The organism is Saccharothrix longispora (assembly GCF_030852425.1).
In the GTDB taxonomy this organism is placed as follows: Bacteria; Actinomycetota; Actinomycetes; order Mycobacteriales; family Pseudonocardiaceae; genus Actinosynnema; species Actinosynnema longispora.
Map to the genome: position 1 here is coordinate 288357 of NZ_NSDM01000002.1, position 57671 is coordinate 346027.

General features: G+C 75.2%; 33 protein-coding genes (2 of these 33 cut by a window edge). 9 read left to right on the forward strand and 24 right to left on the reverse strand.

Annotated elements, in window-relative coordinates; translation table 11 throughout:
• The 10 genes from CKY47_RS06455 to CKY47_RS06500 form a co-directional block, all read right to left on the reverse strand.
• A protein-coding gene (locus CKY47_RS06455; RefSeq protein ID WP_306744727.1) for a non-ribosomal peptide synthetase crosses the window boundary here: on the reverse strand, nt 1-7172 show its 5' portion. Its footprint begins 5218 nt before the window's first position; 7172 of the gene's 12390 nt are visible here — the first part of the coding sequence; its start codon is at nt 7170-7172; its stop codon lies off the left edge, out of view.
• A gap of 49 nt (nt 7173-7221) precedes the next feature.
• The gene (locus CKY47_RS06460; protein WP_306744728.1) at nt 7222-7908 is read right to left on the reverse strand and encodes a Crp/Fnr family transcriptional regulator; all 687 of its coding nucleotides are present in this window, start codon (nt 7906-7908) and stop codon (nt 7222-7224) included.
• Between the two features lie 112 nt (nt 7909-8020).
• A complete protein-coding gene (locus CKY47_RS06465; RefSeq protein WP_306744729.1) occupies nt 8021-9208 on the reverse strand; it encodes an alpha/beta fold hydrolase in 1188 nt (395 codons plus the stop codon).
• Entirely contained in the window at nt 9208-10191 is a 984-nt protein-coding gene (locus CKY47_RS06470) for a chlorinating enzyme (RefSeq protein ID WP_306744730.1), read from the reverse strand. The genes CKY47_RS06465 and CKY47_RS06470 overlap by 1 nt, the downstream gene beginning before the upstream one ends.
• 19 nt (nt 10192-10210) lie before the next feature.
• Nucleotides 10211-12040 (reverse strand): amino acid adenylation domain-containing protein, encoded by a 1830-nt coding sequence (locus CKY47_RS06475; RefSeq protein WP_306744731.1) that lies wholly within the window; start codon nt 12038-12040, stop codon nt 10211-10213.
• 28 nt (nt 12041-12068) lie between these two features.
• On the reverse strand, nt 12069-13043 hold the full coding sequence (locus tag CKY47_RS06480) for a DUF6039 family protein (protein WP_306744732.1): 975 nt from the start codon (nt 13041-13043) through the stop codon (nt 12069-12071).
• Nucleotides 13044-13174: 131 nt separating this feature from the next.
• Entirely contained in the window at nt 13175-15511 is a 2337-nt protein-coding gene (gene fabD, locus CKY47_RS06485; protein WP_306744733.1) for an ACP S-malonyltransferase, read from the reverse strand.
• 31 nt (nt 15512-15542) lie between these two features.
• On the reverse strand, nt 15543-16325 hold the full coding sequence (locus CKY47_RS06490; protein WP_306744734.1) for an enoyl-CoA hydratase-related protein: 783 nt from the start codon (nt 16323-16325) through the stop codon (nt 15543-15545).
• Nucleotides 16316-17566 carry a hydroxymethylglutaryl-CoA synthase family protein gene (locus tag CKY47_RS06495; RefSeq protein WP_306744735.1) on the reverse strand — a complete coding sequence of 417 codons (1251 nt, stop codon included), beginning with the start codon at nt 17564-17566 and terminating at the stop codon, nt 16316-16318. The genes CKY47_RS06490 and CKY47_RS06495 overlap by 10 nt, the downstream gene beginning before the upstream one ends.
• A gap of 33 nt (nt 17567-17599) precedes the next feature.
• Entirely contained in the window at nt 17600-18481 is an 882-nt protein-coding gene (locus tag CKY47_RS06500; protein ID WP_306744736.1) for a DUF6039 family protein, read from the reverse strand.
• A gap of 273 nt (nt 18482-18754) precedes the next feature.
• On the opposite strand from CKY47_RS06500, the gene CKY47_RS06505 reads away from it, so the two are divergent.
• The 4 genes from CKY47_RS06505 to CKY47_RS06520 all read left to right on the forward strand — a co-directional run bounded on the left by CKY47_RS06505 (nt 18755) and on the right by CKY47_RS06520 (nt 23739).
• A complete protein-coding gene (locus CKY47_RS06505) occupies nt 18755-19501 on the forward strand; it encodes a class I SAM-dependent methyltransferase (RefSeq protein ID WP_306744737.1) in 747 nt (248 codons plus the stop codon).
• A gap of 80 nt (nt 19502-19581) precedes the next feature.
• A complete protein-coding gene (locus CKY47_RS06510; RefSeq protein ID WP_306744738.1) occupies nt 19582-21273 on the forward strand; it encodes an AMP-binding protein in 1692 nt (563 codons plus the stop codon).
• Nucleotides 21204-22007: a TetR/AcrR family transcriptional regulator gene (locus CKY47_RS06515; RefSeq protein ID WP_306744739.1), complete on the forward strand. Its 804-nt coding sequence runs from the start codon at nt 21204-21206 to the stop codon at nt 22005-22007. The genes CKY47_RS06510 and CKY47_RS06515 overlap by 70 nt, the downstream gene beginning before the upstream one ends.
• A 157-nt stretch (nt 22008-22164) precedes the next feature.
• On the forward strand, nt 22165-23739 hold the full coding sequence (locus tag CKY47_RS06520; RefSeq protein ID WP_306744740.1) for an MFS transporter: 1575 nt from the start codon (nt 22165-22167) through the stop codon (nt 23737-23739).
• 46 nt (nt 23740-23785) lie between these two features.
• On the opposite strand, the gene CKY47_RS06525 is transcribed toward CKY47_RS06520, so the two are convergent.
• Nucleotides 23786-25000: a glycosyltransferase gene (locus tag CKY47_RS06525; RefSeq protein WP_306744741.1), complete on the reverse strand. Its 1215-nt coding sequence runs from the start codon at nt 24998-25000 to the stop codon at nt 23786-23788.
• A 248-nt stretch (nt 25001-25248) separates the two neighbouring features.
• Between CKY47_RS06525 and CKY47_RS06530 the strand changes: the two genes are divergently transcribed.
• Nucleotides 25249-26073 carry an SGNH/GDSL hydrolase family protein gene (locus tag CKY47_RS06530; protein WP_306744742.1) on the forward strand — a complete coding sequence of 275 codons (825 nt, stop codon included), beginning with the start codon at nt 25249-25251 and terminating at the stop codon, nt 26071-26073.
• A 46-nt stretch (nt 26074-26119) separates the two neighbouring features.
• Here the strand turns inward: CKY47_RS06530 and CKY47_RS06535 are convergent, their stop codons facing one another.
• The 10 genes from CKY47_RS06535 to CKY47_RS06580 form a co-directional block, all read right to left on the reverse strand.
• Nucleotides 26120-27868, reverse strand: coding sequence for an ABC transporter ATP-binding protein (locus CKY47_RS06535; RefSeq protein WP_306744743.1), 1749 nt, complete (start codon nt 27866-27868; stop codon nt 26120-26122).
• A gap of 58 nt (nt 27869-27926) precedes the next feature.
• Entirely contained in the window at nt 27927-29093 is a 1167-nt protein-coding gene (locus tag CKY47_RS06540; protein WP_306744744.1) for a glycosyltransferase, read from the reverse strand.
• Nucleotides 29090-29893, reverse strand: a complete 804-nt coding sequence (locus CKY47_RS06545; protein ID WP_306744745.1) for an alpha/beta fold hydrolase — start codon at nt 29891-29893, stop codon at nt 29090-29092. The genes CKY47_RS06540 and CKY47_RS06545 overlap by 4 nt, the downstream gene beginning before the upstream one ends.
• Complete coding sequence (locus CKY47_RS06550) at nt 29893-30192, reverse strand: acyl carrier protein (protein WP_306744746.1); 300 nt, start codon at nt 30190-30192, stop codon at nt 29893-29895. The genes CKY47_RS06545 and CKY47_RS06550 overlap by 1 nt, the downstream gene beginning before the upstream one ends.
• Nucleotides 30189-34391 carry a beta-ketoacyl synthase N-terminal-like domain-containing protein gene (locus tag CKY47_RS06555; protein WP_306744747.1) on the reverse strand — a complete coding sequence of 1401 codons (4203 nt, stop codon included), beginning with the start codon at nt 34389-34391 and terminating at the stop codon, nt 30189-30191. Before CKY47_RS06555 ends, CKY47_RS06550 begins: the two co-directional genes overlap by 4 nt.
• Nucleotides 34388-41050, reverse strand: a complete 6663-nt coding sequence (locus CKY47_RS06560; RefSeq protein ID WP_306744748.1) for an SDR family NAD(P)-dependent oxidoreductase — start codon at nt 41048-41050, stop codon at nt 34388-34390. Before CKY47_RS06560 ends, CKY47_RS06555 begins: the two co-directional genes overlap by 4 nt.
• A gap of 408 nt (nt 41051-41458) precedes the next feature.
• The gene (locus CKY47_RS06565) at nt 41459-42094 is read right to left on the reverse strand and encodes a DUF4082 domain-containing protein (RefSeq protein WP_306744749.1); all 636 of its coding nucleotides are present in this window, start codon (nt 42092-42094) and stop codon (nt 41459-41461) included.
• 93 nt (nt 42095-42187) lie between these two features.
• On the reverse strand, nt 42188-43957 hold the full coding sequence (locus CKY47_RS06570) for a DUF4082 domain-containing protein (protein WP_306744750.1): 1770 nt from the start codon (nt 43955-43957) through the stop codon (nt 42188-42190).
• Nucleotides 43958-44406: 449 nt separating this feature from the next.
• Entirely contained in the window at nt 44407-44964 is a 558-nt protein-coding gene (locus tag CKY47_RS06575; protein ID WP_306744751.1) for a dihydrofolate reductase family protein, read from the reverse strand.
• Between the two features lie 121 nt (nt 44965-45085).
• Nucleotides 45086-46081, reverse strand: coding sequence for a glycoside hydrolase family 10 protein (locus CKY47_RS06580; RefSeq protein WP_306744752.1), 996 nt, complete (start codon nt 46079-46081; stop codon nt 45086-45088).
• Nucleotides 46082-46485: 404 nt separating this feature from the next.
• Here CKY47_RS06580 and CKY47_RS06585 point away from each other — a divergent pair, with 404 nt between their 5' ends.
• The 3 genes from CKY47_RS06585 (at nt 46486) to CKY47_RS06595 (ending at nt 53724) form a co-directional block, all read left to right on the forward strand.
• On the forward strand, nt 46486-48903 hold the full coding sequence (locus tag CKY47_RS06585; protein WP_306744753.1) for a hypothetical protein: 2418 nt from the start codon (nt 46486-46488) through the stop codon (nt 48901-48903).
• Nucleotides 48900-50420 (forward strand): type 1 periplasmic-binding domain-containing protein, encoded by a 1521-nt coding sequence (locus CKY47_RS06590; RefSeq protein WP_306744754.1) that lies wholly within the window; start codon nt 48900-48902, stop codon nt 50418-50420. Before CKY47_RS06585 ends, CKY47_RS06590 begins: the two co-directional genes overlap by 4 nt.
• A gap of 286 nt (nt 50421-50706) precedes the next feature.
• Nucleotides 50707-53724 (forward strand): glycine--tRNA ligase, encoded by a 3018-nt coding sequence (locus CKY47_RS06595; RefSeq protein WP_371320621.1) that lies wholly within the window; start codon nt 50707-50709, stop codon nt 53722-53724.
• Between the two features lie 36 nt (nt 53725-53760).
• Here the strand turns inward: CKY47_RS06595 and CKY47_RS06600 are convergent, their stop codons facing one another.
• Entirely contained in the window at nt 53761-54021 is a 261-nt protein-coding gene (locus CKY47_RS06600) for a hypothetical protein (RefSeq protein WP_306744755.1), read from the reverse strand.
• A 215-nt stretch (nt 54022-54236) separates the two neighbouring features.
• On the opposite strand from CKY47_RS06600, the gene CKY47_RS06605 reads away from it, so the two are divergent.
• Nucleotides 54237-55061 (forward strand): poly(ethylene terephthalate) hydrolase family protein, encoded by an 825-nt coding sequence (locus CKY47_RS06605; protein ID WP_306744756.1) that lies wholly within the window; start codon nt 54237-54239, stop codon nt 55059-55061.
• An 89-nt stretch (nt 55062-55150) separates the two neighbouring features.
• Here the strand turns inward: CKY47_RS06605 and CKY47_RS06610 are convergent, their stop codons facing one another.
• Nucleotides 55151-56506, reverse strand: a complete 1356-nt coding sequence (locus CKY47_RS06610; protein WP_306744757.1) for an MFS transporter — start codon at nt 56504-56506, stop codon at nt 55151-55153.
• On the reverse strand, nt 56503-57671 hold the 3' portion of the coding sequence (locus tag CKY47_RS06615; RefSeq protein WP_306744758.1) for an ATP-grasp domain-containing protein. It continues 109 nt past the right edge of the window; the window shows 1169 of its 1278 coding nt (coding positions 110-1278); the start codon falls outside the window, past its right edge — the gene reads right to left on this strand; it ends in the stop codon at nt 56503-56505. Before CKY47_RS06615 ends, CKY47_RS06610 begins: the two co-directional genes overlap by 4 nt.

Here is a 57671-nt window from a genome sequence, read left to right on the forward strand (position 1 = left end):
CACAGCGCGCGCTCGACCTCGACGAGGTCGGCCCCGGTCCCGGTGGCGGCGTCCGGGTCGGTGGGGCGCGTGCCGGCCGCTCCCGGGCCGAACCGCCTGCCGGGGAGGGCGATGCGCCGGCCCGGGACGGTCCACAGAGGACGCCAGTCGACCTCCTCGCCCGCGGCCCAGCGGCGGGCCCGCTCGTCGCGCACCGCGACCGCGCCGCCCGAGGCGAACGCGTCGAGGTCGGCGATCAGCGCGTCGAGGTCGGCGGCGTCGAACGCGGCGCGCACCGGGCGGGCGGCCCGACCGCACTGCGTGGTGTAGGCGACGTCGACCGGTCGCGGTCGCGCGTCGACGAGGTGGTCGCGCAGGGCGGCGGCCGAGGTCCGCAGCGAGGCGGCGTCGTCCGCCGACAGCAGCACGGCGGCGGGACCCGCGGGCTCCGGGCGCGGCGGGACCGCGTCCGGGGCGCGCAGCACGACGTGGGCGTGCGAGCCGGTCGCGGCGACCGCCGTGACCAGCGCGCGGCGGGGACCGTCGGGCCAGGGGCGCACCGCGGTGCACGGGCGGACCGGCGAACCGGTCCAGTCGACCAGCGGGCTGGGCTCGTCCGCGAGGAGGGTCGGCGCGAGTTCGCCGTGCCGCAGTTGCAGCAGCACCTTGGTGAGCTGCACCAGGCCGGAGGCGGCCTCCAGGTGGCCGACGTTGGGCTTGACGGTGCCGACGGGCACGGGTTCGCCGCGGTCGGCCAGCAGCGCGGTCAGCGCCTCGACCTCCGCCGCGTCGGCGATGGTCGCGCCGGCCGCCGCGCACTCGACGTAGCCGACGTCCTCCGGGCCGACGCCCGCCGCCTCCAGCGCCGCCGCCGCGGAGGCGCGCAACGCGTCCGCCGCGGGCGCGCCGAACCGGCCGCCGCCCCCCGCGTGGCCGAGGGCGCTGCCCTCGACGAGGGCGTGCACGGTGTCGTCGGCGGCGTCGGCGGCGCGGCGCAGCAGCAGCACCCCGACGCCCTCGCCGGGGGACCAGCCGGGACCGGCCGCGTCGAACGCGCCCGTGGACCCCGCTTCGGCGACCAGGCCGAGGTCCGACAGCAGGGCGGCGTGGTAGCGGTGGCCGATCAGGTTCACGCCGGCCACGAGGGCCGCGTCGCACTCCCCCGCCCGCAGCGAGGTCGCGGCGAGGTGGACCGCGGTGAGCCCGGAGGAGCAGGCGGTGTCGACGGCCACGCTCGGGCCGGTGAACCCGAACGCGTGGGAGACGCGGTTCGGCAGGTCCGCGGCCAGCGAGGACAGCACCGCCCGGTCACCCGCGCGCCACCGGTCCGCGCCCACCTGCTGGTGGTCGTGCCACATGGCGGCGACGAACACGCCCACGCGCGGGGGCAGCGACGCGGGGGTGTGCCCGGCGTTCTCCAGGCACTGCCAGGCGGTGTGCAGCAGGAGGCGCGTCTGCGGGTCGAGCGCGGTCGCGTCACCGCCGGCGGACGGGAACAGCGCGGTGTCGACGGGTTCGACGTCGGCGAGGTAGCCGCCGGGCACCGCGCCGAGCACGTCGCGCCGCGCGGCGGGCGGCACGGCCACGGCCGTCGCGCCGGAACGCAGCAGCCGCCAGAGGCCGTCCACGTCGTCGGCTCCCGGGTAGCGGCCGGCGACGCCGACCACGGCGACCTCCGTCGGGACGGCGCGCGGCGCGGGGAGCCTGCCGGCGACGCCGGTGGCGCGCCCGGCCGGTCCGCCGAGGAAGGCGTGCAGCAGCTCGTCGCCCTCGGCGAGGGCGAACTCGTCGCGCACCCGGTCGAACGCGAGGTCGCCGATCGGGCACAGGCCGAGGCCGGCGTCCGCCTGGCCCAGCATGAGCAGCTGGCCGAGGTAGCCCGCTTCCAGCAGCAGGTAGCGCCGCGCGTCCTCGCCGTACAGCGGGGCCACCGCCCGCGTGCTGCCGACCAGGTAGACCTCGAAGGCCGCCCGGTCGTGCACCGGTCGGTTGTAGACGAAGTGCACCGACCGGTCGATGGCCGGTTCGGCGGTGACGAGCACGAGGGCGTGCTCGTGCGGGTGGTGGTAGTACAGGCCGGGTTCCGCGCCCGTCACGGCGCCGGGCCGCAGCCGCACGTAGACCTGCACGCCGTAGGTGTCGCCGGCGGAGGGGTAGAGCCTGCGGGCGCGACCGTCGACGTCGGTGTCGCGCAGCAGGGCCAGCAGCGCGCCGAGGTCGGCGACGTCGACCGGCCGGTCGGCGAACTCGCGGGTGCTGGCCCGGCGGCGCACCTCCTCGGCGCTCGGCACGGGGCCCGGCAGCGCGACGCGGCGCGCGTCCTCGCCGAACCGCCGGGTGCCCCACCCGGCGGCCTTGAACGCGGCCCGCTCCTCGGCCGAGAAGAAGTCGACCGAGGCGGGCGGCCCGGCCGGCGGGGGTGGGTCGGCGAGGCGGTCCGCCACCGCCCCGCCGGGTTCGGGGAGACCGCCGGTCAGCTCCGCCACGTGGGCGGCGATGGCGGTCACGGTCGGGTCGTCGAGCAGCACGGCGACCGGGACGCGGCAGCCGTGCGAGCGCTGGAGCGCGCCCGAGACCTGCATCATGGTGAACGAGGTCGCGCCCTGGTCCCACAGGTCGGTGTCCGGGTCGATCTCGGCCACGCCCAGCAGCGTCGACAGGATGCCGCGCAGCTCGTCGGCGACGGCGGAGGCGGACACGGCGGGCACCGAGGCGACGGGCTCGGCGGACACGGCCGGCTCGGCGGACGCGATCGGCTCGGCGGGCGCGGGCCAGGGCAGCGCGTCGCGGTCCAGCTTGCCGTTGGCGGTGGCCGGGAACACGGCCAGCGGCACCACCGCGTTGGGCAGCATGTAGTCGGGCAGGGTGCGGGCGGCGTGCGCGCGCAGCTCGGCGGTGGTCACCGGGCCGCCGGTGGGCACGACGTAGGCGACCAGCCTGCGGTCGCCGCCGGGGTCGGCGCGCACGAGCACCACGACGTCCTTCACGCCGGGGTGGCCGCGCAGCGCGTGCTCGACCTCGCCCAGCTCGACGCGGAACCCGCGCACCTTGACCTGCCCGTCGGCCCGGCCGAGGAACACCATCACGCCGTCGGGCCGGTACAGGGCCCGGTCGCCGGTGCGGTAGAGCCGGCCGCCGGGCTCGGGCGAGAACGGGTCGGCGACGAACCGGGCGGCGGTCAGGGCCGGCATCCCGAGGTAGCCGACCGCGAGGCACTCGCCCGCGATGTAGAGGTCGCCCTCGACCCCGACGGGCGCGGGCTCCAACCGCTCGTCGAGCACGTAGTAGCGCGCGTTGTCGATCGGGCGGCCGTACGGGATGCTGCGCCACTCCGGGTCCACCCGGCCCACCCGGTGGTAGTTGGACCAGACCGTGGCCTCGGTCGCGCCGCCGAGGCTCACGACCTCCGCGCCGCGGAACACCCGCCGCAGTTCGTCGGGCAGGCTCAGCGGGGTGTAGTCGCCGCTGAGGAACACCAGCCGGAGCGAGTCGGTGCCGGGGTCGCCGCCGCGCAGGTCCGCCAGCAGCGGCATCACCTGGGCCAGGGTGGTGGGCGCGGAGTTCCAGAAGGTGATCGGCTCGGTGCGCAGCAGGTCCAGCAGCACGGCCGGGTCGCGCAGCTGGGTCTCGTCGGCGACGTACACCGACGCGCCGCACCCCAGCAGGCCGAACAGGTCGAACACGGACAGGTCGAACCCCAGCGAGGTCACCATCAGGCCGGTGTCGGCCGGGCCGAACGCGAAGGTGCGCCCGCACCAGTTCAGCAGGTTGAGCAGGGCCCGGTGGCGCACGGCGACGCCCTTGGGGGTGCCGGTGCTGCCGGAGGTGAAGATGACGTAGGCGAGGTCGTGCTGGTCGACGACGGGCGTGGGCGGGTGGTCGGCCGGGTCGGCGTCGGCCACGTCGAGGTGACGGAGGCCGGCGGGCGCCTCCCAGCGCGGGTCGGCGTCCCGGAGGACGACCTCGACGCCGCTGGTGCGCAGCATCGACGCCGCCCTGGCGGCGGGCAGGGCGGGGTCGACGGGCACGTAGCAGCCCCCCGCCTTGAGCACGCCGAGCACGGCGGCGACCAGGTCGGGTCCCCGGGACAGCGAGACCGCCACCGCCGTGCCGCGGCCGACCCCCCGGGCGCGCAGCGCGTGGGCGAGCCCGTTGGCACGGCGGTCCAGCTCGCGGTAGGTGGTGGTGCCGGTGCGGTGGCGCACGGCGACGGCGTCGGGGGTGCGGCGGGCCTGCCGCTCGACCAGGACGTGCGCGGGCGCGTCCACCGGGAACGGCGCGGCCGTGTCGTTCCAGGCGGCCAGGTCCGGGGCGGCGGGCGCGCCCTCGGCGCGGGCGTCCCAGCCGGTGCCCGCCGCGAGGGCGGTCAGCAGGGCGGTGAACCGCTCGAACGCGGCCTCGACCGCGCCGGGCGGGAAGTCGTCGGGCACGGCGTCCCACCAGCAGGACAGGACGTCGCCCTCGGCCATCGGGATGCAGTCCAGCGACACGTCGGGCGTCGCGGTGCGCCACGGGCCGCCGCGCGTGCCGGGCGGGAGCGCCGCGTCGTCCATCTCCAGCAGCCCGGTCCACACGACGGGGAAGCCGGAGCCGGTGGTGTCCCGCTGCCGCAGCACCTTCCGGCGCAGCTCGCCCAGGCCGTCGGCGGCCGACGCCGCCAGGTCGGCGGCGAGCAGGTCGTGGTTGTCGGCGGCGCGCTGGGCCACGGTCCGCCCGGCCGGGCCGCGGGCGAGCCAGCTCAGCACGGTGTGCTCGCCGGGGCGCAGCGCCTCGGTGGCCTCGGTCCAGCGCACCACCGGCACCGCGAAGTCGCGGTCGACGCCCGGTTCCAGGGCGGTCAGCAGCGCGGCGACCAGCACGGCGTCCGGGTGCAGGCCGCGCGCGTCGATCTCGGCGCGCAGCGCGGCCCACCCGGTGAGCCGGGAGGACAGCCGGGTGCGCCGCCGTCGCGGCGCCGGGGTCGTCGGGGGGCCGGCGGGGAGGCCTGCCAGGCGGTCGCGCCAGTGCGCGGACGCGGCGGCGACGTCCTCCGGGGAGGGGGCGGGCGCGCCGCGGCGGGCGGGCTCGGGCAGGTACCGGGCGTCCGCGCCGGCCGTGCGGGCGACGAGTTCGCGCAGCACCAGGTGGATGCTGCGGCCGTCGAGGACGATCAGGTCCACGGCGGCGTGCAGGGTGGCGGACCCGTCGGGGCGGCGCACCACGCGCAGCTCCCACTGCGGCCGGCGGCCCAGCGGGAAGGCCGCGCCGACCATGTCGGCGGCGGTGCGCTCGGCGAACGCGTCGCCGTCCGCGCCGGCGGGCAGGTCGACCACGGCGATGTGCGCGCGGTCGGGCGCCTGCGGCAGCACGACCAGGTCGCCCTCGTGGGAGGCGCAGGAGCGCAGCGCGTCGTGCCGGGCGACGAGCCGGGCCCACTCGCGGGCCAGGGCGTCGACGTCCAGGTGGTCGAACTCGAAGCTGTGGTGGACCTGGCAGCCGTCGTCGGCGGTGCGCTCGGCGGCGCGCGCCACCCAGTACGCCTGCTGGAGCTGGTTGAGTGGGCGGCGGACCTCGGCCTCGTCGGGGGTGGCGAGCACGTCCAGCGCCGTGGCGAAGCGGGCGGAGAGCACCTCGGGGTCGCCGGTGTCGAACCGGTCCGCGGCCACGTCCCAGCGCCACGCCAGGCCGCCGCGCCAGGGCCACACCTGGCAGTCGAGGGCGACGCCGGACGTGCGGCTGGAGCCGTGCACCACCGCGTCGGCGAAGCCGCCGTCCTCCCCCTCGCGCGCGGCGTCCAGCAGGCTGGTGAAGACCACGGGCAGGTCGGGGGCGGGACCGCGACCCCGCAGCGCCCGCAGCGCGGTGACGCCGGAGGTGCCGATGTGGTCGAGGTCGCGCCACAGCAGGTCGTGCACCTCGCGCACCGCCTCGTCGAGGGGCAGGGCCGTCGTGGCCGGCGCCACGAACACCGCCGTCGAGGTGAACGCGCCGACCACGCGGTCGGCGGCGGCGGGCAGGCGGGTCCGGTCGCTGGTGGTGAGGACCACCGAGCAGGGCGCGGGAGGGCCGGGCCGGGTCAGCGACTCGGTGAACGCGGTCAGCAGCAGGGCCGTCGGGGAGACGCCGAGCCGGTCGGCGCGGGCGCGCAGGGCGGCCCACCGGTCCGCGTCGAGTTCGCCGCCGAACCGGGCGCGCCGCCCGGACGAGCCGGCGGCGGGCCGGACCCGCACCGGGGCGGGCGGCAGCGGGTCGAGCCGGGCGGTCCAGTGCGCCAGGTCGGCCGCGCGGGCGGCGGGGTCGCGTTCGGCGGCGAGGAGGAGGGCGCAGTCGCGCAGCGACAGGGGCGACGCGGGCGGCACGTGCGCCGGGTCGGTGTAGAGGCGGTGCCAGTCGGCGAGCAGCACGGCCAGCCCGCGGCCGTCGACCGCGAGGCCGTCCACGGCCAGGTGCACGACCGCGGTGTCGTCCGCGTCGAGGGAGATCTCCACCGTCGCGAGCGGTTCGCCGAAGCCCGGCACGCCGTCCTCCAGGCGGTCGCGCACCGCGCGCACGTGGGCGGCGAAGGCGTCCGGGGTGGAGTCGCGCCGGTCGTGCACCGGCACGGGGGGCGCGGCGTGGTCGGGCAGGACCCGCTGCGTGCCCGTCTCGGAGACGACGAGCCGCAGCGCGTCGTGGTGCGCCACGAGCCGGTGCCACGCGGCGACCAGCCGGTCGCAGTCGGCGTCGGGGACGGTGAACTCGCGGTGGACGCGGCAGCCGACCGGGTCGTCGGTCAGCTCCGGGTCGCGGCCGACGACGTACGCCTGCTGGAGGGGGCTGAGGGGGAACGGTTCCGCGGCCTGGCCGGCGGGAGCCACCGGAGCGGACGCCGCCGGGGCCGGAGCCGCCTGGGCGGGCTCCGCCGGCGGCGCGTCCTCCAGCAGCCGGTCCACCAGGGCGCTGGGGTCCGCGTCGGCCAACCACCGCACCGGCACGTCGGCGCCCAGCCTGCGGCGCAGTTCGAGCACCACGCGGGTGGCCGCGATCGAGTCTAGCCCGCATTCCCGGAGGGTTCGCCCGGGAATCGGTTCGGCAGCGGGGAGCACTTCGGCGAGAATTGCCGAGACAACCGAAAAGACATTCTCGCGATGTGCCGCAAGCGTCGATTCCACGGTTACCTCCGGATATGTGGACCACCTGGAGGGTAACAACCGGAGCCGTGGATTCCTGCTCACAACTGAGCACGCCGGGGGTGCCGCGCGGGAAGCGCGGCACCCCCGGCGGTCAACACGCGCAGCCCTCCAGGAACGCGGTCATCCGCGACTCGTTGATGCACAGGAACGAGTCCGGCACGGATTCGACCAGACCCGCGTCCCGGAAGCGCTTGAGGAAGTACCCGACGCGCGACCGGGTGGTGCCGACCATGCCGGAGAGGTCCTCCTGGGTGATCCGGTCCCGGATCTCCACGACGTAACCGCAGTCGGCCCGGTTGCCGACCTTCTGCGCCAGGTGCAGCAGGATCGCGGCCAACCTGCGCTCACTGTCCATGGTGAGCAGGTTGGTGATCATCTGCTGCTGCTCGACGACCCGCTCGCCGAGCTTCACGATGAAGTCCTGGAGCAGCGCGTCGTCCGACAGCGCCTGCCTGAGCCGGGACGCCGGGACCTGCCGCAGCACGGTCCGGGTCATCGCCATCGCCGACTCGGCCCGCGGTGGGCCGAACAGGGCCAACTCCCCGAAGGTGTCCCCTTCGGGGTGGATGGACAGCAGACATCGCTTGCCGTCCCGGGAATAGGCCACGGTTTTCACCTGGCCGCTTTCGACCAGGTAGACGCCGGAATCCCGGCTACCGACGCTGTAAATACTCTCGTCCTTTTCCACCACTATGCGCGCCGCGCCTGCGCAGTTAGTGCGGATGTACGACGAGATACCGTTCGCGGATCGTTCGACGGTATTGCGGGATGAGCGCACGGAGCACCCCCAGTGTGCATTGTTCGGGCGGATCGAACACGGTTGAGATGTACTGCTGCGGAGGGACCGCGGCCTGTCGGCCGCCGAACCGGTCTCCTCCTCGATGACCTGCTCAGCCGACCTGCGACGCGGTCCCGGCTAAACGGGACCGGAGCAGTCCGGTCAGGTGCGCCGGGGCGCGGAACAGGGTGAGGTGGTCGCCGTCCGGCTCGACGTGCAGTCGTGCGGCGGACAGGCGCTCCGCGACCGCCAGCGACCCGGCGGGGTGCGCGGTCCTGTCCTGTTCACTGGTCACGACCAGCGTGTCGACGTCGACGCGCGCCAGGTAGGGGCGGGCGTCCTGGGCCATGACCACGAGGTTGAGACGGCAGTAGCGGAAGAACAGTTCCCTCGACGCGTACGGGTAGAGCACGAGGTGCGCCAGGTCGGCCGGCACACCCGCGAGGGCGTTCTGGAGCAGGACCTCGTGCACGGCCGCCGCGGTCTCCCGGTCCTGGGCGGCCATGCCCATGAGGGCCTGGAGGTTGCGCTGGTGGTCGGTCTTCGGCGCGTCGTCGCCGAGGTCGAAGTCACCGTGCCACAGGCTCAGCGAGTCGACCCGGCCGGGCAGTTCCGCGGCGGCGGCCAGGGCGAGCAGCGCGCCGCCGCACATGCCCGCCACGTGCGCGGAGGGCACCGAGAACGCGTCCAGGACCGCCGCCAGGTCGGCCACCTGGGCGGCGACGCCGTGCTCCAGGTCCACTTCGGAGTCCAGGTCGGCGAACAGCCAGCGGCTCTCCCAGGTGATGACGCGCCGGTCGACGGCCAGCGCGCGCACCCAGCCCTCGACCAGGCGCACCGGCATGCCGCACGGGAGCACGAGCAGCACCGGCCGCCCGGTCACCGGGCCGACCGACCACGCGGGCAGCCGGGCGCCGTCGGCCGTCTCCACCACGACGCCGGCCTCCGGCGCGAGGAGGTCGTCCGCCGCCGCGCCCGCGACGATCCGGTCCACCTCGGACCGGTCGGGCAGGCCGGTGGCGGCGAGGGCGGCGGCCGTGCCCGCCAGGTCGAGGTGGTCGCCGAGCACCTGGTCGAGGACGGACCGCGGCGCGCCGGCCGGGCCGACGCCGTAGCGGGGGCCGCCCGACAGGTCGGTGATCCGGGCGAGCAGGTCGGCCGCCGCCGCGGGCCACGGGGAACCGTCCTCCGGGGCCGCCGCGACGACCGGCGGCTCGGGCAGCGCACCGGCCAGCGGGGCGGCCGACCGCACCGCCGCCGCCAGCCTGGCGACGGGGTGCGGTCGGGCGCCGGCGCTCATCAGGCCCGCGTCCCGTCGACGGGGGGAACGCCGTGGCGCGAGGGGAACCGGTGGCCGCGGGTGGTCTCCGTGACGATCCGGTTGTGCGCGTTGGTGTTCTCGCCCGTGACGAGGACGGCGCCGTAGCGCTCCAGCGACACGCGGCCGCCGTACTCCTCGATGTCCTCGGAGTCCGGGTAGACGTCCACCGACGTGGGCACGTACCGCGAGGCGAAGCCGAGCCGCATCTCGTCGGTCCTGCCGCTGTGCGGGTGCGAGGCGTGCATGAGGGTGGACCAGAACATGATGGCCTCGCCGGGCCGCATGACCATCGACACGGCCTTCGACTCGTCCGGGCTCCAGTTCTCGTCCTTCTGGAGCTCCCGGTAGTCGTAGCCGAAGAAGCCGCGCCGGACGCCGTCCTTCTCCGCGTTGTTGATGCGGTTCGGGTCGTAGTGCATCTTCTTGGTCTCGTCGTAGAACATCTGCTGGTGCGTGCCGGGGATGAACTGGAGGCAGCCGTTGTCCTCGTTCGCCTCGGTGAACGCGGTCCACACGGTGATCGTGCCGCCGAACTCCTCCTGCCCCTCGGGCCACAGGATCTGCGGCTTGCCGGAGGCGTTGGCGAAGGTGTCCGCCTGGTGCCAGTCGGTACCCTCGTCGCCGGGGTACTTGGGGAAGAACTCGGTGCGCCAGCACAGGACGTCCGGGCCGAGCACGCTGTTGACCCGGTCGGTGATCTCCGGGCGGCAGATGTGGTCGGCGAGGAACCGCATGTCCAGGTGGCGGTCGTAGTTGGAGATGTTGGTGTTGCCGGACTCCGCGGCCTCGTCCTGGTAGACGGCCATCGAGCGGTCGAGCATGCGCAGCCGCTCGCGCCGCCAGGCGGCCACCATCTCGTCGATCTCGTAGACCTTGAACGGGCCGAAGTACCCGTTGGCGCGGAAGCTGTCCAGCTCTTCGGGGGTCAGCGCGAACGTGCGCTCGCGACCTGCCAGCGTCATGTCTCGGGCTCCTTCGGTGTCAGGCGGTGACGTGCTCGGTGGTGGCCGCGCGGGCCAGTTCGACCTGCTCGGCGATGGCCAGCGCGCTGGCCGTGCCGTCGAGTTCACCGCCGGTGAGGCGCAGGCCGAACCGGAGGTTGACCCCGGTGATGATCCGGACGAACGACAGGGAGGTGGCGCCGATGTCGAACAGGTCGACCGCGGGGTCGACCGGGCGTCCCATGACGCCGGCGGCGATCTCGGTGACCGCGGTCACGACGTCGACCTCGGCGGCGGGCGGGTTCTCTTCCGTGAGCGGCAAGTCGTTCACAGCCTTTCTGTTCACCTTGCCCTGGGGCGTGACGGGGAGCGCCGCCACCGGGCAGACGGTCGACGGGCGCAGGTGCGCGGGGAGCCGCTCGGCGACGTGGTCGCGCAGCGCGGCGACGAGGTCGTGGCCGGCGGCACCCGCCGCGGGCACGACGTGGGCGACCAGGCGCACGTCGCCCTCGCCGAAGTCGCGGGCCGTCACCACGGCCGCCGCGACCCCCGGGTGGGCGAGGAGGCACGCCTCCACCTCGCCGGGCTCGATCCGGTAGCCGCGGACCTTGAGCTGGTCGTCGACGCGGCCCAGGTAGTGCAGCTCGCCGCCGGCCTGGCGGACCCCGAGGTCGCCGGTGTCGTAGAGCCTCAGCACCGGCCGCCCCGCGCCCGGGTCCACCCGCACGAACCGCTCCGCGGTCAGCCCGGGGCGGCCGAGGTAGCCGCGGGCGAGGCCGGGACCGCCGACGTGCAGCACGCCCGGCGTGCCGACGGGCACCGGCTGGCGGCGCTCGTCGAGCACGTGCACCACCAGGTCCGGGATCGGGCAGCCGATCGGGCTGACCGACGGCCGCTCCAGGTCCGCCGCGGTGATCCGGCGGCGGGTGACGTGCACGCACGTCTCCGTGATGCCGTACATGTTGGTCAGGCGGGGGCGGTCGTCGCCGTACCGCTCGACCCAGGGCCGCAGCAGGCCCACGTCGAGGCGTTCGCCGCCGAAGACGACGTGCCGCAGGGCGTAGCGGGCGGGCTCCTCGACGGCGTCGGCCGCGATCAGGGCGCGGAACGCCGACGGGGTCTGGTTGAGCACCGTGACGCCCTCGGCGAGCAGGAGCCTGCGCAGCAGGGCCGGCACGCGGGTGGTGTTCGGGGGCACGACGACGACCCGGCCGCCGGTGAGCAGCGGGCCCCACGTCTCCCAGACGGAGAAGTCGAACGACGGGGAGTGGAACATCGTCCACACGTCGTCCTCGCCGAACCCGAACCACTCCCGGGTCTGCGCCACCAGGCGCAGCACGGAGCGGTGCTCGACCACGACGCCCTTGGGCTCGCCGGTCGACCCGGAGGTGTAGATGACGTAGGCGGCCCGGTCCGCCCCGGCGGGCGCGGCGGGCGTGGAGGCGGCGCTCCCGGCGGCCGGGTCCCGGTCGGCGGACCCGCCGAGCCAGACCACGCCGGCGGACAGGTCCGCGGGCAGCGCCCCGGCCGAGCGGGTGGAGGCCACGACGACGGGGACCGCGCTGTCCTGGAACAGGTAGCGCACCCGTTGCTCGGGGTAGTCGGGGTCGATCGGCACGTACGCGCCGCCCGCCTTGCAGATGCCGAGCAGGCCGACCACGAGTTCGGCGCCGCGCGGGGCGCACAGGCCGACCAGGGTCTCCGGGCCGACGCCGACGGCGCGCAGCCGGTCGGCGAGCGCGGTCGACGCCTCGTCGAGCGCGCGGTAGGTGAGGATGCCGTCGGCGGCGGTCACCGCGACGGCGTCGGGGGTCCGGGCCGCCTGCGCGGCGAAGACCTCGTGCAGGAGGGTTGCGGGGGACTCGGTCATCCCGCCGCTCCGATCGTGCCGGCGCCGCTCATGCCGGGTCCGGTTTGGCCGTCGCGTAGAGCCCCCAGTGGTGGGGGGTCAGCGCGGTGTCGAGGAAGCTGCCCTGGGTGAACATCCGCGCCCACGTGCCGCCGCCGCCCTTCTCCGGGGCGCGCTCGCGGAAGAAGATCTCCCGGGCGCCCTCGTCGCGCACGTGCAGGCGCATGAGGCTGCGGTAGGTGGACAGCGAGCGCATGTGGATCAGCCAGTGGATGCGGTCCATCGGGCCGAACGCGTCCTCGTAGACCAGCACGGTGGCCTCGCCCGCCAGGTTGTCGTTGATCACCTGGGCGGCCTCGCGGGCGAACTGCCTGGCCTCGGAGCGGTAGTCGTAGAGGATCTCGGCGGTCCGGTGCAGCAGGATGCCGGCGTTGGCGGAGTGCAGCAGCTCCTCGTCGGACTGGGTCGTCTGCGCCCGCGCGGGCGGGAGGTCGACGTCGGCGTCCTCGCTCAGGTAGACGTCGGTGCTGCGCTCCAGCTCACCGTCCACCTTGGTCCCGTACATCCCCCAGAACTGGGGCAGCATGACGGTTTCGCTGAGGCTGCCGTCCAGGAACATCCTGGACCAGGTGCCGCCGCCGCGCTCGGGGGCGATGCGCTGCTTGCCGAACAGCGCCCGGTACGCCTCGTCCGAGTCACCCATCCGGACCAGCGTGTCGTAGGCGTCCATCGACTTCAGGTGGATGAGCCAGTGGATGCGGTCCTTGACGCCGAAGGTCTCCTCGTACAGGAAGACCGAGGCGACGCCCTCCTGGGTGGTGTTGATGTGCTCCGCCAGTTCCCGGGCGAAGACGCGCGCCTCCGAGTGGAACTCGTTGCGCACCTGGGCGGTCCGCTCGACGATCATGCCCGCGTTGGCGGTGTGCAGGACGCTGCCCGGCGCCAGCGCGGTCTGCCCCTGCGCCCCACGCGCGGGCGACGCCGCGGAGAGCTGTCCACCGGTGAGCGGTTCAGCGATTGTCACGCATTCCTCCTCCAGTCCCCCGCGGCACCAGGTGCCCTGGAGACGCGGGAACCATATATGGCCGATGTATCTCGCAGAACGTCCAAATGGATGAACGGGACGCGGCCCCTATAACTATTTTGGAGGCGACCCTATGCGTCTACCCGATGGCTCCCCAGCTCACTTTTGAGCATGCCGCCACCGGCCATTACCCGGAGCCACGGAGCGAATACGGAAACGGCATCCTCCATGAGGCGCGAGGCCAGGACGTCGACGTGGCGTTTACGCCAATGTGCCAGTTCCGTGCCTTTGAGGTATCGGTTGAACGACCCCATCGCGGGCCCCGTGTGCACCTGGGCGTTGACCCGCTCACCCGGACCGCCCCGCAGGGCGGCCCTCGTCCCGTCCACGAAGTAGGCGCGGAAGACCTGGGCCATCCGGGCCCTGGGGTCGCGCAGCGCCCGCTCCAGGTCTGCGGGCCGCTCGCGGCGCAGGTACTCCTCGGTGGTGCGCCACACCTCGGCCAGCGGCCGCCGGAAGAACCTGCTCTCCAGGGACGCCACCGTGGCCGCGTCCAACTCCTCCAACGAGCCGTGCCTGCGGTACAGCTCGTAGAGCCTGGTGGCGCGGGCCGCGAACAGCGTGCCCCGGCGGGCCACCTGCACGCGCGCGCCCAGCTCGAACATGTCGCCGGCCGGCGCGTAGGCGGTGTCCTGCACGTCCAGGCCCGCGAGCAGGTCCTTGACGTCGTCGGACACCCCCGCCTCCGGGGTGCACTGGTTGATCGACCCGGTGACCACGAATTCCGCGCCGAGCAGGAAGACCGCCGCCACCGCCTCGGGCGAGCCGAGGCCGCCCGCCGCGCCGACCCGGACCCGCCGCGCGTAGCGCTGCTCCGCCATGACCTCGTCGCGCAGCCGGCACATCGCGGGCAACAATGTCAAGGCCACGCCGCCGTCGGTGTGCCCGGCCGAATCGGATTCCACGCAGACGTCCCCGGCGACCGGCAGCCGAATAGCCGCCGCGGCCTCCGCGCGGGTGAGGTGGCCGCGCGCGACCAGGTCGTCCAACAATGATCGTGGGGGTGGTCCCATGAATGCGGCGGCGACTTCCGGGCGGGAAACCTTGGCCAGCACGTGACGCACGGCGACCGCATTCCCGTGCTCGTCGTGGTGCGCGCCGGAGAACCGGAACCGGACCACCGGCGCGGTCACCGCCGCGTACCCCGCGGCCTCGACGTGGCGCACGTCGTGCCGCAGGCAGAGGGACACCAGGGCGTGCTCGCGGGCGTCGTCGTCGAGCCCGTGCAGCAGGTTCACGCCGAAGCGCCCGCCGCGCCCGAGTTCGCGCGACAGCCGGGCCACCGCCTCCTCGACCACGTGCTCGCGCAGCCCCCCGGCGCCGAAGAACCCCATCAGCCCGGCCCGCGCCATGCGCAGCACCAGCTCCACCGACGAGATGCCGTGGTACATCGACCCGGCCAGGTAGGCGTAGCGGAGCCCGTAGTCGGCGCGGAACTCGGCCGACCCCAGGTCCTCGGGGCGCAGTCCGGGCGCGACCGGCGCGGGGGTCGGCGGGGGCGGGGCCACCGGGACCGGCGTCGCCGGGACCCTCGTCGTGGGAACCGGCGGGGCTGGGGGCGGGGGCAGCGGGCGTTCCAGGGCCTTGCGCCACAGACCGGTCAGCACGGTGCCCGGCCCCAGCTCGCGCAGCTCGTCCACCCCGGCGCGGCGCAGGTGGTCCACGGTGCGCGCCCACTGGACCGGCCTGACGATCTGCTCGGCCAGCAGTGCGGCGACCCGACCGGGGGCGTACGGCTCCCCCGTCACGTTGGCCACGACGGGGACCACCGGGTCGGCGAAGGTCTCGGCCTCGACGACCCGCCGGAACTCCTCGGCCGCGCCGGCCATGTAGCGGGAGTGGAAGGCGGCGCTGACGTTCAGCGGCACGCAGCGCACGCCGGGCAGGGCGGTGAGCACCGGCGCGAGCGCGCCGAGGCTGTCCCTCGGACCGGACAGCACGACCTGGTCGGGCGCGTTGACGTTGGCCGGGTCCACGTCCGGCGCGTGCTCGGCGGCCAGTTCGGCCACCCGCCCCGCGTCCAGGCCGAGCACCGCGAGCATCCCGCCGCCGCTCGCCTCCCCCATCAGCTCGCCGCGCCTGCGGACCATGCGCAGGCCGGCCGCGAAGTCGAAGACGCCCGCCGCGAACAGGGCCGCGTACTCCCCCAGGCTGTGCCCGGCGAAGTACGCCGGCAGCGGTTCGCGCTCGCGCGCGTCGAGGAAGGTCAGGGCGCCCACGACGAACAGCGCGGGCTGGGCGTAGCGGGTCTGGCGCAGCAGGTCGCCGGGGTCGCGCAGCAGCAGGTCGCGCACCGGGAGGCCCAGCTCGCGGTCCGCCTGCGCGACCAGGTCGGGGAAGCGGTCGAGCACGTCCGCGCCCATGCCGCGGCGCTGCGCGCCCTGACCGGGGAAGACCCATGCCTGCACGGACACTCCTCACCTCGACGCGGGACGGGCGTCAGCGTTCCCAGGGGAACCGCTGCTCGGTCACGAACGCGGCCATCCGCTCGCGCACGGTGGCCGAGTCGAGCAGCCGGCGGAACTCGGCGACGGCGGTCCGCTCGACCTCGTCGGTGACGATCCACATGCGCCGGAAGTAGCGCTTGACGTCACCGACGGTGACCGGGTCGACCTTGCCCACCCGGAACACCAGCCGGCGCAGCAGCGGTTCGAACTCCTCCGCGCGCGACACGGCCTCGTCGACGAGGTTCCACCGCTGCGCGCGGTCGACGTCGACCGCGGTGGTGGTCAGGGTCATCGAGTAGGCGGCCTGGAAACCCGACCGCCGGATCAGGAACGGCGTGACGCAGGCGGGCAGCAGGCCCCACAGCGCCTCGGGCAGGCTGAACTGCGCCCGGGCCGTGGCGTGCACCAGGTCGCAGGCGGCGACGATGCCGACGCCGCCGCCGGTGACCCGGCCGTCGACCTGGGCCACGACCACCCTGGGCGTCTCGGTGAGCCGCCGCAGCACGCCCAGGAACTCGGCGCCGCCGCGCTCGGCGGGGCGGGCGCCCGGGTCGGCCGCCGAGGCCAGGTCCATGCCCGAGCAGAACACCCCGCCGGTCGCGCGCAGCACCACCACGCGGCAGCGCGGGTCGGCCTCGGCGGCGTCGAGCACCCGGTGCAGGTCGGCCAGCAGGTCGCCGGTGATGCTGTTCTGCTCGCCCGGCCGGTCGAGCACCGCCGTGCAGACCTCGCCGTCCAGGCTCGCCCGCACCGCGGGGGTGGTCGTCAGCTCCACCGGTACCCCCGGTGGAAGTCGCGGATCTCGTCGAGCACCAGCAGCCCCCGACCGGCGAAGCGGTCGTCGTAGACGTCCTGGTACTCCTTGGTGTCGAAGACGTGGTCGCGCACGCCGCTCATCCGGTGCGCGGCCCCGTCGACCAGCACCTCGTACTCGGGCATCTCCAGCGGCCTGCGGTCGGCGATGCGCCGGCCGACGCCGGCGGCGGCCAGCCGCGCCTTGGCCCCCGGCGGCACCACGCCGCTGTAGAACTCCGACGCGCACCCGGAGCCGTAGGAGAACATCCCGAGCCGGCTGGGCCGGTCGAACGCGCCGTGGTCGATGGTCGAGCACAGCGCCAGGTACAGCGCGGCGGAGTACACGTTGCCGACCTCGGCGCAGTACTCCAGGGAGCCCGCGACCCGCTCGGCGAAGTCCGCGTCGATCTCGGCGGCCGACAGCCCCGCGTGCCTGCGCACCAGCGTGCGGTGCGCGCCGCGGACCATGCCGGCGAACGGTGTGTGCAGCACCAGGTGGTCGAAGGTCGTCACGACGTCCGCGCCGACGACGCGCTCGGTGTAGTGGCGGTAGCTCTGCTCCAGGCACTCCAGGTAGGACAGCAGCGACAGGTCGGAGTCGCCCGCCTCCAGGTCCGGCCGGGGGCGCAGGGTGTCCATCACCTCGTGGCTGTAGTAGCCGTTGGCCCCGGCGTCGAGGGCGAGGACGTCGGCCCGCCGGCTGACCAGCATGGCCACCGCCCCCGCGCCCTGCGACGGCTCCCAGTAGGTGCCGCGGGCCGCCGCCATCGCCGCGTCGGCCGCGATGACCAGGGCTTTCACCTCGGGGTCGGGGTGGGTGCCGACGAACGCCGCGGCCATCTGGAGCGCCGCGGTGCCGCCGTAGCAGGCGTGCTTGACCTCGAACGAGCGGCAGCGCCTGGGCAGGCCGAGCGCCTCGTGGACGTAGGTGCTGATGGGCTTGCCGAAGTCCACGCCGGACTCGGTGCCGACGATCACCAGCTCGACCATCTCGCGCTCGTCCGGCGCCAGGGCGTCGACCAGCGGCTTGGCGGCGTTGACGGCGTTGGTCACGGCGTCCTCGCACGGCAGCCCGACGGACTTCCGCCGCATCATCAGGTTCTCGAACCGCCGCTGGTCGAGGTCGCGCGCCAGGAACAGCTCGCGCACCCCGACGCTGGTCCGGCCCACGTAGACGTCGATGGCCTCGATGCCCACCGCTGAGTCCGTCGTCACTGGCATGCCTCGCTCCGGTCGTCCTGGTCGGTGGCGGCGTCAGCTGCCGGCCGCGCCGGGGTAGTGCGGGATGAGCACGGTGTCGTGCAGGGAGCCGTCGAGGAACAGCGCGCCCCAGTCGCCGCCGCCCGCGTGGTCCGGCACGCGCTGCTTCGCCAGCAGCGCCCGGAGCTCGTCGTTGCCGGTCTCCTGCTCCAGGACGGCGCGGTAGTCGTCCAGGGTGCGCAGGTGGATCATCCAGTGGATGCGGTCCTGGGTGCCCCACTGCTCCTCGTAGAGGAAGACCGTGCAGCGCCCGGCCAGCTCGCGGTTGAGGTGCGCGCCCCACTCGAAGGCGAACTTGCGGCCCTGCTTGCGCAGCGCGTAGCGGACCTGGCCGGTGCGGTGCAGCACGACCCCGGCGTTGCCGCTGTGCAGCATGACGTCCCGGGACTGGTCGGTCTGGAACTGCGCGGGCGCGGCGAACAGGCCCTCGACGTCGTGGTCGTCGGCGTGGGTGAGGCCGTGCTGGGGCACGATGATGTGCTCCCGGAAGGACCCCTCGGCGAACATCCGCTCCCAGTTGCCGCCGCCGTCCTCGCTGAGCCGGTCGGCCTCGGCGATCTCCTGGTACTCGGCGTCGTGGTCGACCATCTCCAGCAGCCGGCCGTAGTCGTTGGGCGCCTTCATGTGGATCAGCCAGTGCAGCCGGTCCTGCACGCCGAACAGCTCCTCGTAGACGAGCGTCGTGGCGTACGGGTGCAGCGCCTTGTTGGTGCCGTCCTGGAGGTCCCGGGCGAACGACCGGGCCTGCCGGCGGAACCGGTAGTTCACCTGGCCGACGCGGTGGATGATCAGCCCGCTGTTGCCGGTGTGCAGCAGTTCGTCCACGGGGTCGGGGGTCTGCTCCTGCGCCGGCGGCACGAAGGTCCACGCCGTCATCGCCTGCTCCTCTCGAAGAGATGCCCCCGCGGCCGTTGTGCGGCAGGCGGAGCAGGACGCTAAGCACGCCGGGAACCGAGCGCCGCTCAAAGTTGTGCATCCGGGAAGACCAGGCAGGACGCAGGATTCGGGGCACGACGGGGAAGGCCGCAAACGGACCGTCGGGTCCGTTTGAGTTATGCTCCCGCCGTAGGCCCGCCCGCCGCGGGACGCTCGGTCGAGGCCCCCGGGGTCGGCCGGCAGAGACGAGCTCAGCAGAGGGAGTCCGGTTCCATGTCCCAGACGATGTCCTTCGACAAGGACGCCGACGACTACGACGCCTACCACGGCGGCCTGGAGCGGGGCCGCAAGGCCGCCGCCGACATCGCCCCGCACCTGGTGCCGGGCACCGTGCTGGAGGTGGGGGTCGGCACCGGTCTGGTCGCCTACGGCGTCCGCGAGCTCGGCCACCCGGTGGTGGGCGTCGACATCGCCCCCCAGATGGCCGCCCGCGCCGGGTACCGGCTCGACGGCATGGCCGTGCTGGGCACCGCCGAGAAGCTGCCGTTCGGCGACGACTCGCTGCCGAACGTGATCATGGTGCACCTGCTGCACGTGGTGGACGACATGAAGGCCACGCTGAGCGAGGCGGCCCGCGTGCTGGCCCCCGGCGGCAGGCTCGTGGCCGTGCACGGCGTGCCCGAGGCCGAGCCCGACGACATGGTGGCCGCCGCGGCGGCGCTGGACGTGCTCAAGCCCGAGGTGCCCGACACCCCGGAGAAGCTGCACGAGACGGCCGCCTCCCTCGGCCTGCGGCTGGTCACCACCGGCGGCGCGAACCCCTACGAGCTGGACATCACGCCGGAGGAGTACGCCGACAGCATCGCCGGGCGGGTGTGGTCCTACCTCAAGGACGTCGACGAGGACGACTGGGAGCGCCTGGTCGTGCCCACCGTGGCCGCCCTCCGCGCGCTGCCGGACCCGACGACCGCGCGCCACCAGGTGTGGCAGGTCCCCATCTCGGTCTTCACCCGGGACTGACCGCCCGGACCCCACCCGGGAGCACGGTCCGCCGACCGCCGGCGGGCCGGGTCCTCCCCTGCCCGAACCCCGGAGGAACCGTGTCCCAGGAATCCGCGCCCGAGGAACCCGTGACCGAGGACGTCACCCTGCCCGTGCTGCTGCGGGGCCTGGCCGCGACCGCGCCCGACGCCGTCGCGATCACCGTCGACCCGGACTCCACGCTGACCTTCGGCACGTGGGAGCGCCGCTCGCAGGCCGTCGCGCTGGAACTGCTGGCCCGCGGCCTCGAACGCGGCCGCCGGGTCGCGGTGTACTTCGGCGGCGACGAGTGGGTCGACTACGCGGTGGCCTACCTGGGCGTGCTCAAGGCGGGCGCGACGGCGGTGCACCTCAACGGCGGCATGACCGACGAGGAGCTGCTGCGCCGGCTCGACCAGTGCGACGCGGTCGGCTTCGTGCACGGCTCCGAGGCGCCCCGCCCGGTGCTGCTCGGCGACGGCCGCTGGAGCACGCCCGTCACCGAGCTGGAGACCGGCCGCACCGGTCCGACCGGCGTGGCGCCGCGCACCGGCGACATCGCCGACATCCTCTACACGACCGGCACCACGGGGTTGTCGAAGGCCGTCGCGTGCCCGCACGGCAACTACGTCTTCGGGCGCGGCCAGGCGACGATGGACCACATCGCGGCCGTCGACCACATGCTCGCCCCGATGCCCCTGGGCACGTCGACCAGCCAGGCCACGATCTGCTTCCCGATCCTGTCCGGCACACCGCTGCTGCTCAACGCCCCCGGCGACCCGGAGCGGTCCGCGGAGCTGATCGAGCGGCACCGGCTGGGCACGATCATGGTGCCGCCGCACGCCGCGATCCAGCTGGTGAACTCCGGCGCCGCGACCCGGCACGACCTGGGCTGCGTGGAGACCGTGGCCACGGCGTCGGCGGCCTTCCCGCCGGCCGTGGCGGAGGCCCTGCTGGCGGCGCTGCCGCAGGCCAGGCTGGCGACGTCCTACACGTCGATCGAGGCGGCGCCCGCCGTCGTGATCAACGTGTTCGACCCGGCCTCGCCGACCGCGCTCGGCGTGCCCGCGCACGGCACCGAGCTGAAGATCACCGACGACGACGGGGTGGAGCTGCCGAGGGGGGTCGTCGGCCACATCTGGCTGCGGTCGGCCGCGCCCAAGCGGCTCTACCTCGACCCCGAGCTGAACCGGGTGACCCACGTGGACGGGTGGACCCGGCTCGGCGACCTCGGGCACGTGGACGGGTCGGGCGTGCTGCACTTCTTCGACCGCGCGGTGGACGCGGTCCGCACCGCGCGGGGCCTGGTCTCGACGTTCGCCGTGGAGTCCGCGCTCTACGAGCACCCGTCCGTGCGGGAGGCCGCCGCCTACGGCGTCCCGGCCGACGACGGCGAGCGGGTGGTGGCGCTGGTCGTCACGGGCGACCCGGGCGTCGTCGCGGACCTGTCGGCGCGGGCCTCCGAGCGGGTCGGCGTCCCGGTGGAGGTCGAGCCGGTCGACGCGCTGCCCCGCAATTTCCTCGGCAAGGTCGTGAAGCGCGAGCTGCGCGCGCGACCGGCCGGCACCCCACGGCCCGCGACCGCGGGTGACGCCCCGAAAGGAAGTGAACGACCGATGAGCATCGAGTCGGCCCTGCTGGAACTGCTGCGCTGCCCCCACGACACCGGGACCCCGCTGACGGCGGAGGGCGAGGAGCTGGCGTGCTCGTCGTGCGGCCGCCGGTACCCGGTCGTGGACGGCGTCCCGGTGCTGCTGCCGGTGGCGGGCTGACCGCCGCACCCGGCACCCTGGACACGTCGACGACCCGGACCACCAGCACGGGGGGCAGCATGGCCGGCAAGGCCGAACGCGGTGCCGCGCGTTCCCGCACGGACGCGGTCCGCAACCAGCGGCTGCTCGTCGAGGCCGCGGGCCGGGCGTTCGCCCGGTCCGGCCTCCAGGTCCCGGTGTCGACGGTGGTCGACGAGGTCGGCCTCGGCAAGGGCACGGCGTTCCGGTGCTTCCGCACCAAGGAGGACCTGGTGGCCGCGGTGGTCGCGGCCCGCCTGTCCGAACTGGCGGCCGAGGCCGCTCCGCCGGCCGACGGCGAGTCACCCGCGGCGGCCCTGCTGCGGTTCCTGGAGCGGTACGTGGAACTGCTCGTGGCGGATCGCGGGGTGGCGGAGGCGCTGGGCGACCCGGTGCGGGCGCACCCGGAGATCCGGACCGCGATGACGGCGGTGGTCGAGGCCGTCGACTCGGTCGTCGGACCGGCCCGCGAGGCCGGCCGGCTGCGCGCGGGCGTGACGGCGGTGGACGTGGTGGTGCTGGCGGGCGCGGTGGCCGGGACCGCGCGCCAGTTGGGCGCCCTCGGGCCCGACGCCTGGCGGCGCTACCTGCGCGTCGTCGTGGACGGGCTGCGCTCGGGCGCCGGCCTGCCCGCTGACGGACTGCCCGGTGACGAGCTGCCCGGACCGGCCCCCACCGCCGCCGACCTCGACACCGCGATGCGCTCCGCCCGCTGAGGGACCGCCCGGCGGTCCACGTCGTTCCCCCGGTGCGCTGTTCTGCGCAGCCCCGGAGGCGTCCCCTCCTGGAGGATCGACCGGCAGCACCCTTAAGCGGACCCGCCGGTCCGCTTAACTGCTACGGTGAATCCCCCGTCTCTCCAGGAGTTCAGCAATGACCGCATCTCCGGGTCTTGACAGCCAGCCCGCCTCCGGAGGAGGCGCGTCCGGGAACCGCTGGCTCGTCCTCGTCATCGTCTGCCTGGCCTACTTCGTCGTCGCGCTGGACGCCACCGTGGTGAACGTGGCGCTGCCGTCGATCGAGCGCGAGCTGGGCATGACGCCCGCCGCGCTCCAGTGGGTCGTGAACGCCTACGCGCTCGTCTTCGGCGGCTTCCTGCTGCTCGGCGGCCGGCTCGCCGACCTCGTCGGCCGCAAGACCGTGTTCATCGCTGGTGTCGTGCTGTTCACCGTCGCCTCGGCGCTGAGCGGCCTCGCCACCTCGGCGGAGGTCCTCACCATCGGGCGCGGCCTCCAGGGCCTCGGCGGCGCGCTGATCGCGCCCTCGGCCCTGTCGATCCTGACGACCGCGTTCAACGACCCGTCCGAGCGGACCAAGGCGCTGGGCGTCTGGAGCGCCATCGGCGCCGGCGGCAGCGCGTTCGGCCTGCTGATCGGCGGCCTGCTGACGGGTCTGCTGTCGTGGCACTGGATCTTCTTCATCAACGTGCCGTTCGGCGTGACGGCCCTGGTGCTCGCGATGCGCGCGGTGTCGAACTCGCGCGAGGAGCTGCCGCACCGGAGCTTCGACCTCGCGGGCGCGCTGACCGTGACCGGTGGTCTCGTGCTGCTCGTGTGGACGCTGAGCAACGCGCAGGCGTGGGGCTGGACCTCGCCCGTCGTGCTGGGCCTGCTCGGGCTCGGCGTGGCCCTGCTGGTGGCGTTCGCGGTCATCGAGTCGCGCAGCAGGTTCCCGCTGATGCGCCTGAGCGTGCTGCGCATCCGCACGCTGGCCGTGGCCAACGCGACGCTGATCTTCCTGACCTCCGGCATCTTCACGATGTTCTTCTTCTCCGCGCTGTACCTCCAGGGCATCCTGGGCTACGGCCCCATCAAGGGCGGTCTGGCGTTCCTGCCCGCCGCGATGGGCGTGATGGTCGGCGCCACCGTCGCGGACGCCCTGACGCGCAAGATCGGCCACGTCGTCACCGGTGCGGGCGGTCTCGGCCTGGCCACGGTCGGCATGCTGCTGCTGTCGCGCATCACGGCGCAGTCGACCTACGCCGCGGACCTGCTGCCCGGCCTGCTGTGCCTGTCGATCGGTCTGGGCATCGCCTTCGTGCCGATCACGTTCCTGGCGACGTCCGGCGTCCCCGAGGCGGACTCGGGCCTCGCGTCGGGCATCTACCAGACCGTGCAGCAGATCGGTGGCGCGATCGGCCTGGCGGTGCTGGCCGTGCTGGCGGCCAACCGCACCGAGGAGGCCCTCGGCGGCCCCTCGCCGCTGCCGCTGCCCGACGCGCAGGTCGCCGGGTTCAACGTGGCCTTCGTCGGCGGCGCGGTGCTGCTCGCGGTGGGCGCGGTGGTGTTCGCGGCCCTGCTGCGCAAGCGCCACGTCGCGCCGCTCGTGGCCGAGGCCGAGGCGGCCAAGGCCGCCGACGGGAAGCCCGGCGACGGGAAGGCCGCCGACGCGCAGCCCGCCGACGGGGAGCCCGCGGAGCGGGGAACGCGGACCGGCGAGCCCGCCTGATCGGAGCGGTGCCGGTGCCCGCCGCGCGGCGGGCACCGGCACCGCGTCACGAGCCGGGCCGCAGCGGGACGCGCTCCACCGCCAGCCGCTCCAACAGGTCCACCGCGTGGTCGGGGCCCGGCAGCTCCGCCATCTCGGCGCGGGCCTTCTCGATGTCGGCGCGCATGGCCTGGTCGCCCAGGACGCCGAGCACGGCGGACCGCACCTCACCGGGGGTGGTGGTGGCCGCGTCCAGCGCCCTGGTCAGGCCGAGCGCGGCGAACCGGCGGGCGTTGTCGTGGTCGTCGGTCAGCAGCGGGATGCTGACCTGGGGCAGACCGGTGACCATCGCCCCCGTCATCGTGTTGAAACCGCCGTGGTTCACCACCGCCGAGCACCGCGAGAGCAGCAGCGACTGCGGCAGGTAGCGCTCGACGTGGACGTTCGCCGGCCGCGGCCCCAGGTCGGCGGGGTCGCGGTCGTGGCCGACGGTGGCGACCACGTCGGCGTCGAGGTCGGCCAGGCCGTCGAGGACCGTCCCCATCAGCCCGGGGTAGGCGCCGGGGTAGAAGCGGATCGCCACGGTGCCGAACGACACGTACACCAGTGGCCGCTCCCCCAGGTGCTCCAGGTGCGGCGGCAGCCGCTGGTCGCCCAGGTTGTCGAACAGGCCGTCCCGCAGGTGGTGGGTGATCGGGGGCATCGGCCGGGCGGGGTCGAGCAGGCGCGGCAGCGCGAAGCACAGGTGCAGGTACCGGTGCAGCATGCCCACGCCGTCCCCCGGCGGCAGGCCGACCCCGTCGCGCAGCCGGTCCATCTCCTCGGCGATGTCGCCCATCAGCGGCGTCGTGTCGTAGAGCGGCGTGATGTCGACCGAGGCGCACGGGACGTCGAGCAGCTCGCCGACGGCCGCGGCGGCGGGCTCGTAGCTGTCGCGCACCAGGACGTCCGGCCGCCACTCCCGGCAGATCGGGACCAGGTCCGCCGCGGTGCGCCGGGCGCGCACGCCGTACATCACGCGGGCGATGGCGAGCCGGTCCATCTCCACGCCCGGCACCAGGCCCTTCGCCCCCGCCTTCAGGGCGGTGAACTCCTCGTCGCCGTCCCCGTCGCGGCTCAGCCCGGCGGCGAAGCCGGCGAACCCGAGGGAGCGCACGTCGTCGAGGAGGTTGGCGGCGCAGGCGAACGCGACCTCGTGGCCGCGGTCGCGCAGCGCGGTGGCGAGCGGGACGAGGGGGTGCAGGTGACCGGACGTCGGGGTTGAGGTGAACAGGACACGCATGGCGACTCCTTCACGGGAACCGGAGCCTGTGTTCTACGCCGCCCGGCGCCCGCCGGTCGTGCCACAAGTGAGCACGCCCGGCGGGGGTGTTGGGCCGGCGGTCGCAGTGGTGTGCGCCTTCCGGGGCCGAAGTCCGCAGGTAATGTGAATAAATTACGCATTAGCACCCGCGGTGAGGTATTCACCCACAAGATCACCTGTTACGCATGGTGGAGTCCGCTCCCCCGACTCCCCCGGAGACGAGATCCATGCGCGCACCACGGGCCCTGTTCCCCGTACTGGCGGCGCTCTTCGCCACCGCGGTCCTCGCCGCGCCGGCGCAGGCGGCGCCCCTGGCGGGCAAGTACGTCGCCATCGGCGACTCGTACACCACCGCCCCCGGCACCCGCACCTACGACGACCCCAACCACGCCTGCCGACGCGGGCCGCTGACCTACCCCCGCCTGTGGGCGGCGTCCCACCCGTCGGTGGCGTTCGTGGAGGCCGCCTGCTCCGGCGCCAAGACCGCCGACGTGCTCACCGACCAGGTCCCGCTGCTGACGGCGGACACCACGCTGGTCACCATCCAGGTCGGCGGCAACGACGTCGGCTTCGTCGACGTGCTCACCAACTGCATCCTCACCATCGACGACCGCGACTGCGTCAACGGCGTGGAGCTGGCCAAGCAGGCGGCCAACGCCTACCTGTCCCCCGCGCTGGCCCAGGTGTACGCGGCGGTGCGGGCGAAGGCCCCGTCGGCGCGGGTCATCGTGGTCGGCTACCCCCGCATCTACACGATCCGGGGCAACTGCGGCATCTTCGGCCTCAGCGACACCGAGCGCAACGCGCTGAACTCGGCCGCCGACACCCTGGCGGCGGTCATGGCGCAGCGCGCCGCCGAGGCGGGCTTCACATTCCTCGACGCCCGGCCGATCTTCGACCCGCACACCCTGTGCTCCAGCGGCACCAAGTGGTTGACCAGCCTGGAGTGGGACAAGATCAACGAGTCGTACCACCCGAACGCCGCGGGCCACCGCGACGGCTACTACGCCGCCCTCAACTCGCTGACCGCGGGGGTGCGGGGCGTGGCCTGACGGACGTCGGCGGGGCGCCCGCGCGCGGCGGGCGCCCCGTTCCGCGTCAGGCACCGGGGGCCGCCGGGACCAGCAACTGGGTGGCGGCCAGCTCCCGGTACAGCTCGTCCCGCTCGACCAGCTCGTCGTGCGTGCCCTGGGCCCGCACCGCGCCGTGCTCCAGCACCACGATCCGGTCGGCGTCGGTCACCGTGGACAGCCGGTGCGCGATCAGGATGACCGTGCAGCCGCGCGCGACCTGCTCCACCGCCTCGCGCAGCGCGTTCTCGTTGCGGGCGTCGAGCTGGGCGGTGGCCTCGTCGAGCAGCAGCACGCGGGGTTTGCGCAGCAGCGCCCGCGCGATGGCCAACCGCTGGCGCTCGCCGCCGGACAGCGTCACGCCGCGCGCGCCGACCTCGGTGTCCAGGCCCGCGTCGAGCCGGTCGACGAACCCGAGCAGCCGGGTCACCCGCAGCGCCTCCACGATGTCCTCGGCGGCGGCGTCCGGGGCGGCGTAGAGCAGGTTCTCCCGCAGGGTGCCCGCCATGACCGGCGAGTCCTGCTCCACGTAGGCGATGAGGCGGCGCAGTTCGGCGCGCGGCGTGGTCGAGATGTCGACGCCGCCCACCCGGATCGTGCCCGCGGTCGGCTCGTAGAACCGTTGCAGCAGCGCGAACATCGTCGTCTTGCCCGCGCCGGACAGGCCGACCAGGGCGGTGCGCGTGCCGGGCGCCGCGGTCCAGGAGACACCGCGCAGCGCGGGGCCGCGACCGGGGTAGGCGAACTCGACGCCGTCGAACTCCACCGCGGGCGCCGGACCGCGCGGTGCGGCCACGACGAGGTCCACGTCCTCCTCCACGGGCATCCGCCGCACCTCGTCGATCCGGCCGACCGCGCCCAGGCCCTGCTGGAGCATCCCCATGCCGGCGGCGAGCGAGCCGATCGGCGAGGCCAGGTAGAACACGTAGAGCAGGAACGCGATCAGCTCCGGCGCGGTCATCTCCCCCGCCGCGACCAGCGCCCCGCCCACACCGAGCACGCCCAGGAACGCGCCCTGGATCGCCACTCCGGTGAGCACCTTGACCACGGCCGCGTAGCGCGCGCCGACCAGCCCGGCGGCGTGCGCCTCGTCCACGGCCGCGCCGGCCAGCGCGGTCTCGCGGGCCTCGGCGCCGTTGGCCTTGACCGTGCGGGCCGCGCCGAGCGCCCGGTCCAGCGCCGCGCCGACCGCGCCCACGGCCGCCTGCGCCCGCGCCACGGCGAGCCGGATGCGGGGCAGCACCACCAGCAGCACCAGGGCGACCGCGACGATCACGCCGGCGGTGACGGCGAGCAGCCCGAGGTGCACCACGCCCATCAGCACGACCGCGCCGAGCGTGGTCAGCAGGCCGTTGGCGACCAGCACCAGCCCCTCGGTGGCGGCGTTCTGGAGCAGGGTGCTGTCGGACGTCACCCGGGCGGTCAGGTCGCCGGGCGGGCGGCGGTCCAGCTCGGGCACGCGCAACCGGACCAGCCGGAACACCAGGTCGCGGCGGACCTGGCGGACGACGTGCTCGGCGGTGCGCTGCTGCCACCACGACTGCACCCCGGTCAGCGCCGCGCCGAGCACCACCAGCCCGGCCAGCAGCAGCACCGGCTCCAGCACGGACCCGCCGGTGCCCAGGGCCTCCAGCACGTCCCGCGCCACCAGCGGCTGCACCAGCCCGGACGCGCCGGCCGCGAGCACCAGGAGCAGGCTGCCGGCCAGCACGGCGCGGTGCGGGCGGGCGTGGTCGAGCAGCACCCGGAGGGGACCGGGCGCGGGACTGGTCGTCATGGTGCTCCCCAAGGCGGTAGCCGAATCGGGCAGGGGCAGGGCTCGGGCGGTGGCGGGCTCAGGCGGTGGCGGGCGTGCGCGCGGCCACCGCGACCAGGTGGTCGGCGGCGGCGGGCGCGCCGCCGGCGGCGCGGAACGACCGGGCGAGCGCCCGCGCGGCGTCGAGGTGGCCGGACGCGGGGTCGAGCACCGCGTCCAGGGCCGCGCCCAGCGCGTCGGCGGTGACCCGGCCGAAGCGCACCCGCACGCCCGCACCCGCCGCGACGACCTGCGCCGCCACCACCGGCTGGTCGTCGCGGATGGGCGCGAGCACGAGCGGCACACCGTGCCACAGGGACTCGCACACCGTGTTGTGCCCGGAGTGGCACACCACGGCGGCGCAGCGGGCCAGCAGGTCCCACTGCGGCACGTGCGGCAGCACCAGCGCGCCGGGCACGTCGCCCAGCACGCCGCCGGGGTCCGCCACGACGCCCTGCACGTGCGGTCGGGCGGCCAGCGCGGCCACCGCCTCGCGCAGGAACCGGGCGCCCGCGTCGACGTTGGCGGTGCCCAGGCTGACCAGCACCGCGCGGCGGTCCGGGTCGAGCCGGTCCCAGGGGAAGCCGACCGGCGGCCGGGACGTGACGGCCGGGCCGACCAGCCGCACGCCGTCGGGCAGGGGCACGTCCCCGACGAGGTCGCGGGTGGTGAACGCGACCACGCCGGCGGGCGGGTGGCGCGGGTCGTGCACGGCGGCGGGGTCGCCGATCCGGCGGCGCAGGTCGGTGAGCAGGTCGGTGAGCCAGGCGGCGACCTTGGGCAGCCCGGCCAGCGGGTCGACCAGCTCGGCGGAGGTGCTGGCCGAGGTCGCGCACGGCACGCCGAGGCGTTCGGCGACCAGCGAGCCGGCGACCGCGTGCTGGTCGGCCACGACGAGGTCGGGCCGCTCCCGCTCGACCGCGGCGGCCACGCCGGGGGCCATGGCGTCGGCCAGCGGCACGAAGAAGTCCCGCCACAGGAACCGGAACGCGGCCGGGCCGGTCAGCTCCGGCGGCCGGTGCAGCAGGTCGGTGGGCGGCAGGGCGCAGTCGTGCACCCGCGCGCCCGGTCCGAGCAACCGGCGCAGCAGCTCGGCGTGCCCGGCCCAGGCGACGTCGTGGCCGCGCCCGGTCAGCTCCGCCGCGACCGCCGCGAGCGGGTTGACGTGGCCGACCAGCGGGGGCACGACGAACAGGAAGCGGCTCACCGGGGCGCCACCGCCGGGGCGTGGTGGGCGCGCACCCAGTCCAGCAGCAGCTCACGCGTCTCGTGCGGCCGTTCCACCAGCACCGAGTGGCCCTGGTCGGGCAGCACGACGGTGCGGCAGTCGGCGAGCGCGGCCTCCAGCCCCGGCGCCTGCTCGCACAGGCCGGACTCGTCGCCGAACACGGCCAGCAGCGGTCGGGTGAGCGCGCTCAGGTCGTCGTCGACCACCCGGCTGCGCGGCACGTCCTCGGCCAGGGTGGTGGTCTGGAGGATGCGGCTCGCGCCCCGGGACAGCTTCGCGGTGTGCGCGCCGTGGTTGGCCTCGATCCAGCCGATGACCTCCTCGCGCGCCAGGCGGTCCCGGGCGTCGGCGAGGCCGTCGGCCATGTGCCGGGTCCACGCGGCCACCGGCGGCTCGGACTCGATCATGGTGACGGTGGCGACCAACCCGGGGTGCCAGGCGGCCAGGCCGGCCGCGACCGTGCCGCCGAAGGAGTTGCCGACCACGTGCGCGGGCCGGGTCTCGCCGAGGGCGTCGAGCAGGTGCGCGAGGTCGTCGACGAAGTGCTCCAGCCGGTAGCCGGTGGCCGGGCGGTCGCTGCGGCCGTGGCCGCGCAGGTCGTACATGACCACGTCCGCGCCGGCCGCCGCGACCTGCGGGCCGACGGTGAAGTAGTAGCTGGCCAGGCTGTCGGTGAGCAGACCGTGCACGAACACCACCAGCGGCGCGGTCGGGTCGCCGCCGGCGGCGGGCAGCCGCTGCACGTGCGTGGTGACGTCACCGGTGCGGAGCTTGGCCATCACGCGGCCCGCAGCGAGGCGACCACGTGGTCGACCAGCTCGCCGACGGTGAGGCCGATGATCTCGTCCAGCTCCAGGTCGGCGACGAACTCGGCGAAGTTGACCCGGTCGCCGTAGTGCTCGCGCAGCGACGCCGAGAGCGTCACCAGGTCGATGCTCTCCAGCTCCAGGTCGCCGTGGAAGGTGGAGTCGCGGGTGATGTCGGCGTCCGGCAGGCCGTGCTCCTCCAGCAGCTCGCGCAGCATCCCGGTGATGTCGGCGAGCACGGTGGTCGGGTCCGCGGTCGTGTCGGTGTTCATGATCCCTCTCCTGGTTGCTGCGCGGTCCACGCGACCACGTACTCCCGTGCGGGCAGGCCGGGCGGGTTGGCGGTGGTCCGCACCCGCACGACGTGCTCGCGGCCCCCGGCGGCGACGAGCAGGTGGTCGTCGTCCTCGGCCACCACCCGGCCCGGCGCGGCGACGAGCTTGGCGACCGCGGCGAGCGCGGCCTCGTGCCGGGAGCCGCCTTCGCGCGCACCGCCTTCCCGGACCTCGATGGCGCACGGGCCGCGCCGGGCGATGGCGACGCCGATCTCGGCGTGGTGGGCGAGGTCCACGTGGACGCCGGTCACGTCGCGCCCGTGCACGCCCCGCAGCCGCGGCCGGCCCCCGACGTCGTCGACCGCGACCTCGGCGGGGTAGACGTCGCCCTCGCCCTCGCGCCACAGCAGCGCGCGGGCGGCGTCCTTGGCGGCGATGCGGCCGAGCAGCCAGCCACGCTTCCCGTTCGGCGGGCGGGTGTCGTAGGCGGTGCGCTCGGCACCGCCCAGGACGTTGCGCATGACCAGCTCGCGGGTGGCCAGGTCGGGCCAGCGCTCGTGCACCTCGGCCCAGCCCTCGTCGTGCAGGGTGGACAGGGTGTGCGCGCCGGGGAACCGGTCCACCGCGCGGATGCCGGGGTCGGTGTCGAAGCGGCGGTCGGTCCAGCCGGTGATCTCCACCCAGACCCGGTCGCCGAGGGACAGCTGGACGTCGGCGGTGACCTCGGTGCCGGTGACGGCGGTGATCCGGACGTGGCAGTGCAGCTCGGCGTGCGCCGGGGGCTGCGGGCCGTGGAACGCGATGCGGTCGAAGCGGACCGGGAACACGGTGGTGCGGTCCGGCAGGACGGCCATCACCCAGTAGCCGAACAGCTGGCCGACGTTGTCCAGCAGCGCGCCGGGCGTGGGCAGGGCGGCCAGGGTGCCGCGCACGTGCCGCTCGCCGATCGCGGTCAGCCCGGTGACGCCCTGGAACAGGGGGCCGTGGAACATCCAGCGCTCGTCGTAGAGCTGGTGGGCGCGCAGGTCGGGCGCGCGCTCGGGTTCGTCGACGGGCCAGCGCGGCGGCGGTGGCGGGTAGTGGTCGGCGAGCGTGACGGTGGCCTGGGAGAAACCGGTCAGGCCCACCTCGACCTCGGTGGGGGTGCGGCGGTGGACGGTGACCGGGATGTCCGCGGCGGGTGTGGCGGTGATCCACTTGAGCAGCCGCACGTCGTGCGCGGCGGTGGCGCGGGCGCCGGGGGCCGCGTGCTCGGCGATGGACATCAGGTGCGCGACGACCGTGGTGGCGGGGACGACCGGCCAGCGGTCGGCGTCGTCGGGCCAGCCGGGGCGCTGGCGGAAGAAGCAGTGGTCGCGCAGGTACGGCATGTCGGCCAGGTCGATCCGCAGCACCCGCGGGGCGGTGACCGCCGGAGGGGCCGGGGCGGCGGTGCGGACCGCGGTGGCGGCGCGGGCGGTGAGCAGGTCGGCCGCCAGCCCGGCGGTGTCCCGCAGCAGCGCGGACAGCTCCGCGGCGAGCGGGTCGCGGGTGAGGCCGGCCAGGGTGTCCGGGACGGCGGACGGGGCGGTGGGCAGGGTGATCCGCTCGGCCGCGGGCAGGGTCACCAGCGCGTTGCCCAGCTCCAGGCGGGTCCGGGTGGTCCCGGTGGCGCGCGGCAGCAGGGGGCCGGCGTCGGCGGGGCGGCCGTGCACCCACAGGGCGGTCACCACGCGCCGCAGCTGGGCCAGGCCGCCGTGCGCGGAGACCACCAGGTGCTCCTCGTCGGCCAGGGTGTCGCCGACCAGCGATCCGAGCTGGCCCGCGCCGAGCTGCACGAACGTGCGGAACCCGGCGGCGTGCAGGGCCCGCGTCAGGGGCCGGAAGCGGACCGGTTCGAGCAGGTGGCGGACGAACAGCCGGCGCACCGCGTCCGGGTCGTCCGGGAACGGGGCGGCGGTGGTCGCCGACCACACCGGCGTCGTCGGCCGGTGCAGGGCGTAGCGCTGGGCGGCCTCGCGGATCGGGGCCAGGTAGGGCGCGAGCATCGGCGTGTGGAACCCGGACCGGAACGGCAGCACGCGGCTGATCACCGCCTCCGCCCGGAACCGGCGCACCACCGCGTCGACCTCCGCCTCCGGGCCGCACACCATGGCCTGGTTGGGGGCGTTGTCGTGGGAGAGCACCACGTCCGGGTGGTCGGCGAGCGCGGCGGTGACGCGGTCGGCGGACGTGCCGACGACCGCGAACACCAGGCCGGGCACGCGTAGCGCCTCGGGGTCGAACGCGGCGAGGAAGGCGTCCACCTCGTCGGCGGCGTGGATGCCGCCCGCGGCCATCGCGGTCCACTCCCCCACGCTGTGCCCGGCGACCGCGTCGGGCACGACGCCGAGCCGCCGCAGCGCCGCGTCGAGCAGCCGGCCGACCTGGAACACGGCCGCGCCGTGCCGGCCGACGTCGCCGACGCGCACGTCGCCCTGGGTCCAGGGCAGCCCGAACCGGGCGGCGACGTCGGCGACCCGCGGTTCGAACTCGGCCTCCAGGCCGGGGAACAGGAACGCGGTGCGCCCGCCGAGCGGCGCGGGGCTGAACCACACGTCGCCGCGCCCGCGCCACGGCACGCCCCTGGCCACGGCCTTGCGCGCCAGGGCCAGCTTGCGCGGGGTCGGGTCGACGATCCCCAGCCGCACGGGTTCGCGCACGTCGGCGCGCTCGTCCAGGCCGGCGGGGTCGTCGGTGATCAGGTCCAGCAGCGCGGCGGGGGTCGCGGCGGCCAGCCGCAGCACCGCGGTCGGCTCGCGAACCACGACCGGGGTGGCGCGGGTGGCGGGTTCGCGCAGCACGACGTGGGCGTTGATGCCGCCGAACCCGAACGCGTTGACCCCGGCGCGGCGGGGCGCGCCGCTGTCCGGGCGCTCCCACGGCACGGCCCGCGCCAGCGGCGCGAAGCGGGTGTCGGCGAGCGCCGGGTGCGGGTCGTCGCAGTGCAGGGTGGGCGGCAGCACGCGGTGGTGCAGGGCGAGCGCGGCCTTGACCAGCCCGGCGACGCCCGCGGCGGGCATGGTGTGGCCGATCATCGACTTGACCGAGCCCAGGGCGGCGCGCGGTCCGGTCGCCGGGCCGAACACCTCGGCCAGCGTGCGCAGCTCGGCCCCGTCGCCCGCCGGGGTGCCGGTGCCGTGCGCCTCCAGCAGGCCGAGCGCGTCGGGGTCGCGCGGGTCGAGGCCCGCCGCCTCCCACGCCTGCCGCACGGCGCGCGCCTGGCCGCCGGGGTCGGGGTTGAGCAGGCTCGCCGACCGGCCGTCGCTGGCCACGCCGGTGCCGTCGACCACCGCGTAGACCCGGTCGCCGTCGCGCTCGGCGTCGGCCAGCCGCTTGAGCACGACCACGCCGGTGCCCTCGCCGATCAGCACGCCGTCCGCGTCCCGGTGGAACGGCCGGATGCGCCCGCTGCGCGACAGCGCGCCGAGCTGGCTGAACACGCTCCACAGCGTGATGTCGTGGCAGTGGTGCACGCCGCCCGCGAGGACGACGTCGCACCGGCCGCCGTCCAGCTCGCGCACCGCGTGGTCCACGGCCACCAGCGACGACGCGCACGCCGCGTCCACCGTGTAGGCGGGGCCGCGCAGGTCGAGCCGGTTGGCGACGCGGGAGGCGGCGAGGTTGGGCACCAGGCCGATGGCCGACTCGGGGGCCTCGGGGCCCAGTTGGTCGGCGAACGCGGCCCGCACCCGCTCCAGCCGGTCGTCGTCCAGCTCGGGCACGAGGTCGCGCAGCGTGCGCACGACCTGGTTGGCGGTGCGGACGCGCTGGTCCAGCCGCACCAGGCCGGGCGTGAGGTAGCCACCGCGCCCGAGGATCACGCCGACGCGCCGCCGGTCCCCCGGCAGCACGGCGTCGCCGCCCGCGTCGGCCACCGCGTCCGCCGCCACCTGCAACGCGATCAGCTGGTCGGGTTCGGTGCCGGGCACGGACGCGGGCATCACGCCGAACCCGGCCGCGTCCACCGACGCCTCGACGAACCCGCCGCGCCGCGTGTAGACGCGGTCGGCGCGGTGTTCGGCGGGGTCGTGGAACCGGGCGTCCCACCGGTCGGCGGGCACGTCGGTGATGGCGTCCACGCCGCCGGAGATGTTGCGCCAGAACGCGTCCAGGTCGGGCGCGCCCGGGAACAACACCGCCATGCCGACGATGGCGACCGGCGTCACCGGGGTCACCAGCCGGACGCGGAGCTGACGACGGCGTGCACGTCGGCCGGTCCCCAGGCCAGTTCGCGCAGCAGGCTGAGCGGCCCCTCCTCGGGGTCGATCAGCGCGACGCCGCGCGCGGCGTAGGAGCGGGCCAGCTCGGGCGAGACCATGCCGCCGCCCGCCCACGGTCCCCAGTGGACGGTCAGGCCGCGGCGTCCGGGCCGGGACCAGCGGCGGCCCAGCTCCTCCAGCGCGTCGTTGGCGGCGGCGTAGTCGCACTGGCCCCGGTTGCCCAGGGCGGCGGCGATGCTGCCGAACAGCACCGCGTAGCGGGGTCCGGCGGGTAGCGCGTCGACCGCGTCGAGCAGGGTGCGCGCACCGTCCACCTTGGTGCCGAACACGCGCCGGAACGACTCGACCGACTTGTCCGCCACCAGCTTGTCCTCGATCACGCCCGCCGCGTACACCACGGCGTCGAGCCGGCCGTGCTCGTCGTGCACCCGCTTCACGGTGGCGCGCACCGCTTCCGCGTCGAGCACGTCCACCGCGTGGTAGCGGGCGAGGTCGCCCAGGTCGGCCAGCGTGGTGCGGACCTCGCGCTCGGCGAGGGCCGCGGACACCGCCCGCTCGACCTCGGCGGGCGAGGTCAGGCCGCGGGCGAGGAACGCGGCGCGCAGCCCGGCCCGGTCGGTCGCGGCCGCCAGGTCGGGTTCCTCCGGGCCGAGCGGCGCGGGGGTGCGGCCGAGCAGTTCCAGCCGGCAGCGGCCCGCCGCCGCGAGGGTGCGGGCGAACCGGGCGGTGATGCCGCGCGCGCCGCCGGCGAGCAGCACCACGGCGTCGCGGTCCAGCCCGGCGGCCTCGGCCTCCGCCGCGCCGTCGCCGGCGGGTCCGGCGCCCGCGGCGGCCACCGGTCCGAGGTCGGTCTCGGTCAGCCGCAGGCCGCGCCGCGTGCCGGGGCCGGCGAGCACGACGGGTTCATGGTCGGCTGCGGCGAGTTCGGCGAGCAGCGCGGCGGCCACCGCGTCCGGTCCGGCGTCGGCCGGGACCTCGACGAGCGTGGTGGCCAGGTCCGGGTACTCGCGGTCCAGGGTGCGGAAGAACCCGCGCAGCCCGGTCGCGGCGCCGACCTCGCGCCGGTCCACGGCGAGCAGGCCGCGCGGTCCGGCCGCGAGCAGGGACTGGATGTTCGGGAACTCCTCGGGCAGCAGCGACTCGTCGGCGTCGAGCGCGCCCAGGTGGACCACGAACGCGCCCGCGACCTCCAGGCCGATCTCGACGCCGGCGGCGATCAGCGCGGAGGTCACGGCCTCGTCCGGCGCGCCGACGACCACGACCCGGGTGCCGCGCGCGTCCGAGGTGGGCGCGGGGAGGTCGTGCTCCCGGAACACCAGCCGCCGCGGGGCGACGACCAGCGGCGCGGCCTCCGGTTCGACGGCTCCCGGTTCGACGGCGGCGGGTGCGGCGGACTCGGCGGGTCCGGGCGCTCCCCCGCGACGCTGCTCGATCAGGTCGGCGATGGCGGCGGCGGTGCGGGCGGCGCTGAGCGCCTCCAGGGCCTCGCCCGCGCCCGCGTCGAGCCCGAGGCGGGTGGCGATCTCGCCCGCGATCTCGGCGCGCTTGATCGAGTCGACGCTGAGGTCGGCCTCCAGGTCCAGGTCGGGTTCGACCATCTCCACCGGGTAGCCGGTGCGCTCGGCCACCACCTCGACCACGGTCCGCAGCACGTCCGCGGCGACCGGCTCCGGCGTCGCGACCGGGACGGCTTCGACCACCGGCGCGGCGACCGCCCGCACCACCGCGGGCGCGACGGGCGGTGCCGCCACCACCGTGCCGACCGCCCCGGTCGCGCCGAAGTAGGTCATCAGCACGTCGCGCTGAGCGGCGATCATCTCGCGGCTGGTGCGCAGGAAGTCGGCGACCAGCGCGTCGGAGGACGCGGGGGTGACGGGGTGTTGGGACACGATCGGCTCCGTGATGCGTCGGGCGGGGCGCAGCGCGCCGGGCTGGATGGCGCCGTCCGCGCGCCGCACGAGGTGGCCGTCGACGGTCCACCCCGGCGTCGCGGGCACGGCGGACGGGTCCGCGGCGTCCCGGCCGCGCACCAGCGGGCCGGTCCGCACGTCCACCCCGGCGACCGCGAGCCGCGCCAGGGCGGTGAGGAGACCGGGCAGGCCCTCGCCGAGGTGCACCACCCGGTGCGGGCGGTCGCCGAGCACGGCGGGCACCAGGCCGCTGAGCACGCGACCGGGACCGACCTCGACGAACACGCGCACGCCGGCGTCGTGCATGGCCAGGACCTGCTCGGCGAAGCGGACGGGCGCGCCGATCTGCGCGGCCAGCCCGTCGCGCACGGCGTCGGCGGTGGCCGGGTAGGTCGCGGCGGTGCGGTTGGCCCACACCGGCAGGGACGGCGCGCGCAGCGGCATCGCGTCGAGCACCCGCCGGAACGCCTCGCCCGCGCCCGCCACCAGCGGGCTGTGGAACGCGCACGCCACCGGCAGCGGCTTGGCCGGGTGCCCGGCGTCGCGCAGCGCCCGCACGGCGGCGGCGACGGCGTCGGTGGGCCCGGACACGACGGTCTGCTTCGGCGAGTTCCGGTTGGCCGCGACCACGGGCAGGTCGGCGGCGGCCAGCACGCCCTCGACCTCGTCGGCCGGGGCGGTCACGGCGGCCATCGCGCCGGGGTCGCCGTCGCGGACCTGCGCCAGGATCGCCTCGGCGCGGGCGGCGCTGGCGGCGAGCAGGTCGGCCGGGTCGAACACACCGGCGGCGGCCAGCGCGACCAGTTCGCCGTAGCTGTGGCCGGCCACCGCGTCCGGCCGCACGCCGACCGACGCGAGCAGGTCGGTGGCGGCGAGTTCGACCACGCCGAGGGCGGGCTGCGCGACGGCCGTGTCGGTGATCCGGGCCCGCTGCGCGGCCTCGGCGGCCGGGTCGAACGCGGCGGGCGGGTAGAGCGCGTCGGCCCACCGCGCGCCCAGCTCCAGGTACCGGCGCAGCTCGGGGAACGCCACGAGCAGGTCGGCCAGCATCCCCGGCCGCTGGCTGCCCTGGCCCGGGTAGAGGAACGCGACGGCCCCGGTCCCGGCCACGTCGGCGGTGAACACGCCGTCCCCGGCGCCGCCGGAGACGGCGAGCCGCAGCCGTTCCCGCAGCTGCGCCACGTCGCCGGCCACCACGGCGAGCCACACCCGGTCACCGCGCAGCGCGGCCACGTCGGCCCTGGTCGCCGCACCGCGGGCGAAGTCGCGCAGGCGCGCCGCCGGCGTCGCCTCGACCTGGTCCAGCACCGCGGCGGCGGCACGCGCGGCGGCGGCCGGGTCGGTCCCCCGGAACAGGAACAGCTCCGCCGGCCACCGGTCCAGCGCGTGCGCGGCGGGCGCCTGGTCGTGGGCGCGCAGCACCACGTGGAAGTTCGTGCCGCCGAACCCGAACGCGCTGACCCCGGCGACCCGTTCGGCGGGTGGCGCGACCCACGGCCTCGCGGCGGTGTGGAAGGCGAACGGGCTGCGCTCCGGCTCCCACGCCGGGTTCGGCTCGCTCAGGTGCAGGGTCGGGGGGCGCACGCCGTGGTGCACGGCCAGCGCCGCCTTGATCAGCCCGGCGAGCCCCGCGGCGCACTTGGTGTGCCCGATCTGGGACTTCACCGAGCCCAGCGCGCACGACCCGGCCTCCGCGCCCGCCTCGGTGAACACCTCGGTGAGGGTGCGCAGCTCGGTCCGGTCGCCGACCACGGTGCCGGTGCCGTGCGCCTCGACCAGCCCGACCCGGGCGGGTGACACGCCGGCCATCCGGTAGGCCCGCTCCAGCGCGGCGCGCTGCCCCTCGGGGCGCGGCGCGGTCAGGCCGAGCGCCCGGCCGTCGCTGGCGCTGCCGACGCCGTCGACCACCGCGTACACCCGGTCGCCGTCGCGCAGCGCGTCGTCGAGGCGCTTGAGCACCACGCACGCCACGCCCTCGCCGAGCGCGATGCCGTCGGCCGACCGGTCGAAGGTGGCCGAGCGACCGCTGGGCGAGAGGGCGTGCACGGAGGAGAACAGCAGGTAGTCGTTGATGCCGTTGTGGAGGTCCGCGCCACCGGCCACGACCAGGTCGCTGGTGCCGGCGACGAGTTCCTTGCAGGCCACGTCGACGGCGGTCAGCGACGACGCGCACGCCGCGTCCACGGTGTAGTTCGCGCCGCCGAGGTCGAGCCGGTTGGCCACGCGGCCCGCGATGACGTTGGCGAGCATGCCGGGGAACGAGTCCTCGGTGAGCCGGGGCAGCTGGGCGTCCAGCTCGGGCGGCAGGGCTCCGGTGTAGGCGGGCAGCACGGTGCGCAGGGTGGTGGCGTTGGACAGGTCGCTGCCGGACTCCGCGCCGAACACGACGGACGTGCGGCGGTGGTCCGCGGCGGTGTGCGGGTAGCCCGCGTCCTCCAGCGCCCGGCGCGCGGTCTCCAGCGCGAGCAGCTGCACGGGTTCGATCGCGCCGAGGGACGCGGGCGGGATGCCGTAGGCCAGCGGGTCGAACGGGATGCGCGGCAGGAACCCGCCCCAGCGCGACGGGGTGCGCTCGCCGGTGCCGTCGGGGTCGTAGTACAGCTCCTGGTCCCACCGCTCGGCCGGGACCTCGGTGACGCTGTCCGCGCCGGAGAGCACGTTGGCCCAGAACGAGGCCAGGTCGGTCGCGCCGGGGAACACGCAGGCCATGCCGATGATCGCGACCCGCAGCGGCGCGGGCTCCGGCTCCGGCTCGGGCGCGACGAGGGCGGCGCGCAGCGCGGTGAGCCGGTCCGCGAGCCACCGGCCGGCCGCCGCGCCGACGGAGTGGTGCAGCCGGGCGATCGTGGTGACGGCGTCGCGCAGCACGCTCACGTCGCCGGCCATGAACATGCCCTCGGCGGCCTGGCGCTCCACCGGCACGGGTCGCAGGTCGTCGCCGACCCGCTCGACGCCCTTGCTGGCCACGCGCAGGCGGCCGACGTTGAAGCGCTCCAGGCGTTCCCACGCCTCGCGGTCGGGCACGCCGGCGGCGCGCAGGTCGTCGCGCAGCGCGGCGAAGTCCCCGGTGAAGCCGCTGCGCACGCACCGGGTGGCGTGGCCGGGGGCGGTCTCCAGCAGGTCGGTGCGGTCGGCGTCGACGACGTGCCGCTGGAACACGGGGCCGATCGCCCCGGTGCCCACGGCCTCCTCGGTGAACAGGTAGGCGGTGCCCATGAGCACGCCGACGCCCGCACCGGCGCGCGCGAGGGGCGCGGCGAGCGCGGCCACCATGGCGGCCGAGCGCTCGTCGTGCACGCCGCCCGCGAACAGGACGGTCAGCTCCCCGGCCTCGCCACCGGCGGCGAGGTGGTCGAGCAGGACGTCCACCTGGGACTCCCACAGCGGGAAGCTGTGGCGGGGGCCGACGTGGCCGCCGCACTCGGCTCCCTCGAAGACGAACTTCCGCGCGCCGGCGGCGAGGAACTGGCGCAGCAGGCCGGGAGAGGGCACGTGCAGGAACGCCGAGACGCCCGCGGCCTCCAGGTCGGCGGCCTGTGCGGGGCGCCCGCCCGCGATGATCGCGTGGGTGGGCCGGACCTCCTTGACCACGGCGAGCTGGGCGGCGCGCACGTCCTCGGCGGCGAAGCCGAGCACGCCCACGCCCCACGGCCGGTCGCCGAGCTCGTCGCGGGTGCGGGTGAGCAGGTCGCGGGTCTGCCCGGGGCCGGACAGCGCCAGCGCCAGGAACGGCAGGCCGCCGCCGTCCGCGACGGCCGCGGCGAACCCGGGGCGGTCGCTGACGCGGGTCATGGGGCCCTGGACGACCGGCAGCGCCGTGCCGAGGTGCCGCGCGCCGGTGGAGCCGGGCCCGAGCACGCGCACGGCGGCGTCGTCGGCGATCGCGGCCAGCACCGCGTCCCGCACGCCGCGGATGGCCGCGCCGGCCGTGGGCCAGCGGCGGGCGAACGCGGAGGCGAGCGCCACGTCCTGGCCGACGGGCGGGAACTGGGTGCGCAGGTCGGGGCCCAGCCAGTGGGGTTCGCCCCGACCGGCGACGTCGTCGGCGGGCAGCTCGGGCACGCCCGGACCGCGCCGCTTGAGCACCCGGTGGCCGTGGTGCAGCACGGTTTCCGAGCCGTCGAGGCCGTCCAGCGCGGCGGTCAGCTCCACCGGCAGCCCGGCGTCGGCGAACAGGGCGAGCTGGGTGTCCAGCACGACGCCCGCCGCGCCGCCGGCGACGGCCGCGGCGGCGGTGTGCGGGCCGATGCCGCCGGCCGCCCACACGGGCACGTCGACCGCGGCCAGGACCTGTTGCAGCAGCACGAACGTGCTCAACCCGCCGACCCGGCCGCCCGCCTCGCGACCGCGCACGACCAGGCCCGCCGCGCCGGAGTCGACGGCGGCGCGGGCCTCGGCGAGGTCGACGACCTCGACCAGCACCCGCCGGTCGGGGAAGTCGCGGGCGGTGCGCGCCGGGTCTGCCAGCAGCACGGTGTCCGCGGCGTCCGGCAGGTCGGGCACCGCGCAGCCCGGCCGGACGCGGACGCCGAACCGCCCGGTGGTCCACCGGGCGGTTCGGTCCAGCACGTCGGTCGCGGCGCGTAAGTCGCCCGCGGGCAGTTCCAGCACGCCGAGCGCGCCCGCACGGGCCGCGGCCGCGGTCAGCCGGGGCGCCGGGTGGTGGATCGGGTCGACCGCGACGACCAGCTCGGAGACATCCATCCGTTCCGCAACTCCCTATCGACACGAGCCGGCCGGCGATGACGTCGAGTAGTCAAGGGAGTGCGGTACGTCGCGTCAACGCCCCGAACCTTCGCTCGTGGCGCGCGTTAACGTGAATGGACGCCGAACGGGTGCTTTCCCACGCGACGGCGATCACCAGCCAGTTCACCGTGTGGATGCGAAAACACTTCACGGACGGTCGCAGGGGCGTTACCCGGCGGACACGGATGCATCGTGCGTGGAACAAATAGTGTGTTCGAGATCACAACCGTTCGGCGGCACGGCCGCGAGCCCGGTCGTACGCCGCACCGCACCGCCGGACGGACCCGCTGCCTTCGGGGGGTGGACAGCCACCTTACCGAGCGGTAGCAGCCGCGCGGACGGCCGCGCGGCCCGTCCTGCGCGGGATCAGCCGCGGAACTCCGGGTTGATCCAGTAGGTGCTGTCGCCGCGGTTCTCGGTGGGGAAACCACCGCCTTCGCCGTGGTGCAGCACGCCCGCGCCCACCGGAGCGGTGAACGGGCCGTGCGTCACCGGGGCGGTGTAGTAGCCCGGCGAGGTCAGGTAGCCCCCGTACGGGGTGTAGTAGGAGATCACGTACTCGCGGCCGGCCTCGACCGGCACCGGGGTGGCGAAGAAGATCTCCGCCATGCGACCGGGGTGGGTCCAGGCGCGTTCGGCCAGCAGGGCGCCGTCCCGCCACAGGCGCAGCGTGATCGGCCCCCGGTAGGGGCCGCGCAGCAGGGAGGCGCCGAGGACGTGGCCGGGCCGGTCGAAGACGGTCCTCAACCCGACCTCGGTGGGCCGCACGTCCTCGGCGGCGACCTCCGGCGCGGGCCGGGTGACGAACTCGCAGCCCTCCGCGCAGGAGACGGTCCGCGGACCGGGCGGCGATTCGGGCGTCGGGGCGGCGGGCGCGTCGGCGGGTGCGGCGTGGTGGGCGGGGACGCGGTCCGGTGCGGGGTCGTCGTACGCCCGGGCGGAGCCGGACAGGACCAGGGCCGCGACGGCGGTGGTCGCGAGCAGCCTGGGTAAGCGGGACATGCGGACTCCTCTGGAGCGGCGGGCGGTTGTCGTTCCCGTGGTGTGGATCGTCGGGACGGGGCGTCGTGCTACCCGGCACCTCGGGAGTCGACCTCAGGAGGTGGTGAAGACGACGTCCACCCAGTAGTTGTTGCCGCCGTAGTAGTTGGTCGGGAACCCGGCGCCCTGCCGGAACCTGCCGTTGGCGTACGGGCCGGCGGCGGTCCACAGTGGCGGGGAGAGGACGCGGGGTCGGCGGTCGAAGTAGCCGTGGTCCACCGCGTGGTGGCCGCTCGGGGTGGTGTAGGAGGCCACGTAGACCCGGTTGGCCTCGATCGGCACCGGGGTGGCGAAGGTCAGCTCCTGCCAGCCGGTGGCGGTCTCGTCGGTGAACGTGCCGGTGGCGAGGAGGGCGCCGTCCGCCGACCACAGCGAGCCGGTGTGCGTGCCGGTGTTGCCCTCGCCCTTGTAGAACCGCACGCCGGTGACCGCGCCGGTCACGGCGGAGCCGAAGCGGACGCCCAGCTCCAGCGGCCCCTGGTCGGCGCTCGCCGGGAACGCGGGGACCGTCGCGGCGCTGAACAGCGAGCACGGGCAGTCGGCGGTGGGCGCGGTGGTGAACGACCAGGTCTCGGCGCGGGCGAGGGCGTTGCCGCGCACGTCGGCGACCAGGGCGGAGGCGGTGTGGCGGGCGCCGGGCGTGAGCGGGCCGTCCGGCGTCCAGGTGACGGTCCTGCCGTCGGCGGACACCGCGGCGGTGCCGTGCAGCTCGGCCCCGCCCTCGTCCGTCAGGACGATCCTCGGCGACGCGGGGTCGATCGCCTCGTCGAAGCCGAGGGTGAGGACGCCGTCCAGGGGCACGTCGGTCGCCTCCGGGGCGGGGGTGCGCGCGTCGAGCACGGGGCGGGTGTAGTCGCCGTCGGCGCCGTGGCGGTAGAGGACGTCGACCCAGTAGTTCGACGCGTGGAAGCCGCTGTCGGGCATGCCGCCGCCGTAGCGGAACAGGCCGTTGGGCGTGGCGGTGGTGTCGGGGACGGCCCAGACCTGGTCGTGGCCGACGGTCCGGCCGTAGTTGCCGAAGAACGTCCCGTCGATCGCGTAGCGGCCGTGCGGCGCGAAGTAGGAGACGACGTAGGGCCGGTTCGCCTCCACGACGACGGGCGTGGCGAAGACCAGGGTCTGCCACCCGGTGGTCGTCTCGTCCGTGAACGTGCCGGTCGCGAGGCGCTGACCGGTGGCCGACCAGAACGAGCCGGTGTGCGTGCCGGTGTTGCCCGGCCCCTTGTAGAACCGCACGCCGAGCACCTCGCCCCGGCCGGTGAAGTAGACCTTCGCGCCCAGCTCCACGGCGTCGCGGTCGTCGGTGCTCGGGCGGCTCGGGACCGCGAAGTCGTCCCAGATGGAGCACGGGCAGTCGTCGGCGCGCGGGCTGCCGGTGGTGAACCGCCAGGTCGCCGCGGTGCCGTCGGCGTGCACGGAGGCGGTGTAGGTGGTGCCCGGGTCGAGGGGCGCGGCGGGGGTGAACCGCGCGGTCAGGCCGCTCGCGGGGGTGGTCGTGCCCTCGACCGCGCCGGCCGGGCCGGTGAGCGTGAAGCGGACGTCGGGGTCGGCGATGGTGCGGGCGAAGGTGGCGGTCACGGTCGGGGTCAGCCCCACGCTGCCCGCGCCGGCGGCCGGTTCCGTGCTCAGCAGAGCGGCCTGCGCGGACGGCCCACTCGCGGCCGATTCGTCCACTGTGGACCCGGCGGGGTTCGGCACGCGGGTGGCCTCGGCGGACGCGGCCGGGACGACGGGCAGCGCCGGCGCCAGGGCGGCGACGGCGAGCACGAGCAGTCGTCTCAGCGGCCTGCCGGCGGCGCGGTGGGCTCTGCCTGGTAACGGCATGGTTGTCGCCTTCCGTGCGGAGCGGGCACCCCGATCACACGTCGGGCATCGGCGCACCCGGACGCGCCGTTACCGCGCCCCGCGGGCCGCTGGGCCACTCCGCCCACCGGCGGTCCCGCGAGGGCTCCGGATACCGCCGATGCGCCCACTCCCCCGCCACTCCCCGCACCCGCGCGCGGCGGGCATTCGGACGCGCGGCGCTCCGCGCGGGGGATTCCCGGCACGTCCCGGCCCCGCGCGGCGCAGTCCGCGGTGACGGCGACAGCGCCTTCGGCTTCGCGCCGGCGCACGCGCCGAGGGACACGGCGGCGAGGGCGGGACGATCGGGTCCACCGATCCGACCGCCCGGTGCGAGGAGGTTTCACCTTCGCCCCCGGCCCGCGCACCGCGACGGTGTTCAGGACGTGCACCCCCATGCGGTGCCACCGCCACTCCGCGACCGGTGCGGCTCAGCGGGTCCGGTAGCGCGCGTAGATCAGCCCGCTGTCGAAGGCGCGCTCCTCGACCAGGTCGAGGTCGAGGCGCACGCCGTCGGGGAAGAACCGCTTGCCACCGCCGACCACGCTCGTGGTGATGAACAGGTGGTACTCGTCCACCAGGCCGGCGGCGATCGCCTGGGCCGCGAGGGTCGGACCGTCCACGGTGAGGTCGGCCTCCGCCTCGGCCTTGAGCCCGCGCACCGCGTCCGGGTCGAAGGTCCGCTCGATCCTGGTCTTCGCACTGGACACCGACTCCAGCGTCGTGGAGTACACGACCTTCTCCGCGGCCTGCCAGTCGCGGGCGTACTGGAGGATGTGCGGCGGCTGGTCGGGCTCGGTGTGCGCGGTCTCCCAGTAGACCATCGTCTCGTACATCCGCCGGCCGTAGAGGTACGTGCCGACGGGCCGGAAGAGGTCGTTGACGAAGGTGTGCACCTCCGGGTCCTCGGCCCCGGTGCCGAGGCCGCCCTCCGTCGCCTCGGCGTAGCCGTCGAGCGAGGTGATCATCGAGTAGACGAGCTTCGCCATGGGTCTCCTTCGGGTACGGGCGCGCCAGTCTGCCGGCGATTCCGCGACCGTGCCCCGCACGACCCGGAACCCGTCGGCCGACCGGCTGCCGCTCCGCGACCGCGGCGACCCGCCGGACCCGTCAGCCCGTCCGTCCACAATGGAGAGCGTGGAGCACGGCGTGGTAGGCGGGCTTGGGGTCGCCCGCGCCGTCGAACAGCAGCGGGGTGCCGCTCGCGCGCCACGAGTCGGTGTCGCGGATGCCCCACACCGTGATGCCGGCGCACCGGGGCACCGCCAGGCACGCCTGCGCCACCCGCCGGAAGTTCTGCGCCTGGGTCGCGCCGGAGCCCTCCACGTCCAGCTCGGTCAGCTGCACGTCCACGCCGAGGGCGGCGAAGTCGCGCAGCGTGGCCTCGAAGTCCGCCGGCACCGGGTTGCCGCCGGCGAAGTGCGATTGGACGCCGACGCAGTCGATCGGCACGCCGCGGGCCTTGAAGTCCCGGACCATGCGCAGGACGGCCTGTGTCTTGGCGTGCGCCCGGTCCTCGACGTTGTAGTCGTTGTAGCAGAGCGTCGCGCCCGGGTCGGCGGCGCGGGCGGCGCGGAACGCGGCTTCGATCCAGTCGTCGCCGGTGCGCTGGAAGTTCGAGTCGCGGCGGCGGCCGGTCGTGCCGTCGGCGAACGCCTCGTTCACCACGTCCCACGAGTGGATCCTGCCCCGGTAGTGGGCCACGACCTGCGTGACGTGGTCGAGCATCGCCGCGCGCAGCGCCGTGCCGCCCAGGTTGTTCAGCCAGCCCGGCTGGCCGGAGTGCCACAACAGGGTGTGCCCGCGCACCCGCTTGCCGCGCTGGAGGGCGTGGTCGACGATCCGGTCGGCGGCGGTGAAGACGAACCGGCCCTGCTGCGGCTGGGTGGCGTCGAGCTTCATCTCGTTCTCGGGGGTGACCACGTCGAACTCGCGGTCGAGGATGCCCGCGTACACCGGGTCGGCGAGCTTGCCCGCCGTGACCGCCGTGCCGAAGTACCGCCCGGTGCGCTGGGCCGCCTCGGCCAGGGTGGGGCTCGCGGAGGCGGCGGCCGGGACCGGGACGAGGGAGGCGGCGACGAGGGCCGCGAGGAGGAGCGCGCGCACTGGACGGTCCTTTCCGGCAGTGGGGCCACGATCGTGACCCCGCCGCCGCCGATCGGGCAATGCTTGTCGCAAGCTTGCGAAACCGGGAGGACCGGAGCCGGTGACCGCGGACATCCTCGCCACTTCTTCCGGTCTTCACCACCCGTTGCCGGCCAATCCACGGGAACAATCGCTTTCGACACCGCTTTCACGAGTCCGGCATGATCCTGTTCCACTTCTCGGATTCGCCGCCGACACCCTCGGAAAGCTGGGATTCTGAGTCATCTGACGCAGTGCCCGCTCCGGCGCGCTCGCATACTGCGAATGGCCGGGAGAGCGGTGGTGGCCTTCTCCCGCACGGGGGGTCGAGAGAGGAAGAGCCCTTGCCTTTCCACCCGGAAGCAACGCACCACTCCATAGTCTCGGTGGACATCGCGGGCTCCAGCGCCGAGGGCAGGCACGTGGGGCACCGGTTGCACGCCGTCCAGTCCCTCCGCGGCATCGTGGAACACGCCCTCAAGGAGGCGGACGTCGAAGCGGGGCACTGCGATTTCCGGGACCGCGGTGACGGCTACCAGATCCTGGTCGACGGCACGGTCCCCAAGGCCCGCCTGGTGCGCCGGTTCGTCAGCGAACTCGTGGACGGGCTGCTGGAGCACAACGAGAGGTCCAACGAGCAGAGCAGCCTGCGGCTCAGGGTGGCGCTGCACTACGGGGAGGTGACCCCGGCGGAGACCACCGAGGTGTCCAAGGCCATGGAGCACGCCACGCGCATCCAGGACGCCCGGCACGTCAGGGACCGACTCCGGCAGTCGGGCGCGGTGCTCGCGCTCGTGGTCTCCGAGGATTTCCACAAGAACATCATCGACGAGGTCGCGGCGGTGCGGGAGCGGTACGATTTCGCCCCTTTCGAGGAGGAATTCCGGGGCACCCCCTTGAAAGCCCGGCTGTGCCTGTTCGGCGGCAAGGCGCCCCTGGCCCCCGACCCCTCCGCTGCGAACGCGCGGGAGACCGGCCCCGCGCGCCCCGGCGTCCCCCGCGACCCGTCGGACCCGGTGTTCGACGTGCTCCGGTCGGTCATCGTGCTCGGCGCGCCGGGCGCGACCGCGCGCCAGGAGCGCACCACCTCGCTCGTCCTGTTCGGCCCGCCGGGATCGGGCAGGTCGCGGACCGAGCGGTGGCTGTGCGAGGACCTGGCGGAGCGGGGCCAGTGGTGGGTGCTGCTCGGCGCGGACCGGGACCGCGGCAGCAGACCGGTGGCCGACCTGCTGCTGGAGGCGGCGGTCGGGCTGGTCGGGCAGGACGGGCCCTGGGACTTCTCCCGGCTGCTGGGCCACCTCGTCGCGAGGTCGGTCCGGCGCGCGGGCGGCGGCGTCGACGGCGACCCGCTGCCGCTGCCGCGGTCCGGGGACGACCTGGAGGGCGCGCTGGGCGGGCTGGTGCGCGCGGCGGGCCTCGGCGACGACGCGCGGCCGCAGGTCCGCCGCATGACCACCCGGCTGCTCCGGCCCCGCTGGACCCGCCCGCGCGGCGGCCACGACTGGCACCGCCGGATCGTCGCGCTCCGCGAGTTCGCCGACCTGTCCGCACGCGCGGACCGGGAGTCCGGGGAGCGCGCCGACCGCGTGCTGATGACGGCCTTCCTGGAGGACCTGGCGGCGGTCGAACCCCGCGGGCGGCGGGTGGACCCGGTGGTCGTGATCAGCAGCGACATCGACGCCGAGCCCCTGCTCCGCGCCTGGGGCGGGGCGCTCACCGCCGGAACGCGGGCCAGGGCGACCTTCGTCGCGGTGGGGGACCGCGCGCTCGTGGAGAAGCTGGGGCTGCCGCAGGAGCAGGCGATCCCGGCCGGCCGCGAGGACGTGGAGCGGTTGAGCCGGGGCGCCACCGCGTTCCGCGGTCCGCACACGCCGCTGCCGCTGTCCGGTCTCACCGCGGCCCAGTTGGAGGCCATGGTCGTCGAGGCCGGGGTGCCGGAGCGGCACCGGGAGCGCCTGGTGTCCTCCGTGCTCCGGCTGAGCGCGGGCCACGCCGAGGCGGCTGCCCAACTGGTGCGCGCCGCGTGCCTGCTCCCCCCGGCCGAGTGGGCGCCCCGGCTCCTGCTGGGTGTCCGGGCCCACGACGGGTCGGGTCCGCTGCGCGACCACCTGCTGGACCGGCTGCTGGCGGGGCGGACCGTCGGCCTGGACGACGCCGTGACCCGCTCGGCGGCGAGGAACCAGGCCGAGGCCGCCCTGCTGATGACGGGCGCGCGGCAGGCGCGGTTGAAGGGGTCGGCGCTCGCGACCGAGTGGGCGTGCACGGGGCCGGGTGGCGTCCCGGTCATGCACCCGCTGCTGCGGCTGCTGCTGGTCGAGCGGCTGGCCGAGCGGCCGGCGGACGCGCCGGACTCGTGGGAGGCGGTCTTCACCCGGCTCGCCGGGTTCGCGAAGCGGCGCGGTGACGAGGAGGGCGAACTGCACCACCGGTTCGCCGCGGGCGACGTCGACGGCGTGCTGGGCAGGTTGGAGGAGCTGCTCACCTCCGGCGGGGGCCGGCGCTGGCTGGACGTCGTGGAGGTCGTCGCGTCCTGCCCGGCCCGCCCGGGGACGCGCCCGCCCAGGACCTTCCGCTCCCCCGTCGAAGCCGTGCTGCGGTCGTGGCACGCCACCGGCGACGTCCACCTGATCGACGAGTGGGCCGACCACCACATCACGACCGCCGCGCACCTCAGGCAGGTGGCGGGGCTGGCGCGCAGCGGCCAGGTGGAGTTCCTCCACGCGGCCGACTGGCACGAGGAGCAGGGGCGCCGCCAACCGCGCCACCGGGGTTCGCCCCACCAGGACAGGGAGGAACAGCAGTGACCCGAGTGGACATCCCCGACGCGCGCCCCAGGTGGAGCAGGCGACGGGTCGTCGCGCTGTGCTCGGTGGTGGCCGTCCTGGCGGCGGTGATCACGGCGGTGGCGTGGGCGGTGCGCGAACCGGTCTGCGACGACCAGGAGGGTCTGGTGCTGGTCGACGACCAGTGCATCGGGGTCGCCGACCCGACCCGGGCGTTCGACTTCGACCGCCCCGCGCTCCGCGACGTCATGGAGCGCATCCGGAAGCAGAACGAGATCGCGGCCCGGGACCCCGAGCACGTCAGCATCGCCGTCCTGCTCACCCTGACACCGCCGGGCGCGCACGCCATCGAACCGGTGGAGCAGGTGGAGCACCAGTTGAAGGGCGCCGTGCGCGCGCAGGCCTTCTACAACGTGGACGACTCGCCCAAGGTGGTGCTCCTGCCCGCCAACGCGGGCGAGGGGTTCACGCACTGGGAGCCCGCGGTGGGCGAACTGCTCCGCAGGCGCGGGGCCCCCGACCGGCTGGTCGCCGTCACCGGCTTCGGGCAGAGCCTCGCCCCGGCGCAGGCCGCGCTCGAAGTGCTGTCCGAGAACCAGGTCCCCCTGGTCGCCTCGACCATGACCTCCGACGCGCTGCGCGAGGTCGACGGGCTGCTCCGCCCGGCGCCGAGCAACTCCCGGCAGGCCGGCGTGGCCGCGCTGAAGGCCAAGGAGATCCTGGACGCCGACGCCGCGCGGGCGGTCCCCGGCCCCGGGGGCGGGAAGCCGGGCGTCGTGATGATCACCGACAAGAACGAGGACGACGGCTACTCGGTGAACCTCGCCGCGGAGTTCAGGGAGCAGGTCGGGGCGCTGGGCATCGAGGTGCTCAAGACCATGTCCTACGACAGCAGGCTGAAGGACATCAGGGTCACGTTCCGGGGGGACCAGGCCAACATCTGCTACGCGAGCACGCGGGTCTTCTACTTCGCCGGGCGGGGCACGCACCTCAGCGCGCTGGTCGAGGCGCTGGGCGACAAGCCCTGCGAGAAGGGCAGGGAACTGGTGATCCTGACCGGGGACGACAGCCCCAGCGACGAGCAGGCGGCCGAGGACAAGTTCCGCGCGGGACTGGCCGGCGGCATCAGGATCGTGCAGACCGACCTGTCGCCCCCCGACCTGCGGGAGGGCTACGCGGTGCTGGCGGGCAAGGGGGACGGGGACCGGATGAGCCCGAAGGCCATCGAGGACTTCACCGGTGACGAGTTGCCGGACTACGCGCTGGACGAGGCGGCACGGCGCGACGACGGCACCGTCCTGTCCTACGACGCCGTGCTCACCGCGCTCGCCCTCGTCACGAAAGCCGTGGACCCCGATCAGCGGAAACCGCTGGACCACCGGGAAGTGCTCAAGGTGATCTACACCCTCAGCGACGCGAACGCCGTGCCGGGCGCCAGCGGGCGGCTCTCCTACACCAGCGAGGGCGACGCCGAGGACAAGGTGGTGCCGCTGGTCGAGCGGACGGCGTCGGGCGTGGTGCTGGTGGACGTGCGCTGACGGCGGCCCCGCCCGGTCGGGACACCGGGGTCGGGGACACCGGGCCAGGGGGCACCGGAGGGGCGGTGACGACCTCGCCGGCGGGGTCGTGGTCCGGTCCGGTCGTGCCGGCCACGACGACCGTCGCCTTCCGCCACGGCTGTTCGCGGAGCATGAACGGCAGTTCCTCGGCCACCACCCGCCCGCCGGCGTCTCGAAAGGGGTGCCGCCCCTCGTGGCACAATGCCCGCCTCCCCCGGACCGGTCGTGTCCGGGCAGCCAGGTCGTGCGAAGGGGTCGGAACACCGTGACCGACAGCAGCGAGGACGTTCGGGTGGACGGCGCGGGCGCGCCGACGATGCAGGACGCGCTGCTGGCGCTCCAGCGCTACTGGACGGAGCGGGGCTGCCTGGTGGTCCAGCCGTTCAACACAGAGGTCGGCGCGGGCACCGCGAACCCCGCGACCATGCTGCGCGTACTCGGTCCCGAACCGTGGCGCGTCGGGTACGTCGAGCCCAGCGTTCGGCCCGACGACGCGCGGTACGGCGAGAACCCGAACCGGCTCCAGACGCACACCCAGTTCCAGGTGATCCTCAAGCCGGACCCGGGCGACCCGCAGGAGCTGTACCTGGGCAGCCTGGAGGCGCTGGGCGTGGACGTCCGCGCGCACGACATCCGGTTCGTGGAGGACAACTGGGCCTCGCCCGCGCTCGGCGCGTGGGGCCTGGGCTGGGAGGTGTGGCTCGACGGTCTGGAGATCACCCAGTTCACCTATTTCCAGCAGGCCGGCGGCCTCGTGCTCGACCCGGTGTCGGTGGAGATCACCTACGGCATCGAGCGCATCGTGATGGCGTTGCAGGGCGTCGCGCACTTCAAGGACATCGTCTACTCCGACGGCGTCTCCTACGGCGAGGTCTTCGGCCAGGCCGAGTACGAGATGAGCCGCTACTACCTCGACGACGCCGACGTCGAGGCGAACAAGCGGATGTTCGACGAGTACGCCGCCGAGGCGGGCAGGCTGCTGGACGCGCGCCTGCCGGTGCCCGCGTACGTGCAGGTGCTCAAGTGCAGCCACACGTTCAACGTGCTCGACGCGCGCGGCGCGATCAGCACCACCGAGCGGGCCAAGGCGTTCGGGCAGATGCGCACGCTGACCAGGCGCGCCGCCCAGCTGTGGGCCGAGCGCCGCGAGGAGCTGGGGCACCCGCTGGGCGTCGTCCCGGCACTGCCGCCGGCCGCCGCGCCGACGCCGCTGCCGACCGCGTCCGCGCCGGCCGCGCTGCTGTTCGAGATCGGCGTGGAGGAGATGCCGCACCTCGACGTGACCGCGACCGCGCTGTGGGTGCGGGAGGCGCTGACCGCGAAGCTCGCCGCCACCCGCCTGGGCCACGGCGAGGTCCGGGGCCACGCGACGCCGCGCCGGATCGTCGCGCTGGTCGACGACGTGCAGCCGGCCGAGCCGGACGCCGAGCGCACCGTGCGCGGTCCGCGCGCCTCGGCCGCGTTCGACGCCGACGGCAACCCCACCAAGGCGGGGCTGGGCTTCGCGCGCGGGCAGGGCGCGGACGTCGCCGACCTGGTGCGGGTGGACGTGGACGGGGTCGAGCACGTCGCCGTCGTGCGCACCGAGGTGGGCCGCGACGCGGTGGTCGTGCTCGGGGAGGTGCTGGCGCAGCTGGTGGCCGAGCTGCGGTCGGACAAGAACATGCGCTGGCGCGACCCCGGCCTGTCGTTCAGCCGCCCGGTGCGGTGGCTGCTGGCGAAGCTGGGCGAGGTCGACGTGCCGGTGGCGGTGTCGTCGCTGCTCGGCGGCGGCACGACCCGCGTGCGCCGCACGGCGGCCACGCCCGAGGTGGCGGTGCCGTCGGCCGAGGGGTACCTGGAGTTCCTGGCCGGGCACGGGATCGTCGCCGACGCGGCCGAGCGGCGTCGGCGGATCGTCGAGGACGCCACCGGCCTGGCGGCGTCGGTCGGCGGGGTCGTGGACTTCGACGGGGTGCTCGACGAGGTCACCAACCTGGTCGAGGAGCCGCGCGCGATCCTCGGGTCCTTCGAGGAGCGCTACCTGGAGCTGCCCGCGCAGATCCTGACCACGGTGATGCGCAAGCACCAGCGCTACCTGCCGGTCCGGGCGGCCGACGGGTCGCTGCTGCCGCACTTCGTGGCCGTCGCCAACGGCGAGGTCGACGAGGAGCTGGTGCGCGCGGGCAACGAGGGCGTGCTGCGGGCGCGCTACGAGGACGCCGCGTTCTTCTGGCGCGCCGACCTCCAGGTCAGCCCCGAGCGGCACCGGACCGGGCTGGTCAAGCTGACGTTCGAGGAGCGGCTAGGCTCGATGGCCGACCGGGCGGACCGCATCGCGCACGTCGCGGGCGCGCTCGGCGACCTGGCCGGGCTGGGGTCGGCGGACCGCTCCACCGTGGCGCGGGCCGGTGAGCTGGCCAAGTTCGACCTGGCGTCGCAGATGGTCGTGGAGCTGTCCTCGCTGGCGGGCACGATGGCGCGCGAGTACGCGGCGCGGGCCGGGGAGACGCCGGCCGTGGCGCGGGCGCTGGCGGAGATGGAGCAGCCGCGCAGCGCGGGTGACGCCGTGCCGGAGAGCGCGCCCGGCGCCGTGCTGGCGCTGGCCGACCGGTTCGACCTGCTGGCCGGGCTGTTCGCGGTCGGCGCGAACCCGACCGGCAGCTCCGACCCGTTCGGCCTGCGCCGGGCGGCGGGCGGGGTGGTGACCATCCTGCGCGCGACGCCGGAGCTGTCCGCCGTCACCCTCACCGCCGGCCTGTCGGCCGCCGCGGACCGCATCACCGCCCAGGGCGTCGAGGTCGGGGACGGCGCGTTGACCGACGCGCACGAGTTCGTCGTCCGCCGGTACGAGCAGCAGCTGCTGGACGCGGGTCACGAGCACCGCCTGGTGCAGGCCGTCCTGCCGCTGGCCGACACCCCGGCGGCGGCCGACGCGACGTTGGCCGAGCTGGAGAAGCGCGTCGGCGACGAGGACTTCGCCGCGCTGACCGCCGTGCTCCAGCGGGCGCGCCGCATCGTGCCGCCGGGCACCCCCGCCGAGTACGACCCGGCCGCCCTGGTCGAACCGGTGGAGGTGGCGCTGCACGAGGCGGTCGTGGCAGTCGGCTCCCGGTCGTCCGGTCGGGGGCGCGACCTGGCGGGGTTCACCACCGTGGCCGCGCCGCTGGTCACCCCGGTGAACGACTTCTTCGACGGCGTGATGGTGATGGCGGACGACCCGTCCGTCCGCGCCGCCCGGCTGGGCCTGCTGGCCACCGTGACGGCGCTGGCGGAGGGCGTCGTGGACTGGAAGGCGCTGTAGGGCGGCGGTCCCCGGCCCGTCCTCGGGGCGGGCCGGTCACCCGCGGGTGGCGTTCTCCGGTGAGCGGAACGCCACCTCCGGGTACCGGGGCGACGGCGCGTCCGGCAGGGAACCGGCCCTGCCCCGCAGGTGCCGGTCGACGAGCGCCCGGACGTCGGCGCGGGTGATCGCGCCGGCGCGCTCGCCGGGCAGGGTGGCCCCGAAGTCCGGGCCGAGCCGGTCGGCCGGCAGTCCGCGGCCGGCAGTGCGGCCGCCACGGGTGCGACCATGGACGCCTCCCTCGTCGGGTGCGGCCACGCCAGGCGCGCTCCCGGGGCCGGGACGTCGTCCCGCCGGTGCATCCCCGGTGCCGCGCCATCCTCCCGGTGTGGTCGGCGGGGGGTGGTTCGACCGGCCGGTGCCGGCCGCACATCGGTGCTTCCACCCGTTCCGGTCGCCACCGCCGGCAGCGGTGGCGACGGCTGCGCCACGCTTCGGTCACCGCCGCCCCCCACCGGACCTACGGAGAAGCCATGCGATTGCGCAGTGCGTTCCTCGGTGCCCTCCTCCTCGCCGGCGCGGTGAGCGGGACCGCGTCCGCGTCCCCGCCGTCCGCCCGGGGCGGGTCGGGCCCCTACCCCGCCGGCTACGAGACGACCATCAGGCTGGTCGACCACACCGTCTACCGCCCGAACACGCTGCCCGCGGGGGTGAAGCTGCCCGTCGTCGTGTGGGGCAACGGCGCGTGCCGCGCGGACGGCACGTGGTTCGAGAACATCCTCACCGAGTGGGCCTCGCACGGGTTCCTGGTCATCGCGAACGGTCGGCCGAACGGCTCCGGCTCGACCGACTCCGGGATGCTCACCGACTCCATCGACTGGGCGATCGCGGAGAACTCCCGCCCGGGCAGCAAGTACCGCGGCCGGATCGACACCACGAGGATCGCCGCCATGGGCCAGTCCTGCGGCGGCATCGAAACCTACGAGATCGCCGACGACCCGCGCCTGACCACCGTGGTGCTGTGGAACAGCGGGTTGCTCAGCGACAGCCAGAACTCCCTGCTGCGGCGCCTGCGCACGCCGATCGCGTACTTCATCGGCGGCCCGAGCGACATCGCCTACGAGAACGCCATGGACGACTGGCGGCGCCTGCCCGCCGGGCTGCCCGCCTTCATGGGCAACCTCGACGTCGGTCACTTCGGCACGTTCGACCAGCCCGACGGCGGCGAGTTCGGCCGCGTCGGCGGGCACTGGCTGAAGTGGCAGCTCAAGGGCGACCAGGCGAGCGGCGCGCAGTTCACCGGGTCGCCGTGCGGCCTGTGCGCCACCGAGTGGGTCGTGCAGCGCAAGAACCTCTGAGCGGGAGCGGCCCGGCTCGGACGGGGGACGTCCGAGCCGGGCACGATCCACTCCCCCGCGCTCACTCTCCGGCGCTCACTCCCCGGCGCTCACTTCTCCGCCTCGGCAGGAGCGGGCACGCGGGTCGCCGCGTCGAGCCGGCTATGCTGCGCCCACCGGACCACGAACGGCGTGACCAGGCCCAGGCCCAGCAGCAGCGCGCCGAGCGCCAACCAGCCGGGCAACCCCTGGTCCAGGCACAGCGCGGCCAGCAGGGCCGGCCCCACCGCGTTCGCCGCGCCCGCGCCGAGCCCGAAGATCCCGGCGTACTGGCCCTGGGCGTGCGGCAGCGCCAACCCGAAGGCCAGCTCGAACGACGCGGCGGCGTGCCACAACTCGCCGAAGGTGTACACGACGACGCCGAGCAGCAGCACGAACGCGGCCGTCCACGTCGGCAGCAGCGCGGTGAGGCCGATGAGCGCCGACGCGAGCAGCAGCGCGCCGCCCGCCCACCGCATCCGCTGCCCCGCCGAGCGCGGGTCGACCACGCCCCGGCTGAGGCGGACCTGGAACCCCACGATCAGCACCCCGTTGACCAGGATGACGGCCGTGATCGCCCAGCGCGGCACGGACGTGCTGTCCACGATCCACAGCGGCAGCGCGAAGCTCGGGATCGCAAGGTGCACGGACATCGCGCCGTTGATCAGCGTGATGGCCAGGTACGGGCGGTCGGTGAGCGCCACCCACCGCCGGTGGGCCTCCTGCACCGGCAGCGGCACCACGTGCGCGAGCCTGGTCAGCACCGCGCCGGCGACCAGGAACGTGACCGCGCTGGCCAGGATCATGGTCACGTACACCGGCCCCGTGTCCAGTTGGATGCCGATGGTGGCGATCAGGATGCCCAGCATGACGCCCACGTTGGACACCGCGCGCTGGTAGGACAGGAACCACGTGGTGCGGTCCCCGGCCACCGCCCGGATCAGCGGCGCCCGGCTCGCCGAGCCCGCCGCGCCGACGAGCGCGGTGAGCAGCGACACCAGGGCCAGCGCCCAGAACGACCGCACGAACACGAAACCGGCGGTGGCCGCCGCGCCGCACAGCATCGTGATGATGTGCACCTCGCGGGGACCGCGGCGGTCGGCCACGTGCCCGACCAGCGGGCCGGCGGCCAACCCGAGCGCCGCGCCGGCGGTGAGGCCGAACCCGACCTCGACCGCCGACATGCCGATGACGCGGGTCAGGTACAGGGTGCTGCTGCCGAGCAGCATCCCGCCACCGACGGTGACCGCGAAGACCGACCCCAGCAGCGAGCGCTGCGGCCCCGGCGGGGGCAGGATGCGGACGAGCGCCCGGTGGGCGCGGACGAGCGGGCCCCCGGCCGGCCGGTCGTGCGCACCGGTCGGCTCGGGGGTCGGCTCGGGGGTGCCGGGGGCGCGCGCCGGGTCCACGCCCTCCTGGTCGCTCATTCGCCGTCGTAGAGCCAGTCGCGGTACTCCCGCTCCGGCGTCCTGGTGCGCTGGAGCGCCCAGCGCTCCCCGCTGGTGAGCCACGGCTCGGCGACCACGAGGCGTTCGGCGAACCAGTCGCGCAGCTCCTTGACGCGCGACTGGAACCGCTCGACGTCGTCGGTGACGAGCAGCAGCGCGCCGAGCATGTCGGCGGAGGCGGAGAACTTGTCCGCCAGGGTGTGGCCCGGTGGCACGTACATCTGCGCGAACGACACGTCCGGCTGGGCGATCAGCTCGTCGGCGGTCGGGTAGGAGATGACCGTGCCGGGCGGGCCGAACAGACCGGCGCAGCCCACCACGTTCGGGTTGACCTTGACCTCGATCTCCGGCTCACGGCCGATGGCGCACAGCAGAGCGGCCTCGCCGAGGTCGACGTTGAACTTCGCCAGCACCTGCTCCTGCGTCAGCGCACCGCCGCGGCGGGCGGCGCACTCGCTGAACACGATCCGCCCGGTGCCCTTCTCGCGGAACATCTCCATGTGGAACACGCCGTCCTGCAACCCCAGCGCGGTGATCGCGGCGCGCACGACCGGGTCGGCGGCCTCGTACGCCTCCGGCTCCTGCACGGGGTCGAGCCGCCGCAGCGAGATGGGCTCCTGGCCGGTGATGGCGTCCAGGCACGGCTGGGTGTAGGCCCCGAGGCCGAAGAACAGCACCTTCCCGCCGAAGGCCACGCCCTCGGCCATCCACTCGTCGCCCTCGACGTACTCCTCCAGCAGGAACGTCCGGCTGGTCTCCTTGGCCAGGCGGGCGGCGCGACTGGCCGCCTCCAGGTCCGCGCGGCCGGTGACCACGCTGGTCGACGTGGTGCCGCCGCCGGCGATCGGCTTGAGCACCGCGCGCTCGAACTCCAGCGGCACGTCCTGGACGTTGAAGAGGTCCTCGACGACCACGGTGCGGGTGACCGGCACGCCGGCCTCCTTCAACCGAGCCTTCTGCAGCGACTTGTCGCGGAAGTGCAGCGCGGTGCCCGGGTCGATCGTCCGGATGCCCAGCGCGCGCCCGAGGACCGCCGCGGTCGTCACGGCGTACTCCCACGTGGTCTGCACGGCGAGGAACTCGCGGTCGGCGAGACCGGCGCGGTGCAGGGCCGCCAGGCAGTCCTCCACGTTGGTGACCTCGT

Bases quoted from the DNA above. Each gene is read 5' to 3' on its own strand.
- CKY47_RS06475 (WP_306744731.1), bottom strand. From the start codon at position 12,040: ATGACCGAGTCCCCCGCAACCCTCCTGCACGAGGTCTTCGCCGCGCAG.
- CKY47_RS06470 (WP_306744730.1), bottom strand. From the start codon at position 10,191: ATGACGCTGGCAGGTCGCGAGCGCACGTTCGCGCTGACCCCCGAAGAG.
- CKY47_RS06495 (WP_306744735.1), bottom strand. From the start codon at position 17,566: ATGCCAGTGACGACGGACTCAGCGGTGGGCATCGAGGCCATCGACGTC.
- CKY47_RS06575 (WP_306744751.1), bottom strand. From the start codon at position 44,964: ATGGCGAAGCTCGTCTACTCGATGATCACCTCGCTCGACGGCTACGCC.
- CKY47_RS06565 (WP_306744749.1), bottom strand. From the start codon at position 42,094: ATGTCCCGCTTACCCAGGCTGCTCGCGACCACCGCCGTCGCGGCCCTG.
- CKY47_RS06535 (WP_306744743.1), bottom strand. From the start codon at position 27,868: ATGACGACCAGTCCCGCGCCCGGTCCCCTCCGGGTGCTGCTCGACCAC.
- CKY47_RS06465 (WP_306744729.1), bottom strand. From the start codon at position 9,208: ATGAGCGCCGGCGCCCGACCGCACCCCGTCGCCAGGCTGGCGGCGGCG.
- CKY47_RS06525 (WP_306744741.1), bottom strand. From the start codon at position 25,000: ATGCGTGTCCTGTTCACCTCAACCCCGACGTCCGGTCACCTGCACCCC.
- CKY47_RS06550 (WP_306744746.1), bottom strand. From the start codon at position 30,192: ATGAACACCGACACGACCGCGGACCCGACCACCGTGCTCGCCGACATC.
- CKY47_RS06570 (WP_306744750.1), bottom strand. From the start codon at position 43,957: ATGCCGTTACCAGGCAGAGCCCACCGCGCCGCCGGCAGGCCGCTGAGA.
- CKY47_RS06530 (WP_306744742.1), top strand. From the start codon at position 25,249: ATGCGCGCACCACGGGCCCTGTTCCCCGTACTGGCGGCGCTCTTCGCC.
- CKY47_RS06500 (WP_306744736.1), bottom strand. From the start codon at position 18,481: ATGACGGCGTGGACCTTCGTGCCGCCGGCGCAGGAGCAGACCCCCGAC.
- CKY47_RS06610 (WP_306744757.1), bottom strand. From the start codon at position 56,506: ATGAGCGACCAGGAGGGCGTGGACCCGGCGCGCGCCCCCGGCACCCCC.
- CKY47_RS06545 (WP_306744745.1), bottom strand. From the start codon at position 29,893: ATGGCCAAGCTCCGCACCGGTGACGTCACCACGCACGTGCAGCGGCTG.
- CKY47_RS06605 (WP_306744756.1), top strand. From the start codon at position 54,237: ATGCGATTGCGCAGTGCGTTCCTCGGTGCCCTCCTCCTCGCCGGCGCG.
- CKY47_RS06520 (WP_306744740.1), top strand. From the start codon at position 22,165: ATGACCGCATCTCCGGGTCTTGACAGCCAGCCCGCCTCCGGAGGAGGC.
- CKY47_RS06560 (WP_306744748.1), bottom strand. From the start codon at position 41,050: ATGGATGTCTCCGAGCTGGTCGTCGCGGTCGACCCGATCCACCACCCG.
- CKY47_RS06505 (WP_306744737.1), top strand. From the start codon at position 18,755: ATGTCCCAGACGATGTCCTTCGACAAGGACGCCGACGACTACGACGCC.